Origin of the sequence: Maritimibacter alexandrii, from assembly GCF_005871115.1 — a bacterium.
GTDB classification, from domain to species: Bacteria; Pseudomonadota; Alphaproteobacteria; order Rhodobacterales; family Rhodobacteraceae; genus Maritimibacter; species Maritimibacter alkaliphilus.
Window position 1 is genome coordinate 1 of record NZ_SWKQ01000015.1, and the last position, 56434, is coordinate 56434.

Here is a 56434-nt window from a genome sequence, read left to right on the forward strand (position 1 = left end):
ACCCGAAACCCCGCAGGCCCGCCGCCGCTGCGCTATGTGAGGGCTACGCAGCGCCGGGCCTGCTCACCACCAAGGGGGTCAATATTGGATGCCGATAGGGGGTCAAACTTCAATGCCGATTGACATCCGGGAGGAGAAGGACCTGGGCCGCTTCTATGCCACCGGTTTGGCAGAGGACCGGTTTCTGTTCCGGACGCCGCCCTTGCGGAACGTCACGCTCACGGCGCCCTATTTCCACAACGGTCAGGGCAAAACTCTCAGCGAGGCGATCCAGCAACATCTCAATCCATATCAGTTTGCACGGGCATACGCCGAAAGCGGAGAGCATCTGATGGGGCGGGCAGAGATTGACGCGATTGCGCCGATCCTCGCGCCAAGATCTATGATCTCCGATGCCCAAGTCGAGCTCTTGATTGCGTTTCTGAAATCATTGGAGGACCGTCGTGCTGGCAATCTGTCGCCGTGATCGGGTATGGCGCTTAGAGGAACTTAGAATCCGCAGAGGGGCTATCGAAGCAAGGCATGGGGCTGGTAACGATAATGGCCCCTCTTATCGTGCGTTGACATTTGCGCGCGCCCAGAACAGCCTGCGGGCACTCACCCGGGGGGTCTCGACAAGAGGCTGAGATACTGCTGGCACCTGTGCAGCGCAGTGACCCGATGAACCTGATCCAGTTCACACTGGCGTAGGGATGGTGCACTGGCCGCGCGGGCCCCGACCACTTTCGTGGAGGGCTATTCCCACGCCGGCAATCCCATTCGGCGCGGAACTGGGTCTCCAACGCTTTGAGCTATGGAGCCTACGACCGATGAAAGACCTCACCCCAACCGTCACCACGGGCCCGCTGCCCGCTTCGCGCCGTGTCTGGCACGCGGGCACTCGTCACCCCGACATCCGCGTGCCCATGCGCAAGATTGACCTGCACCCCACGGCCGGGGAACCGTCCGTCACCGTCTATGACAGTTCGGGCCCTTATACGGACCCGGAGGCGACGATCGCCATCGACCGGGGCCTGCCGCGCCTGCGCGAGGGCTGGATTGCAGCGCGTGGCGACACCGAAACCTACGACGGGCGCCATGTGCAGCCGGCTGACAACGGATTTGCCGAAGGCGCCCGGCTAACGCCAGAGTTTCCCGTTCGCAATGCGCCCCGTCGCGCCATGAAAGCGCGGGCGGTGACCCAGATGGCCTATGCCCGCGCCGGCATCGTCACGCCCGAGATGGAATTCGTCGCCATCCGCGAGAACCTCGGTCGCAAGGCACAGGCCGAAGGCCAGGCGCGCGACGGCGAAAGCTTCGGCGCGGCGATCCCGGATTTCATCACCCCCGAGTTCGTGCGCGACGAGATCGCCCAAGGCCGCGCCATCATCCCCGCCAACATCAATCACCCCGAGGCCGAGCCGATGGCGATCGGCCGGAACTTCCTCGTCAAGATCAACGCCAATATCGGCAATTCGGCCGTGACCTCCTCGATGGCCGAGGAAGTGGAAAAGATGGTTTGGGCCACCAGATGGGGCGCGGATACAGTCATGGACCTCTCCACGGGGCGCAATATCCACAATATCCGCGACTGGATCCTGCGCAACTCGCCGGTCCCGGTCGGGACGGTGCCGCTCTACCAGGCGCTTGAGAAGGTCGGCGGCATCGCCGAGGACCTGACCTGGGAGGTGTTCCGCGATACGCTGATCGAACAGGCGGAGCAGGGGGTGGATTACTTCACCATCCATGCGGGCGTACGGCTGCACATGATCCCGATGACGGTGAACCGGGTGACGGGGATCGTGTCGCGCGGGGGCTCGATCATGGCGAAGTGGTGCCTGCACCATCACCGCGAAAGCTTCCTGTACGAGCATTTCGACGAGATCTGCGACATCGCGCGCGCCTACGACGTGTCTTTCAGCCTCGGCGACGGGCTGCGGCCCGGTTCCATCGCAGATGCCAATGACGAGGCGCAGTTCGCGGAGCTCGAAACCCTCGGAGAGCTGACGCAGATCGCCTGGGCGCGGGATTGCCAGGTGATGATCGAGGGGCCGGGGCACGTGCCCATGCACAAGATCAAGGCCAACATGGACAAGCAGTTGGAGGTCTGCGGCGAGGCGCCGTTCTACACGCTCGGGCCACTCACCACAGACATTGCACCGGGCTACGATCATATCACCAGCGGCATAGGTGCTGCGATGATCGGCTGGTTCGGCACCGCGATGCTCTGCTACGTCACCCCCAAAGAACACCTCGGCCTGCCCGACCGCGACGACGTGAAGGTGGGGGTCATCACCTACAAGATCGCGGCCCATGCGGCGGACCTGGCCAAGGGGCATCCGGCGGCGCAGATCCGCGACGACGCGCTCAGCCGCGCGCGGTTCGAATTCAGGTGGGAAGACCAGTTCAACCTTTCGCTCGATCCCGAAACTGCGCGTTCGATGCATGACGAAACCCTGCCGAAGGAGGCCCATAAGGTCGCGCATTTCTGCTCCATGTGCGGGCCGAAATTCTGCTCCATGCGGATTTCTCACGATATCCGCGCCGAAGCGCAGAAGGACGGCATGGCGCGCGTGGCCGAGAAATTCCGCGACGGCGGAGCGCTTTATATCCCACTGGAGGACAAGGCATGAGCCAGGCACCGAACACCCTTCTGACCGCGCTGCGCGCCACGCCGCCGCTGGTGCAGTGCGTCACCAACTACGTCGCCATGAACATCGCCGCAAATGTGATGCTTGCAGCGGGGGCCAGCCCCGCCATGGTTTCGGACGTGGAAGAGGCCGAGGAATTCGCCGGGATTGCCGGAGCCGTGACCGTGAACATCGGCACCCTGTCGCCGCCCTTCGTCGCCGGAATGCAGGCAGCGATCCGGGGGGCGCGGGGCGCGGGGCGGCCCTGGGTGCTGGATCCGGTGGCCTGCCAGGCGACGGCCTATCGGCGCGAGGTCGTGCAGGCGCTGGTGGCCGAACGCCCGACGATCATCCGGGGCAATGCCTCGGAAATCCTGTCGCTCGCCGGGGAAGCCAGCCGGGGGCAGGGCGTCGACGGGCGTGATCCAGTCGCGGCGGCGGAAGAGGGGGCGCGTCGGCTGGCGCGCTCCAGCGGTGCGGTTGTCGCGGTGACGGGCGAGGTCGATTATGTCACCGACGGCACCCGCGCAGTGCGGGTCGAGGGTGGTTCGCCTTTCATGCCGATGAACACCGCCCTGGGCTGTTCGCTGACCTGCCTTTGCGGGGCCTATGCTGCGGTGGCCGACGACGCCTTTGACGCCACCGTCGCGGCGCTGGCGCATTTCGCCGTAGCCGGGGCGAAGGCGGGTGAAGGCGCGGCAGGGCCGGGAAGCTTTGCGCCACTGTTCCTCGATGCTCTGGCTGCGGTCACGCCGGAGGCGCTGGCGCGGGCGGCGATCCGCGATGCGGCGGTGCTCGCGTGAGGTGCTGCCCCGACCTCTCGCTTTACCTCGTGCTCGATCCCGGCCTCTGCGCCGGGGTCGGCGTGATCGCCACGGCCCGCGCCGCTGTGGCGGGCGGGGCGACGGTGGTGCAGCTGCGGGACAAAGCGGCCGATACGGAACGGATGATCGAGACGGGCCGCATGCTGAAGGCGGCGCTGGCGGGGACCGGCGCGGTGCTGATCGTGAATGACGACGTGGAGGCCGCCATTGCGATTGGCGCAGACGGGCTGCACATCGGCCAGGGCGACATGGCCGTGGCCGAGGCCCGCGCCCGGATCGGTGCGACGATGGTGCTGGGTTTCTCGGTCGAGACGCCGGCGCTGGCGGCATCGGTCGATCCGGCGCTGGTCGATTACATCGGGGCCGGGCCGGTCTTTGCCACGCCTTCCAAGCCGGATCACAAGGCCCCCGTGGGCTTTGACGGGCTGGCGGCGCAGGTTGCGGCCAGCCCGGTGCCCGCCGTGGCGATCGGCGGGCTGAAGGCCGAGCACGTGGCGCAGGTCCTGAAGGCCGGGGCGCAGGGCGTCGCCGTGGTTTCTGCCATCTGCGGCCAGCCCGACCCCAAGGCCGCCGCCCGCGCCCTGAGGGACAGGATCGACGCGCTAACCGTCTGACGCCCAGAGTGCGTGGAAATGATGCACCGGCCCGTGTCCGTGACCCACGTCCAGTGCATCGCTTTGGGCCAGCGCGGCATGCAGATAAGCCTTGGCGCGGGTCACGGCCCCGGGCATGTCGTGATAGGGCAACAGCGCGGCAATGGCCGAGGACAAGGTACAGCCCGTGCCGTGATCGTTGGTCGTGGTGATACGGGGCGCGCGCAGCGTCTGCGTACCTTCGGGGCCGGCCAGCAGGTCGGTACTGTCCGCGCCCGACAGGTGCCCGCCCTTGAGCAGAACGTAGTCGGACCCGAGAGACAGGAGTTCAGGCAGGGCGGCGGTCATGGTCACGGCGGTCCAGTCGTCGGGACGGTTCAGCAGGACGGCGGCCTCGGGCAGGTTCGGTGTGATGACTGCTGCCAGAGGCACCAGCGCCTCGCGCAGTGCCGAAACCGCCGGCGGGTCCAGAAGGGCATGACCGCTTTTCGCCACCATCACCGGGTCCAGCACGATGTTGCGCGCCGCGTGATGGCGCAGCCGGTCGGACACCGCGCGGGCGATCCCGGCGTTGGCGATCATGCCGATCTTCACCGCGTCGATGCGCACGTCGTCGAAGACCGCGTCGATCTGGTCGGCCACGAAAGCGGGATCGAGCGCCTGAAACGACCGCACGCCGCAGGTGTTCTGCGCAACCACGGCGATGACGACCGAACAGGCATAGGTGCCAAGCGCGGAGAAGGTCTTGATATCGGCCTGAATACCCGCGCCGCCCGAGGGATCGGTGCCTGCAATGCTCAGAACATTGGGGATCATGCCGGCACCTCTGCCATCAGGGCGGCCGCGTGATCCGCAAGCTCGGCCACATCGCGGCTGAGCGCGAGGTGGCCTTCCTTCAGCGCCGTGATCTCGATCCAGCGGGCCTCGAGCGCGTCATCTGCGGCAATCGGGTCTCCGGCGGTCCAGCGGCACAGGACGGCGACCAGGATGAAATGGCGGCGCAAGGTGCCGGTGCCGTCGTGATCAAAGGCGTCGAGCGCCGTGATCACCCGCAGCGGGTCTGCGGAAACGCCGGTCTCCTCGGCCAGTTCGCGGATGGCTGCGTCGAACAGGGGTTCGCCCGGGTCAATCCTGCCGCCGGGAAATCCCCAAAGGCCCGCATCGGGCGGATTGGCGCGACGCACGAGAAGCACCTGGGTGTCGCGCACGACTACGGCGATGGCCGCCGGGATCGGGCGTGGGTCTGTCGGTTGATATGGCAAGGCGGCCTCGTCATGCTGAGGCCGGCAAGGGCAAGAGAGCGCTGCGATCCTGTCCCTTCGCCGGCATGATCCGGATCAGGTTCAAAGGGTCACCGCGCTGCAATCGCCAGCGATATCTCAGCCCCTTGTCGGGACACCCCTAGGTGAGCGGCAGCTTATCAGGCTGAGCGCCCGGTTCAATGCCGGGCGGATGTGCTTGCGCCTGCCGTCGCTTGCTGAAACTTTAGGCAAAACAGACAAGGCAGCAGTCATGGAGTCCCTGTTCCGTTCGCTTGGCCCGGTTATTGGCCGCCCCTCGCCAGCCGAGGCCCTTCGCGCCGGGATCGGCGCCCTGATCGGGCTTGGGGTGACGGGCGCATTCCTGTTGTCGCCCGTGGTCGACCTGACGCTCGGCCTTTACCTGATTGCCCCGTTCGGTGCGACGTCGGTTCTGCTGTTCGCAATGCCCAACAGCCCGTTGGCGCAGCCGTGGTCGGCGGTGGTGGGCAACACTCTCGCGGCACTGGTCGGTGTGGTGGTCTGTTCCGCGGTCGCTGACCCTGTCCTGCGGATCGCCCTTGCGGTCGGGCTGACGATTACCGTCGGCATCCTGTGTCGCGCGATCCATCCCCCGGCGGGTGCGGTCGCCATGACAGCGGCGATGAGCCCGGAGGCGGTCGAGCGACTTGGACTCTGGTTCGCGATCGCGCCCGTCGCCACAGGCACCCTCGCGCTGGTCGTCTGTGCTGCGATCTACGCCCGGCTCACGGGGCGCAGATATCCATTCCGCCAGTTCGATGAGCCAAGTCGCCACCGCACCGAAGATCCCGATCCCGCCAAGCGCATCGGGCTGTCCCGAGAAGAACTGAAAGAGCTGCTGGACCGGTATCGCCAGTCGTTCAATCTGGGTGTCGAAGACCTGGCGCGGTTGATCGGCGCGGCCGAGTTGCAGGCCGCCGCGCACCGGACAGGTCCGCTTCTCGCGACCGACGTCATGTCGCGTAATCTGGTGACCATTGGCCCAGACACTCCGCTGTCAAAGATTGCGGACCTGTTCAGACATCATCGCTTCACATCGCTTCCGGTGACCGGGGTCGAGGGGCATTATCTTGGCGTGATCTTCCAGATTCACCTGATCGACCGAGCGCGCGAGGATGCGCTTCGGCTCGACCGTGGCTATCTCGCGGCGTTTCGGCGCCTGATCGACCAGGATCGTACGCAGCCGGTCCGAGCCAAGGACATCATGAGCGTCGCCGGGCCTCGGGCGGTACCGGCGACTCCGGTCGGAGTGCTCCTGCCGATGATGGCCGATGGTGATGTCGATGCGGTGCCGGTCCTTGAAAAGGGCCGGATCGTCGGCATCGTCACCAGGACGGATCTCATCGCCGCCCTCGCGCGGTCCGGTTTGCGAGCCCAGGACTGAGAGGCGGCGGCCCGGGTCAGGCCGGCTCGAGCGGGTGATCTTCGGGAGCCGGGACGCTTGCGAGACCCGCGACAGGGACATTGTCGATCAGGCGCACGCCATCGAGCCAGGCGGCCAGGAAGAGGCGACCGGGGCGGTCTGCCCTGTTCATCAGCTTGAGGTCGGGATCGCTGCGCAACTCCAGGTAGTCGATCGTGTCGAACCCGGCAGTGAGCAGCGCCGCCCTGGCGTTATCGAGGGCCTGCGCGACTTGTCCGCCGCGGGAGATGACACGCGCGGCGTCGTCCAGGACCTGGGCGATCACCGGCGCAATTTCGCGTGGCCCGGGCCCGAGCCGGAGGTTGCGCGACGACATGGCGAGGCCGTCGTCCTCGCGCACGGTCGGACAGCCGACGATCTCGGTCTTCAGATCCAGATCCTCGGCCAGCCGGATCACCACCTGAAGTTGCTGGTAATCCTTTTCACCGAAATACGCGCGGTCGGCATCGCATTGCAGGAAAAGCTTGGTCACCACCGTGGCCACGCCGTCGAAATGCCCGGGCCGCGCCCCGCCGCACAGGCCCGCGCTGACACCGGTCACCGAAATCGTCGTGGCAAAGCCGTCGGGATACATCTGCGGGCCGTCGGGCACATAAAGGACATCCGCGCCATAGGGCGTCAGCTTTTCGGCATCGCTGTCTTCGGTCCGGGGGTATTTCGCAAGATCCTCGGGGCTGTTGAACTGCCTGGGGTTCACGAAAAGCGTCACGATCACGCGGTCATTCTCGTCGCAGGCGCGGTCGACCAGGCTCAGATGACCGGCATGCAGCGCGCCCATGGTCGGCACCAAGCCGATGCTGTCCCCGGCGCGACGCCAGCTTTGCGTGAGGGCGCGCAGCTCGGCCTTGGTGCGGATGATCTTCATGTGCCTGGTTCCTCCTGCGAAAAGACATGTTCGGGGGCCGGGAAGCTGCGTGCGCGAACCTCCTGGGCGTAGGTGCGGATGGCGGTGCGGGCGTCGCTGGCAAGATCGCCATAGCGCTTGACGAACTTCGGCTTGAAGGCATCGAAAAGGCCCAGCATGTCGTCGATCACCAGGATCTGTCCGTCACAGCCTGAAGAGGCCCCGATGCCGACCGTGGGAATGTCGATACCCGCGGTGATCTGATCCGCCAGAGCGGCGGGCACCTTTTCCAGCACGACCGAGAACGCCCCGGCGCGGGTCACCGCACGGACGTCTTCCAGGATCCGGTCCGCATCCGCGCCGCGCCCCTGCACCTTGTAGCCGCCAAGCGCGTTCACCGCCTGAGGTGTCAGACCGATATGCGCCATGACCGGGATGCCGCGTTCGACGATGAAACGGATCGTGTCTTCCATATGCGCGCCACCTTCCAGCTTGACCGCACCGGCCCCGGTTTCGGCCATCAGCCGCGCGGCGTTGCGGAAGGCCTGGGCCGGGCTTTCCTCGTAACTGCCAAAGGGCATGTCGACGACCATCAGCGCGCGGTTCAGCCCGCGGGCGACGGCGCGGCCGTGCATGACCATCATCTCCATCGTGACATCAAGGGTCGAGGGCAGCCCGTGCAGCACCATGCCGACGCTGTCACCGACCAGAACCAGATCACAGTCCGCATCTGCCAGCTGGGCCACGGGGGTCGTATAGGCCGTCAGGCAGACCAGCGGATCGGCCCCCTTGCGCGCACGAATGTCGGACGCGGTCAGGCTGCGTTGCGGGGCGGATTGGCTCATGTCGGTCCTCCTCAGACAGGCTTCCGAGGGGATACCTGCTTGGGGCTCTTTTCGCAAGTGCAGCGCAATAATATTGCGTATGTATATACGAAAAAGTCATATCTGTGCGCGGTAGATTGCCGATTCAGAAGTCCAGCCCAAGGTCCAGGACCTGCGCCGAATGGGTCAGTGCGCCAGAGGAAATATAGTCCACGCCCGTCGCCGCGACCTCGGCGATGCGGTCCAGCTTCATGTTGCCCGAGGCCTCCAGCACCACCTGACGGGCGGTCATGTCCACCGCCTTCGCCAGCATTGACGTGTCCATGTTGTCCAGCAGAACAACGTCTGCGCCACCCTCGTCCAGGACCTCGGCCAGCTGGTCCAGGCGGTCGACCTCGATCTCGCAGCGGATCATGTGGGATGCCCGCGCCTTGACCGATTGCAGCACGGGGCGGATGCCACCGGCGGCCGCGATGTGGTTGTCCTTGATCAGGATCGCGTCGGACAGGCCGAAGCGATGGTTGAACCCGCCGCCATGCAGAACGGCCTGTTTTTCCACGATACGCAGGCCGGGGGTCGTCTTTCGGGTGCAGGTCACGCGGGCGTCGGTGCCGCGCGTTTCGGCCACGAAGGCGGCGGTCAGCGTGGCGATGCCGGACATGCGCCCGGCAAAGTTCAGCGCGACCCGTTCGCCCGACAGGATCGAGGCCGCGTCGCCCGTGATCTCCATCAGCAGGTCGCCCGGCGCGATCACGTCGCCATCGACCTTGTGCGTGGTGATCTGCAGCGCGGGATCGACCAGCCGGAACGCAAGCGCGGCCATTTGCAGACCCGAAACCACGCCCGGTTCGCGGGCATTCAGCCGCGCGGCATAGGTGGTGCCGGCAGGAATGACGGTGCGGGTGGTGATGTCGCCGTAGGTGCCCAGATCCTCGATCAGCGCGGCGCGGACCAGCGGTTCAAGGATCAGGTCGGGCAGGGGGGGCATTGTTGCGCTCTGGTTCATGCCGGTTCCTTTCGGGTCATGGTCGCGCGGATCGCCAACGCGTCGGTCAGGGTCATCAGCGACCGTATGCCGGTTGCGCCATCGGGGTGGGGAAAGTCCGACCGGAAATGCGCGCCCCGGCTTTCGCGGCGCAACAGCGCGGCGGCGGCGATCAGCGTGGCGGTGGCCGTCATGTTGAGAAGCGCGTCGCAAGCGGGTTGCGCGGCTTCGATCGCGGCGATCTCGGTCAGCGTCCGGTTCAGGCCATCTGCGGTACGGATCACGCCCGCGCCATCGGTCATCGCCTGTCGCAGCCGGGCGACCAGCGCGGGGTCGGGCGTTTCGGCGGCGGGAAGGTCGGGCAGGGTGACGGGTGCGGCAACCGTGGGCGCGGGCAGGGCCGCGTCGATCGCCAGCGCACAGCGGCGGCCATAGACCAGCGCCTCGAGCAGCCCGTTCGAGGCCAGACGGTTCGCGCCATGCAACCCGGTCGAGGCGACCTCTCCACAGGCCCAAAGGCCGGGCAGGGTGCTGGCCCCGTCTGCATCCGTCGCCACGCCGCCCATGTGGTAATGCGCGGCGGCGGCCACGGGGATCACTTGGGTCACCGGGTCCAGCCCGGCCTGCTGGCAGGCGGCGGCGACGGCTGGGAAATCGCTGAGGATCTTTGCGCCAAGGGCGGTGCGGGTGTCCAGTGCCGGGGCCAGCCCTGCCTGCGTCTGGGCATAGACTGCGCGGGCGACGATGTCGCGCGGGGCCAGTTCGGCGTCGGGGTGAGCGTCCAGCATGAAGCGCTCGCCCCGTCGGTTGACCAGCGTGGCCCCTTCGCCGCGCAATGCCTCGGTCGCCAGCGGGGCAGGGTCCAGCCCGCAGGCCATGGCCGTCGGGTGGAACTGCACGAATTCCGCGTCGGCGATCTGCGCGCCCGCGCGGGCGGCCATGCCGATCACCTGACCCCGAATGCGCGGCGGGTTGGTCGTGAGGGCATAAAGCCCGCCCGATCCGCCCCCGGCCAGCAACACGGCGGTGCCGCGCAGGGTGACGCTGGCGCTTTGCCCCTGATCACAGTGGGCGACGGCCAGGCCGGTGACACGGCCGCCCGAGACCTCAAGCCCCGTGGCCATCACGCCTTCGAGCACTTGGATATGGTCGGATTCGCGCACCTGTGCCGTCAGGGCGCGCATGATCTCGGCCCCGGCCTGATCGCCCTGCACACGCACTACACGGGCGAAACTATGCGCCGCCTCGCGCGACAGCACATAGCCGCCGTTTGCGGTGCGATCAAAGGGGGTGCCCAGACCGATCAGGTCAAGGATGTGATCGCGCGCCTCGGCTGTGACCGACGCCGCCACACCCGGATCGACGGTGCCCGCACCGGCAGTGACGGTATCGCGGGCATGGGCATCGGCGCTGTCCGCCGGGTCCATCGCCGCCGCCACGCCGCCCTGCGCCCAGGCCGAGGAGGCGCCGGTTCCCAATGCCTCGGGAGAGATCATCAGCACGGGACGCGGGGCCAGTTTCAGCGCGGCATATTGCGCCGCTAGCCCTGCGCCCACGATAATGACGCGACCCGTTTCGATCGGGGACATCGCCCTAGCCGGCCATCTTGGCAGAGAGGTCGATCATGCGCTGCACGGCAACACGGGCCTTGTCGGCGACCTGTGGGTCAATCTCGACCGCGCCTTCCATCGTGTGGAGCGACCACAGCACCTTTTCCAGCGTGATCTTCTTCATGTAGGGGCACATGTTGCACGGGCCGACGAAATCGACATCCGGCAGCGCGTCCGAGATGTTGGAGGCCATGGAGCATTCGGTCACCAGCATCGCCTTTTCCGGCCGTTGCTGCGTCACATAGTCGATGATCCCGCTGGTCGAGCCGGAAAAATCCGCCTCGGCCACCACGTCAGGCGGGCATTCGGGATGCGCGATGATGCGCGTGCCGGGGTTCCATTCGCGGAAATCCTTCAGGTCCTGTGCGGTGTATTGTTCGTGCACGATGCAGGCCCCGTCCCACCAGACAATGTTCTTTTCCGGCACAAGATTGGCGATGTTCTGTGCCAGATATTTGTCGGGCGTCATGATGACCGTGTCGCTGTCCAGCCCGCGCACGATCTGCACCGCGTTGGAAGAGGTACAGCAGATGTCGGACGCGGCCTTCACTTCGGCCGTTGTGTTCACATAGGTGACAACGGGCGCACCGGGGTACTGCGCGCGCATCTGGGCGATGCCCTCGGCGGTGATGCTTTCGGCCAGCGAACATCCCGCTTCCATGTCGGGGATCAGCACCGTCTTGGAGGGGTTCAGGATCTTGGACGTCTCGGCCATGAAATGCACACCGCACTGGACGATCACATCGACTTCGACCTTGGTCGCCTCGATCGCCAGTTGCAGGCTGTCACCAACCACATCTGCGATGCCGTGGTAAATCTCCGGCGTCATGTAGTTATGCGCCAGAATGACGGCGTTCCGCTCTTTCTTGAGCTTGTTGATCGCCGCGACATAGGGCGCATAGATCGCCCAGTCGGGGGGCGTCACGACACGGTCCATCCGGGCAAAAATGTCAGCATTTGCCAGCGCGATGTCGGTTGAAGGGGCGAGATCGTAGTGATCGGCGAGTTCGGCGCGCAGCGCGATCTGGTCGAGCAAGAGCGGAGTTCCTGAGGTTATTTCGGGCCGCCGCGGAGGGCGCGACCGCACGCGGGTGGTGTCGGCTGGGAGGTGTTTACGGGTCGACTTACCTAAGGGCAAGTGTGCGGGGTGTCTTATTTGAATGACGCACGCTAACATGTGCCGAAAGCCACCGTCATACGATTATGGGCTCAGACGTCGGTGCGCAGGCAAGACTTTGGATCCGGTCCAGAGGCGAAGCGGGCTTTCAGCAGGCATTCGTCGTATTCCGAGCGAACCTCGGAATCGAACAGGATGCCGCCTCACACTTTGAAAATGGCCTCATCGCCCTTTTGGAAGGCGAGGTTGCGGACGGATGGAGACATTGCCGCGCACCAGGCCAGAAGGATCTATGAATTCGATGGCCCCGCAGTCGATGTCACGCGGACGTCCCTCCAGCGCGCAGGGACTGTATTGCGCGGATCAAGGCCACAGCCTGTCTCGTAGCTCACGTAGCCCGCGCACCATTGGCCCGCGGTCCGCACGCGTTCCATGCGGTCCAAGGCCCGTGGCATCTCGTCAACATGGTCGGCGTAGATAAACTCGCGAGGTGCGGTGAACCGCATCTCGGTGCCTGCCCAATCGTCGCGCAGCAGGAGGCGGTGAGCGTCCGATTTGGCCTCTACTGGTACCCTCGAGGGGTCAGGCCTCTTCATCGGCCGTTACGAAGGCCTGAGAGGTGTCGTAGTCCACCGCGAAGCGCATCTCGCGGAGGGGTTTCACGCGCCGGATGGATTCGGCGTAGATCTCGTGCGCCTTGTAGGCGGCCAGCGCCGCGTCATCCACGAACTCTCCGTAGACGACAACATCGACTTCCTTGCTGGCCGGATCCGTCTTTCGGTTCAGAGCGATCTCGAGGTGCTTCGCATGGGGAATCCGCGTCAGGATCTGCAATCCCTTCCGAACCGCGTCGAGGTTGCCGTCGATTGGGACAGTGAAGAATACTACATGGCGGATCATTGAAATACTCCGGGAGTTTAAGGGTGGGAAGCGGTTCCGGGCCGCACGCGAGATAGCACGCGCCCCGCGCGTCTGCCCTTCTAAGGTTTCGGCCCGACACCGCAACCCGATCTGCCCGCCATCAGCAGGTTTTGCCCTGAGACACCGCCGAAGTGTGCGGGAAGCGCTTACGTCGCACTGAAAGGCTTCCTGTTGGTGCATCAGGACGGGTTCCTGGCGGGCGGTCCGCGTTCTGACGGTCGATCCAACCACGGGATGACCGGGTTCCGGAAAGTCAAAGCAGGCCTTGAGAAAGTCGGATCCGGAGGTGGAGTGATGGGTCTGGCGGGAATGCGGACAGCACCCGTACCCCCGCGCGGCGTCGCTCACCACCCTTGTCCGATCCGCGCGCGGCTGCCGCACGCTCCCCAAACATCGGAGATATTTCATGTCCAAGTCTAGCAAACGCAAGTTCGACGCTGCAGCGTCGATCACCAACGAACTCATCGACATCATTGACCGGGGCGTGCTGCCCTGGCGCAAGCCATGGACGGTCGGCGGCAGTTCCGTGCCGCTCCGCCTGAACGGCGAACCCTACCAGGGCGTCAATAACTTCCTGTTGACTATGCGCACCATGATGGCCGGATACGCCTCGCCTTACTGGATGACGTTGAGGCAGGCGAACGAGCTCGATGCGAAAGTCATCAAGGGCTCGAAATCGTCGGTGGTCGTCTACTACGGGACGGCCGAGCGCGAGCAGGCCGAAAGCGCCCACGGCGACCAGGCGGAAACCGAAGATCCCAAAACCATCCCCTTCATGAAATCCTACCGCGTCTTCAACGCCGATCAGATCGAGGGGTTGGACCCTCGCTTCCATCCCGCTGCGGCCGAACCGGAAGTTCATCCCGAACGCGCACCGATCCCGCATATGCAGAGCTTCTTCGAGGCAATCGGTGCCAATGTCAGCTTCTCTGGTCGGGAAGCATGTTACGTCCCGAATCTCGACAAGATTTACATGCCCCCGATCGAGCTCTTCGAGAACCCGCGGAATTTCTACGCCGTCTGGGGTCATGAGCTGGGCCACTGGACGAAACCCCGGCATCGGTTAAACCGCAGCTATGGCGATGCGCGGTTCGGCAACACCGCCTACGCACGGGAAGAGATTGTGGCCGAGCTCTGCACGGTGTTCTTGGGTCAGAAGCTGGGGTTCTCCGCGCATACGCTGGAGCTGAACGCGGCCTATCTCGACAACTGGGTCCGCGTGCTCCGGTCTGACAAGCGGGCGATCTTCAAACATGCGGCGGACGCGCAGCGTGCCTGTGACTATCTCGTCGCCGCGTCGGAGGCGGGGCAGGGGGAACAGGCCGCTTGAGGCCGGGGCTGTCCGGGCTGGTAGGGCGTGGTGAAAGGAAAAACTGGCTTTGGGTTTGGTGGTTTCAACCCATCCCGAAAGGACAGACCCATGAGCCATCCTGAACCCGCAGACTATTCGCGTCCGAACGCGGCTGTCATCGCATCCCAGAACGACGCTTTCCGCAGGTTTGCCTGCCTTGGCATCACCCCGGATCAGCAGATCCAGGGCCGCCTCGTCGTGACCCAGTCCCTGATCGAGGCAGGCGATGGCTTCGTCACAGAGGCCGTCCAGGCCACCGGTGCGTTCGATACATTCGAGCCGGACAATGATCCGGAAGGCTGGTACGACTTCGGGGCCGTGACGATCCGGGGCGAAACCGTATTCTGGAAGCTGGATCTCTACGAGGCCAGCTCTGACTTCCGCTATGGCGCCGAGGCACCCGACAATCCCGAGACGACCATGCGCGTGCTGACCGTCATGATGGCGCGCGACTGGTAGGGCGGGCCGCACCCCAACCTTCCATCACCGACAGGCCCGCTGACCCTCCGAAAGGGAAAGTGGGCCTCTTGTCCTGTTGGTTCCCGGATCCGGGGATTGGTTGCGCGAAGACCCGCGCGGCCCTCTCAAACACGTCGAGAAGGACATGTCATGACTCACACATTCAAAACTACCACCGTCGCCATCGGCGACCTCTGCCCGCATCCCGCGAACGTACGGACCAATTCCCCCGAGACCTATGCCTCGGAGAATATCGCGCATCTCAAGGCCAGCATCGCCGTTCTGGGCCTTCTTCAGCCGCTGCTCGTTCAGAAGATCGGTGGCAAGTTCGGGGTGCTCGCCGGTGGCCGGCGCCATGCGGCGCTTCTGGAGCTGGTCGCCGACAAAACCGCCAAAGGGTTCACGAACCGCACCAATATCGACTGCCGTTTGGTCCCTGACGATTGCGATGTGACCACCGCGCTGTCGCTCGCCGAGAACATCACCCAGGCGCCGATGAACGCCATCGACGAGTTCGAGGCCTTCGCGCGGATGATGGAGGTCGACGGCCAGACTCCCGAGACGATTGCCAAGACCTTCGGCACAACCGTCGCCGCCGTCAAAGGCAGGCTGCGCTACGGGCTCATCCATCCCGACATCCGTGCCGCGGCCCGCGCCAAATCGATCACCCTCGACACGATGAAAGCCTTCGCCGATCACCCGAGCCAGGAGGTGCAACGCGAGGTCTTCGAGGCGCTCACCAGGGAGGACAACTATGTCCAGGCCCATACCGTCCGCAACGCGCTGAAGTCCCGCGGTGTGCAGGTCAGCGACGATATCGGCGCCTTCGTGCGGAAGGACTACGAGGCGCGTGGCGGCGCCATCGCGGCCGATCTCCTGGACGAGCATTCCGTGCTGGAGGATTCCGCGCTGGTCGAAACGATCCTGCTCGAAAAACTCGCCGCCGCCGCCGAAGAGGCGCGGGCAGAGATCGGCTTTGCCTGGGCCGATGCGGTCATCCAGTACGACTATGCCGCCATGGCGGACTATGGCCGTGTCTATCCGGGTCCAGTCGAGCCCGATGAGAAGGGCCAGAAGCGTGTCGATGAGATTGCCGCCGAACTCGAGAAACTCGAACACGAGATGGAGAACGAAGAGCTCGAGGAAGAGGCGTACAATGAACTCTACGAACGCGTGGACGCGCTGGAAGCTGAGGCGCGGGACCTACAGGAGGCCTATGGCACCGAGGATCTTTCGCGCTCCGGCGTGATCGCCTCCTGGTCGCATGGCAAGATCTCCCTGCATGTCGGGATGGTGCGCCCTGAAGACAAGGCGGAGCGGTCTGGCAAAGGCACCGGCGCACCGAGCGACAGGGGCGCCGTAGACGGCGATCAGATCACCTATCCCGCCTCGCTCACCGAGGACCTGAAGACCGAGCGGGCGATGGCGCTCGGCGCGGCCATGGCGATGCATCCAGAGGCGACGCTCGACCTCACGCTCTTCAAATTGGTCACGGATGTGCTGACCAGCGGTTTGGGCGTCACCCAAGCGATCAAGGTCGATGCGCGCCAGGAGTATCGTACCCACGCCAAGATGGACGAGATCGACGGCACCTCGCTTGAACAGGTGGCCGAGGCCCATGACGCACTCGACCTCTCCTGGGCCGATGACGCGAAATCCCCTGCAGACCAGTTCGCGCTCTTCCGGGCGCTCGATGCGGGCGAGAAGGCCAAACTCGTGGCCTATGCCACGGCGGCAACCACACAATCCTGCTTCTCACGGGACCGGCAGCGGGATAGCTTGATGCATGACTTCGAAGTCGAGATCATGCCGGACATCCGAGCGCATTGGACACCGAATGCGGCGCTCTTCAATCGCTTCAAGAAGGCCTGGCTTCTGAAGATCCTCGGTGAGGAACTGGGGCTCGCGCAGGAGGCGGTGACATTGGCCTCCTCGACCAAGAAGCAAGTCGTCGAATTCTGCGACAAGCTCTTCGCCGAGCCCTTCGCCACGCTGACGGATGCACAGCGGGCGGCGGTCGCGGCCTGGTGCCCGCCGATGATGCAGACGGCAGGTGTCGAGCCAGCCGAGAAACCCGAAGACGAAACCGAAGTCGCAGAAGCGGCCTGACCCTACAGGCGGCCCGCTCCGAAACGTAGGCGCGGGTCGCACCCCTCCCTCCATCTTACAGGTAAAACCCATGGCACTTCTTAGCTTCACCGCGGCGAGCGTCGCGGCGCAGATCGCGCATGCGCGCGGCTGCTCCACCTTCCTTCCCAACTGGAACGGGCCGGTGGGCAAACCCGCCCTGATCCTGATCGTCGGCAATGGCGTCCATCTGCGCTCGAACGGCATCGATGGCACGACGACGCGGATCGTCACCACCGAACGCGCCGATCCCACCCATGCCTTCGCCGAGGGCATCAACCCGTTCCGCGATCCGGGCTGGATGGCGGCGCGGCAGGCGGCGTTCCGCGATCTGACCGGCCAGTTCTACACCGACATTCTCGATGATGTGCAAATGCTCATCGACCGTGGTCATGACACGATTCGGCTGGCGACCGATGGCCACACGATCCGCGTCTTCCTGCGTCGCGCCGCCGACTATCTGATCGGCGGGACCTACGACGTGCCCTCCGGTCTCGGCGGGACGTTCCGGGTGATCCTGAAGGACGCCACCGACACCCACGCCCTCGTGCAGAATAGCGGCAATTGCGAGGATTTCGACGAGATGCTGCCTTACCGCGTGCCGCTCGATGCGCTCATCGAAATCGATGACCGGAGGGCGGCATAGTGGGTTGGCTCTTCTACACCGACCGCCGCGTCAAAACCTACGCGGACGAGAAGGCAGAAATCGCCCGGCTTTGCACGTTCGAGACGGATACGCGCAAGACAGTGCTGCTCAAGGCCTCCAAACTCGGGTCGACCTGGTATGCAGCTTTGAGGCTCACCAACATCGATGGCGCGCCGGTTGAAGACAGAACCTACGTGACCGATGCCGACGGGTCGATCACCTTCGGCGCCGTGTTCCTCACCCGCTATGACGAGGGCTGCTGGGGCTACAAGGACATGGAGGAGAGCGCCGGGCCCGTGGAGTCGCGCGCGCCGCTCAGCCTTCTGGCATTGCTCTCCGAGTTGAAGGATCCCGACAGCTATGCCCATGCCTGGCGTCAGCGCTGCCGCGACTGGGCGGCGATCCCGGACTACGACGAGGGTGACAAGATCAAACTGGCCGCACCGGTAACGCTGACCGATGGCAGCACCTGCCAGATCGTGACCGCCACCCATTACCGGCGCGGAGGGCAAAAGCGTCGCTGCTACCGCATCGAGGAGACAGGCGGCCTCGTGCGCCTGTCGAAAGCCTCGCTCGCCGGGTCCGAGCTCCTCGGCTCGGCGAAGAGTGAGGCGAGTCCGGTTCTGGCCGAGTTTTTCGCCGGGAACGATTCCTGACCGCCGGCAACATCGCTATCTGTTCAGCCTTGAGCCGCCTCCGCGCGTTTGAAAGCGCTGAGGCGGCTTTCTGTCCTGTCGGACCCACAACCTGACTCAAAGGACAGACGATATGGACAACCGAAGCCCGGCACTCGCACGCGATTTCCCATCGAAACCACAGCTTCTGCGGGCCATTCGCCTGATCGGCAGCGAGATTGAGAAGCAACCGCTCAAGAGCTCATCGCTCGCTCGGATCATGCGCGAGAGTTTCGGCGGTAGCGATGCCGGCGGCGCGTGTTCGTGGCGCATGGCCTATGACCTGATGCAGGCCGCCACGGTGACGGCGATCATGCGGGACAGCGGTTCGGACGCGCTCGCGACGGCCAGATTGCTCGCCTCACGGCTCCTGACGGAGACCCGGCGCTCCGAAGAGCAAATCCGGCTCCAGCAATTCTCGACGCCGCTGCCCTATGCGGCGCTGGCTATCCGTGCTGCCGCCATCCGCCCCGGCGAAACCGTCCTCGAACCTTCCGCCGGGACCGGCGCGCTGGCTGGTATTGCAGTTTGCGCGGGTGGCAAACCGATGCTGAACGAGATCGATCCCTTCCGTCGGGCGCTTCTCGAGGCGGTGTTCGGGGGCGAGGTGTCCGGCTTTGACGCCGAACATATTGATGATCTCCTGACGGTGCCCGAGCTTCCCGGTGTCATCGTGATGAATCCGCCCTTCGCCTCATCGGTCGATCGGTCGCGCGACAAGCACATTGCGGCGAAACATCTGATCGGCGCTGCCAAACGGCTGGCACCCGGCGGACGTCTCGCGGCGATCATGCCGGTGGGATTTTCGCCAAAACGAGACGCGGCCCATTGGGCACGGGCCTCGGCCATCGCAAAGCCCCGTCTCGCGCTCACTATTCCGGGCCACGTTTACCGCAAACTCGGCACCACCGTCGAAACCCAGCTCATGGTCTTCGACAAGGTGCAGGAGGAGATCGAGATCGTCCGTGCCATGGTCGACGATCTGGACGCGGCGCGCCAAATCATCGATGATATCGCCGCAACCCGCACTGCCACTCCCTCGATCCAAACCGGTGCGCAGTTTCGGACTGGGTCGCGCCGGGTCGGTGTCCCTGTTGCACGTCAGCGCCCAATCGCCCAAGCGGCGTCTGCCAAACCCAAATCGCATGCCGCCATCCCGCTGGCCTTCACCTGCCTCGACACCCCCCGCGAGAACACGCCCGTCTCCGACATCTATGCCCGCTATCGTCCGCAGCGGATCGAGATTGAGGGTGCCCGGGAACATCCGACCCCCCTGGTCGAGAGTATAGCCATGGCCTCGGTTGCCCCTCCGGCACCCAACGGCGAAGCCGCCGCTGATCTGCGCCTGCCCGGCCGTCTGATCGAGGAGGGCCATCTCTCCGAGGCCCAGCTCGAGACCATCCTCATGGCGAACGATGCCCACGCGCGCGACCTGCCGGGGCGGTTTACCATTGACCAGGACCAGACCCGGATGACCCGCGCCGACGATGATCCGGAAGCGTGTGCCTACCGCCTCGGCTATTTCCTTGGCGACGGTACCGGCTGCGGCAAGGGCCGGGAATGCGCCGGTCTCATCCTGGTGAACTGGCTCGCAGGTCGTCGCAAGGCGGTTTGGATTTCGAAGTCCACCACGCTCATCGAGGACGCGATCCGCGACTGGACCGATCTCGGCGGCTCGCCCGCCGACATCCAGCCGCTCTCCAAATGGAAGCCAGATCAACCCATTCCGATGGGCGACGGCATCCTTTTCGTGACCTATGCGACGCTGCGGTCGGCGGGCAAATGCGGGAGGACCCGGCTCAGCCAGGTTCTCGACTGGATGGGCGACGGGTTCGACGGCGTGCTGGCCTTCGACGAGGCCCATGCCATGCAGAACGCCGCCGGGTCCGACGAGGGCAGGGGGGTCAAACCCTCCCAGCAGGGCCTCGCCGGGCTGCGTCTGCAGCTCGCGGCTCCCCGGGCCCGGGTCTTCTATGTCTCGGCGACGGGAGCCACCAGCGTGCAGAACCTAGCCTATGCCTCCCGCCTCGGGCTCTGGGGCCAGGGGCCCGAATATCCCTTCCCGAGCCGCGAAAGCTTCGTCTCGGCGATGGAAGCCGGGGGCGTTGCTGCGATGGAAGTCGTGGCGCGCGACCTGAAGACGCTCGGGTTCTACACCGCGCGGGTGCTCAGCTTCGACGGTGTTGAGTACGACGTGCTCGAACATGCGCTCACACCCGCCCAGATCGAGATCTACGATGCCTATGCCGGGGCTTTCCGGACCATCCACCACAACCTCGAAGCGGCGCTGACCGCGACAGGCGTCAATGATGCCTCCGGTCAGACGAACGCCTCTGCCGCGAAAGCCTCGGCGAAGTCGCGCTTCGAGAGCACCAAGCAGCGCTTCTTCAATCACCTCCTGATGGGCATGAAAGCCCCGACAGTCATCCGCGCCATCGAAGAGGATGTTGCGGACGGCTATGCTTGCGTCATCCAGGTGGTCTCGACTGGCGAGAGCCTGTTGAAACGACGCCTCGAGGCGATGGATCCCGAAGACGAGCTGGTGGAAGGTGCGCTCACGCCCCGCGACTATGTGCTGTCCTATCTTGAACAGGCTTTCCCGATCCACGCCCAGAAGCTCGTGGAGATCGACGGAAACATGGTGGCCGAGCCGCTGCGGGATGCGAACGGTGCCCTGGTCGTCTCCCGCGAGGCCGAGGCCTTGCGCGATGCGGCGATGATGGAGCTGATGGCGCTTGCGCCTATTCCCGCCGCGCTCGACCAGATCCTTTGGGCCTTCGGCGATGAGGCCGTGGCCGAAGTAACCGGGCGCTCCATTCGATCCCTGAAATCCAGCGACGGGGCCCTGTTTATCAAAAAGCGCAGCGCCAACAGCAATTCCTCGGAAACCCGCGCCTTCATGGATGGCGAGAAGGACATCCTCATCTTCTCCGATGCGGGCGGGACGGGCCGGTCCTATCATGCCGCAAAGACGGCGAAGAACCAGAAGCGGCGGCGCCACTATCTGCTGGAGCCCGGCTGGCGGGCCGATGCGGCAATCCAGGGGCTAGGACGCACGCATCGTTCGGCTCAAGTGTCAGCACCCTTCTTCCGGGTCTGCACCTCGGACGTGCACGGCGAGAAGCGCTTCACCTCCACCATCGCCCGGCGGCTCGATCAGCTGGGGGCGCTCACCAAGGGCCAGCGCGAGACCGGCTCGCAGGGCATGTTCCGCGAGGAGGACAATCTCGAGAGCCCGATCGCAAGGGGTGCGCTGCGCGGCTATTACGCCGACCTGGCCGCCGGGCGTGCCGGGGCCATGAGCTATGAGAAGTTCTGCGATTGGACCGCCTTGCGGCTGATCGACCAGGACGGCGTGCTGCTCGAAGAGCTTCCACCAATCCAACGCTTCCTGAACCGGGTGCTGGCGCTGCCCATCCACATGCAGAACGCGCTCTTCGCCGAGTTCATGAGCCGGATCGCCGATCAGACCGAGCGGGCGCGGGCGGCTGGCACGCTCGATCTCGGCGTCGAGACACTGCGTGGCGAGCGGATAGAGCAGGTCTCGACCGAAGACCTCTGGACCTGTCCGCGCTCCAGAGCAGTGACGCGCATAATCGGACTTGAGGTGACGGACCCCGTCCATATCCTCTCCGCAGAAGAGGTGCTGGATCGGAACCCCGACAGGTTGCCGATGATCAACCGCGCGTCGGGTCGCGCGGCGTTCATCTCAGCCCGTCCGATGCAGATGTACGACGAGGAGATTGTCACGCTCATGCGCAAGGTGACCCGGCCGAGCGGGTCCACCTATGTCGAGGAAGGGAAGTTCCAGGCTTCCGCCTGGGAAGAGATCGAGCCGTCCGAGTTCCGCCGCCTCTGGGACGAGGAGGCCGATAGCCTGCCGAAGGTGACCACGACGAAGCTCTATCTGCTGACCGGGCTGCTACTGCCGATCTGGAAGGACATCCCCTCGGGCAACGAACGCATCTACCGGGTCACGCCCGAGGGGCAGGGGAGCATGATCGGCCGCACAGTCAGCGAGGACGGTGCGGCCGCGCTCAGAGCCCGTTTTATGGTCGGCACCCCGAAAACCCCGCAGGAGATGCTAACGGCGGCGCTCGGGTCCACCGCGCCGGTCGATCTGGGCCGGGGCCTCACGCTCACCCGCCGCCGGGTCGCGGGCGCGGCCCGCCTCGAGATCGACGGGGCCGACCGGGGCACGATCGACGGGCTGAAGGCCATGGGGTGTTTCACGGAGATCATCGCCTTCCAGCTCCGGGTCTTCGTGCCCCACGGGGAGGGTGTTGATACCGCCGCGATCCTGGCCCGGATCGTGGGGGAAGGGTCTCCAACGGCGGCAGATCGCGCCGCCTGAAAGGGAAAGTGGGCCTTGGGTCGGGGGGAACGCGGAAGGGTGCTTTGCCCCCTCGCGTTCCGCCGCCGTGGCGGGTCTCTGGACCCCTCGGCACCTTCCCCAATCCCAGACAAGAGGACGAGACCCATGACCAACTCCGAGACCACCTTTGCCGAGGCGATGGCAAAATGGCAGGCCGAGCGCGAAGCCGCCAACAAGGCCGCCCGAAACGAGCTGCTCCCGCAATTGCGAGGCCTCGGCATCACCGAGGTCACCGCCGAATACGAGGGCTACGGCGATTCGGGGAATATCGAAGACGTGACGGTGCAGCCGGTCGGCATTGCGCTCCCCGACGATCTCGCCACGAAGCTCGGCGACTTCGCCTGGTCTGTCGCCTATCACCAGCATCCCGGCTTCGAGAACAACGAGGGCGGCTATGGCACGCTGACCTGGGATGTCACCGCCGACAGCATCGCACTGGATCATGCCGACCGACATGTCGAGTGCTCCCACAGCCGTGACGAGGGGCTCTGACATGGCCCATCCCCTCCATCATGCCGAAAGCTCGGCCCGGAAGTATGGCGGGTCGCCATCCGACTATCAGGCGGTCCACGACTGGTTCGATGCCTCAAAGGAGCATCTCGCCATCTTCACCCACCGTGCGCTGCGCCATCACACGCAAGGCATCTTCGAAGCCGAACGGGTTTTCGGGCTTTCGCTCACCAATGAGGCGGGGCGTGAGATTCCCATCCGCTGGATCGGCGAGCAGCATGTCCGCGAAGACTGTCAGGGCCGCATCCCGAGCCTCGCCGACTGGCTCGGACGGATCCAGCCCGAGCCCTGGATGGCCAACGGGCATATCGACGGGCCAGCGCATGAGCCCGTCGGCGATCCGCGCACGAAATGGCTAGCCGAGGTGGCTGAGGGCAAGACGATCCTCGGCCTCAAGGACTGGATGGAGGCGAGGGGATCATGATGCGCAACGTCCGCAGATTCTACGATTGCAGCACCGCACATCTGCCTGAACAAACCGTCCAGGCCATCGAGAACGGGCTCTTCGCCAGATCGCCGAGCTTGCAGAATGAGTATGGCTGGCTGTTCTCCGTGCCGGAGACGCTCGCCGATCTGCCGGAAGGCGTCGACTGTGACGCCTTCAAGGCGGTCATGGCGTTGGCGATGGATGCAGGCTGCGGCTACGTCCTGTTCGATCGGGACGTCCCGCCGGTGCCCTATCTCGAGGTCTTCGATTGGTAGATCGAATGCGGGTGTGCAGAGGCCCGATCTGCGGATCAGGCCTCTCTTGTTTCCAACACCAATACTGAAATGGAGATCCAGATGAACATCGCCGAGATCAAGGCCGCCGTGGATGCCGGCCAATCCGTCCACTGGGCGAGCGAGGGCTACCGGGTGCATCGGGATGGCCTCGGCCAATACCTCATCACCTTTGTGCGGAACGGCAGCACGATCGGTTTGACAGACCGGAGCGGCCGCCAGTTGAACGGGGCCGAGGCCGACTTCTTCATATTGGAACCGAACAATGATGCCGCGGCAGAGCAGGGGAGGGTGGTGCGCGGGGCGACGTCGGACACCTCGTCCAGCGCCGGGCCGGGCTGACGGTCAGGAGAGAAAGGAAAGAGGGCTTTGTGGTTTTGCGATCCCATGAGGGGTCGAAAAGCAATCCCGCGTGCTCTGGCCAAGTGCCGGGCAGCGGCAAACCCAAGGAGAAGACCCATGTTCGCAGGAACCCTGACCAAGAATGCCGAGACCGCAGCCACCGCCTATTCCGGAATGATCCACTCGAGCCGGTTCGACATCGCGATCCAGCTCGAGACCCGCACGAAGATGTCCGAGCGCAGCCCGGATTTTGATGTGACCGCGGTGAACAAGTCGGGCCGGAAGGTGCGTATCGGCACGGCCTGGAACGAGACCGGCAACACCACCGGTAACCATTACATCTCGATGCAGATCGATGTCGGCCTCGGGCCGTTCCGGGTCAACGCCGTGCAGACGAAGGAAGCACGCGAAGCAATGACCGGTGAATTCGAGATCATCCCGCTGGTCTCGAACGGTGGCATGAAGTCCGGTTCGATCTCGGGCGAGTTGACCGCGATGGATGGAGACAACGCCTTCGCCGGTTACATCGCCAACATGATGTTCGACCTCGACTTCATGCTGATCGAGAACACGTTCAAGACCGAAGAAACCCATCCCGACTACCGGATCGAGGTCTCCTCGCCCAAGGGCCACCCGATCCGCGTGGGTTCGGCCTGGATGGCGAAGAGCAACCGCACCGGCAACGACTACGTCTCGCTCCTCATCAACACGCCCGATGGCGATCTGCGGGTAAACGCCGTGCAGAACGAGGAGCAGCGCGGCGGCCAGACCTTCTCGATCATTCCCTTCGTCGAGAGCGGTGCGCGCGAGCGGGACGCTGGTGCGGGACTGTCTCTGGTGTCCTGATGTGACGGAACCTGGTCCCGATCGATAAACGAGGTCGGCCTAGACCGGCCCGGTCTGCCTAACTTACGGGAGCTGCGGAAACGCGGCTCCCGTTTTTCTTTGTGGCCGGTCAGTTCGAGGTCAACGGCCTGCCCGTCGCAAGGTGATGGCGAAACTCGCCGGTGCGATAGCCCCGCTGGCAAAGCATCACTCCGAGGTCTCTTCCACCGTGCCATCGTTCTCGGAGGGCGTCTCACAAAAGATCTCTTCGACCGTCACCTGGTCGGGTAGTGGTCCTTGCAACGCGTCCTCGATCGCCTTGGTTGCGAAATTCGCCGAGACGGACGTCGCGAAACTGATCGTCACGGTCAGCACAAGCTCTTTTGCGGTCATGCCCAGGGCCGCGTCGACCGAGCTGTCGGTAACGTCCGCACCGGCGACGCCTTCCAACAGCGCGAGGATATCCTGTTTGGACGCGTCCGCGTCATCGCCGGCAAGGCGCATCACCACCACAACGTCAGTCATTGAAATCGTCCCACATCCGTGTCTCTCGAAATCCACTCAATGCCCGCATGAATCGGGCCCGGTTGCGACTATAGCGCGCAAGGTCTCGCCCCGCTTCACTTTTGTTCGGGATCGCCCCGCCGAGAAGCGCCGCAATGTCTTCCCCAAAGGGCGCGGTCACATCGAAGTGGTTCAGGGCGGCGAGCGCCGGAAGGACCGAGTGGCGAAACCTGTTCGCGACGTTTTGCACCTCTTCGCCGCTCGCCTCGCGGCGAACATAGTCGCCCGACTTCAGCAGGAGAAGGTGCGGTGCCACGTGGCGGAACACGGCCGCGACCACGTTCAGGTAGCGCGTCTCGGGCGTTGGATACCCATCCTCGACGGGCCCTTCCGAGGCGAGAAGTTCCAGGGTCGCGAAGACGCCGATGACGATGAACATCATGGCGCTGTCGGCTCTGTCATCACCGTCGGATGAGAGCCCCTCGATCGTGCGCATCAGCTCATAATCCGCCGACAGGAGGCTGGCTGCGGCGGCCCCGTCGGCTTCAAGCTCTGACAGGAGCCGGAATGTCGCCAGATCCAGAGGTCGCGGCAAGTCACCCGTGCTTGTTTCCGGATTCAGCGCCTTCTGATAGGCGACATGGCCTGCGGCGGCGTGGCAGGCTTCGTGGGTGGCGAAAAAGGCGACACCGGCAAACCATGCCAGCGTCATTGCGGGCTCGATCCCGCCCAACCGCTCGGCCCGAGCTGCGGTCTCTCCTTCGACGTTGACGGCTTGGAGGCGAGACAGGATGAGATCGGGTACGGCGGTTCCGATCGCGATGCGATAGCGATCCTTGCGCCAAGGCGAAATGATCGCGTCAAGGCCCGCACTTTCGCGGTGCCTCCAGTCTATCCGTTCGGCGAAGGCTGTCTCGTCGATTCCGGGGAAGAGCACGTAGGTGACGAACTCTCCGGCGACGCGGATCAGGGTCAGGGTTTCGAGGTCTTCCTCACCCATTGTCAGCACCGTCGAGGATGCGATCGATCCGGCGTGTGGCCTCGAAATATCGTGCTTCTCTGACGAGGAACTTCTCGTGATCCGCGTCCGAGGGGCCTTCCCCGAACCATCTGCCGTCGCCGAAACCGATGTCTTTGGAGATCTCACTCGCCTCGAACCAGGCGGTGTCGTGGACGCGCACCGACTCTTCAAAGTCACACGGCACCAGGTCGTGAAGGGATCTGAACACCAGGTTGGTGAAGTTCATCGCCCGAAAGAGCGGGGAGGGATATTCCGTCCCCGGTCGATCCACCGGACCCTCCCTCGTGTCGAGCGCCCGCATGACAAGGATATGGGCGAACGCCAGCTGGAAGCCGTATTCGAGCCCATCCTCCGCGGTCCAGCCCCTCAGAAACGGATGTTTCTCATCCATGCTCAGGAGCATTTGGTTCAGCCCGTTCGCATCCGCGTCAAACTCGATATCCTGTAGCGTTTCCGGCAGCAATTCTGGCGATCGGCCGGGGGCTTGGTCCAGATATGTTGCCGCTTCGTCGACGAAGCCGGGTGTCGCGTCCGGAAAGAGGAGATCGATATGCCGCCGCAGGAGGTGCGCGAGTTCGTGCGTAATCACGTAGTCGAACATCTGCATCAGGATGTCGACGAAATACTCCGCACGCTCCGCCTCCATCGACCAGTCATCGAAGGCAATGAGCGGGCCGTCGAGCGCCTCTTTCCACGATTTGCCCGGATCCCTCAGGGGGTGCGCGCGCGAAAGCACGTCCGGATGATGGGCTGCGGCCGTAAGGAACCGCCAAAGTTTTCGCAGCAGGCCGAGGCTTATGATGACTGCACGGCGATCGCCCGATTGGCGCGCGGCCGCGTTCGGAGCATCGCCGGCTGAGATGACGAGGTCGATCCCTTTGATGTTGAGGTCCGGATCGCGCGCGTCCAGGAGGCCTATGTTGATGTCGAAGACATGTTCGGTCCAGTGCACCAATGTCGTCTCGACTGGTGTAAGCCCTATGACGTCGAGATATCCGCCCATAGACCTGACGATGGGATCGACCTTCCAAAACGCACGCGAGACCTCTTCCATTCGATCACGATATCCCGAAGAATTTCGGGATGGGGTCGCTCCATCGCGCGTCGAACGCGAAGGGTGCAAAAAGCCCGTCCTCCGTTTCGGGGTCCTGATCGAAATAGGCGGCGATCTCTTTCCTGAGGTCGGCCTCCCCCTCCCTGGTAATCGTGTCCCGGAGGAGATCGAGCTCGGGGAAGGCCGGTTCGAGCGGTGCCAATAATTCCATGGCGGGCTCAAATATCTCGGCGAAATAGTCACTTTCGGGATGTTCCACATTCCAACGCGCCCTGTGGGCGACAGAGTGTAGGAGCAACCGCAGATTTGGCGACGGGTAGGTGTCGCGGGTTCCGATCCTGTCGCGCGCCATGCGTTCCTGGCCGACCACGAAGAGTGCGTATCCTACGAATTCGGCATAAAGGTTCTCTTTGCCCGTCATATACTGCCAGCGCGGCAGGGTCGCGGATCGCGCGAAGGCGAACTCGCCGGACATACCCGAGCAGTAGACGTCGGCATCGATCTCGACATCGCGTAGCGGAAAGCCGGGAGGCGTGTTGCCCGCATCCTGGCTCATCAACTCGTCCACCATGCACAGGCCCGCCCCGCCGTGTCGCTGTCGGAGCAGGCCGAGATGCCCTCGCACTACATGGGCCAGCTCGTGAAACAAGACCGGCAGATAGAGCGACTCGAAGAAGAAGAGCCAGCTGCCCTCGATGTCCGGACCGATCTCGTTGATCGTCAGGTCGACGCAGGTTTGCACCCCGGACGTCGCCACGTCCTCTGCGAAGTCACGGAACGACAGGGACACGGTCCTTTCGAGGCGAAACCCTGAGGCCACCATGCGGGCGAGTACCGAGCTTACGACGGCCGCCCAAAGGACGTAGCCGGACGTGAACTCGATCGAGAACGGACCGCCGACGCGCGACTGGCGGGCCCTTGCGTTCAGGTGGGTCTCCGGAGTGACGCCAACCTTGAGATCGCTGCCGTCAGGGAAGGCGTACATGTCTCGCATGGCACCGGTGACGGCACGCACCGCGGACTGGAGGTTTCTCAACGCCATCCGCAACTGTGCCGAGTCAACGTCTGCGAACAGCTCGTCAGGGAAGCTGGGGCGGTCTATGTATTGAACCCTTCGCAACACCTGAGACTCTCTCCTTTGAACTTGCAAAAGCCTATCTCCGTCGGCCTTTCCGGGCAAATGCCGGATGAACAGGCGTCGCGTAACCAGTGGTTCCGCGTTCGCAAGTACTTAGACAAACGCCTATGGGCACATATCGAATATTGACGGGTCACCCATATTTGCCGCTCGACAATAGTATACGAAAGGTCTCCGAATGTAGCTTTGCATGAAGCGCATAGCTGCATTGCAGCATTTGGCGTTGTTGCACCGCAGCATTTCAGGCTAGCCTACTTTTGAGGTTGCTCTCCTCTCCTCCTCCCTGGAGATCGGCCTCAGGTTTGCGCCACACCTCCTCCCGTGGCGCGGGCAGAAGAGATCAGACGCCATCCCACCTCCCGGGATGGCGTCTTTCTTTTTCCCTATTGAAATCCTCACAGGATCTCGGGTCGCGAAACCATCGATACTGTCGTATCGTGGTCTCAAGACCAACGATTTTCCGATGATTTCAATTCCGAGAAGAGGGTTTTAGATGCGGGGCTTTCATTTCGTCCTTCCATGTTTGCTCGTGCCGACCGTCTGTTTCGCGGAACCTTTCACGGTGGCCAGTTGGAACATTGCGAACCTGGGCGCGCCGGGCTCGGAACTGCGCGGGTTCGACCGCACCGGGGATGACTACACCCGAATCCGGGAGATCATTTCGTCCATCGACGCGGACGTGATCGCGTTCCAGGAGATTGGCAGCGTCGCGGCGCTGGAAGCGGTCCTCCCCGACGGGTACAGCTTCCGGTTCGAGACCCGCTGCTATGAGAACGCACAGAAATGCGCGGCGGATGCCGACGACATATACAACGCGATCGCGATAAGGGACACGTTCGCGCACGGTTTCTTCCAGATCTATGAGCTCGCCGTGCCGCATCCGAACGAATGCGGCGCGCCGGCGCGCCCGGTACGCGGCGGCGTGGGCGTCGATCTGTCGGTCGACGGGCGACGCTACCTGGTGCCGTCGATCCACCTGAAGGCGACCTGTAAGAACAATTCCGTCGAACCTGGCACGGAGGACGACTGTGCGACGCAGCGCGAGCAGGTGCGACGCCTGCGCGCCTGGATGGACGCCCAGGACGACGAGGCGACGATCATCCTCGCGGGGGATTTCAACCGGCAACTTCTCGAGGGGGCGGACAACATCCGGGCGGAATTCTTCCCGAACGTGCCGCAGGGACACATCCTGCCGGGTGCCGAGACGCGCGCGTGCTGGTCCTCGTTCGCGTTCGATTTCGCTCGATTGGGCGAAGAGGCCATGGCGAACAACCCGCAGTTCGAGGCCGAGGGTCTGCGCCTATGGCTCTTCACGCCCCGCAGCAGCGCCGAGATCGACTTCTTCGTCGTGGAGAACCTCGCGGAAGGTGTTACGCTGACGGCGGATCAGATCGAGCTGACGGGCGACTACGTGTTCCGCGATCCCGGCGCCGCGCTGACCCGATGCGACGGGAGCCTACAGCCCTTCGCCGACGGGAAGGTCCTGACCTTTGCGGAAGCCTATCCGAGCGATCATTGTCCGATCGTGATGACCGTCTCGGAGTAGGCCGATGTCCTCAGAGAGTCTTAGCGGGCAGATTCTGGTCGGTGTGACGGTGGCCGCGATCGTGGGGATCGGCGGGTGGGTCCTGGGACGTGCGACCGCGCCTGCGGAGCCGCCCTCCCTCGAGATCACCCCCGAAAGCGTCACGGCACAGGTCGGGCTCGACACCGAATTCAACGCGACTGCGGATCCGGATGTGAGGACACTGACATGGCGTGTCGCGGGGCAACCGGTGGGCCGCTCGCATGTCGCGCAATGTGATGCCGTGGCCGCGCAACTCATGTGCAGGTTCCTGGTCCCCGGGACGTATTCAGTATCTGCCACGGCCACCGCCGCAAACGATTTGGAGGTCACGAGGCACAGTTCCGTCTCGGTGGTGTTCCCGGACAGGTACTACACAGTCTTCATCCAGAACCCGGATCGACAGGTACGCAGCGATGCCTACCGGGTGTTGTTGCGTCGGATCGACTGGGCCAGGGTTCAGCAATCCATCACCCCCTTAATCCTGCTCTACGATCCGGACAAGGGCCGGAATGTGTTCGCAGCCGACACGGTCTTTGAGCCGGAGTTTGAGGGCGTTGACGTGTTGCAGGGCCTCAAGCTGCGGATTCCGAGGTTCGCGGAATCGGCGCGCGGCCTCGTCGTCGGCCCACTGGAGGCGCTCGGCGTCAGCGTCACCGAGATTCCCTATGCCGAGGCGATCCTGTCGATCGAACGGGGCGCGATCGACGGCGGCTTCGTGACCCTTGGCGATCCTACGATCGATCTGCTCGACGCGGACCTCGAGGACATGCAGGCTGAGTAGCATACCAAGTGGCTTGATCCCTGATGTCCGCCACATGTCTTCCTAAGCCTTACGGCCTCCCCTGCTCGGCTGCGCGTGTCGCAGGGCAGAACGGCCCTTCGGTCCGTCGCGCATTCGGCCATGCGGCCTCACCGCGGCGCAGCACCCGGCGTCCCGGTTTGCCCGTCTCGCGAGCACGTCGCTCCCCGGCCGCTCCGCCGGACTGCGCTCCGGTCTGTTTTGGCCCGAGGCCAAAACGATCCCGCCGCTCCATCCGTCTCCCGCGTCCGGTCGCGCCCCTTGCCTGCTCGCGTCGGGCAAACCTACCGTCAACAACACACACACATGAGTGCGGAAGCATATCCTCCGGATGGCCCCCAAATCAGCCCGCGTCAAGGATCGAAAAACTTTTCGGCGAGGGCGGCGGGGGTGAAATGGGCTGTCCAGTGTTCGATGCCGCGCCTGTGGTGAGCGATGCGCCCGGAAAACTTTTGTGCCCGGCGCGCCGGCGGCTTCGCCGTCCCTGACCCGGACAGATTCGGTGAACCAGACGTACGGCCATGCCACCACACTCACGTGGTGGTTCCCCGAACATCTGGAGACACCAACATGACATACGAGAACGCGAACGCCTACGAGACCATCGAACTTTTCGGCCTGACGGAAAAAGGCGCGGAGCTACCGATCCCCGAGGATCACGTCCTGACCGATAGCATCGTCCGCGAGACTTTCGAGGCCCTGCTTGGCCAGCTGCGCGGCACCGGTCTCGAGACCGAGATCGAACCGCTCGCGCACGGGATCGCCACGATCCTGCAGCGCCGCAAGATCGCTCTGGGCAAGGAGCTTGACCGCACCGCTGATAAGATCGGCGCCCTGGCAAAATCCCATGACGGATCGGAGATCGCCGAGACCGCGCTCGAAGAGGCGCAGGCCCGCTTCCTGCAGGTCCGCGAGATCGTCGGGGCCATCGAGGTGATGAGCGAGGCGGCGGCGGAATGCTACGAGGTCGAGACCGGCCATGTCTTCATCCCGGCATCGGGATCGCGCGCCAGTGCTCGCGCTCAGGAGACCGGAGCGGTCTTCGAGGCCCGGCAGCTGTTGGAGCAGCATGATCGCGAAACCGCCGCGAAGTCGAAGGTCGAGGGTGTCCCTCTGATCGTCTCGGGTGCGACCGACTGGACCGATATCGACGTCATCTTCTCGACACTCGACAAGGTTCGCGAGCGCATCCGGCAGAACCGCAACCAGGAGATCTTCCTCTGTCACAAGGGTGGCAAGCACGGGGCCGAGATGATCGCCGCCCGGTGGGCTCGGGCGCGCGGCGTTGCGCAGGCGCGCTTCGATCCGCGTTGGTCCGCACATGGGCGGGCGGCACCTTTCAAGTGCAATGACGAGATGCTGGACGATAAGTTTGCTGCGACGGGAGTTGTGCTCTTCGGCGGCAACGGGGTCGCGCTGAACCTCGGGCAGAAGGCCGAGGCGAAGGGGCTCACGGTCATGCGGGTCGCCGATCCGGCGAAGAAGACGGTAGACGCGTGAATGAGAGAGGGTCGCCTTTGGGCGGCCCTTTCGTCGTTTTCATCGGCCTTACCCACGCCTGGTTGTCCCACCCACTCGGTAGCGGGGTCGCGGTGGAGATATCGGCCTGAGGCCGATCGCGCATTCGGCCATGCGGCCTCACCACGGCGTTGCGCCCGGCGTCCCGGTTTGCCCGTCTCGCGAGCACGTCGCTCCCCGGCCGCTCCGCCGGATTGCGCTCCGGTCTGTTTTGCGGGGCAAAACGATCCCGCCGCCCCATCCGTCTCCGGCGTCCGGTCGCGCCCTGAGCCTGCTCGCGTCGGACAAACCTACCGTCAAAACACACACACATGAGTGTGGAAGCATATCCTCCGGATGGCCGCCAAACCCGCCCGCGTCAAGTATCGCAAAACTTTTCGGAGAGGTCTGAGGGGGCGGGGGCGTTGGTCCAGTGCGTGACGTGGTGCCCGCGGTGAACGATATGCCCTGAAAACTGTTGCGCCCGGCAAGCCGGCGGCTCCGCAGTCCCTGACCCAGACAAATTCGGAAACCGGACATTCGGCCATGCCACCACACTCACGTGGTGCGCCGACAAACCCCGAACATCCGGAGATGACATCATGACCAACGAGACCAAGACCGAGGACGACCTTTGCCGACACTGCGACCGCACAGGCACCACGCTGCCCGGAACGGCCACAGGGAAGGACCATCACGAGAATGGCCGCCATGTCGTCCCCCGCACCGCCTGCGGAAAAGACGCGGTGAGGACCGACTGGGAAACCATCGATGGCGGGAGCGTCAATTTCCACTGGCGGGAGGTCTGTGCGCATTGCGGGCATCTCAGCGAGTCTCTCTTCGCCTGAAGATAGCCTTTCATCGGTCGGCCCCGTCGCCCGGTGATCCCTCTCTCGAAACCTTCCACGCACTCGACGACTGCGATACTGTCCACGAGAGCAGTCCCGCCCGGCCAAGGCCGGGCGGGACTGCTGCGCTATTTAACTGTCCGTGGTCCCTCAGTCAGACGCAAATAACATGATGGTCGGTGGTGATCGGTCGCCGGTCATGACGGACCCCTGCCGGCGGTTGCACCGCCGTCACCGCGCTCGCAGGTTCCGGCCGTGCCGACCTCCACCCGGAACACGAGGTCTCAGGCCACGCTGAGCGGCATACCCCGGCGGCGGTCTCCTGACGGAGCCAGCCGGCGGGGTTGCCCTCATGCGCGCCAGAAACCCCGCGATCCGCCCGTCCGGGTGCAGATCGCCGGGGCGGGCGCAGCGCAACAACCGCGCCGCCCGATGATGGCGACCCGACCGGGCCGACAACCCTGCAGCCAGACCCGCGGCTGTATCACCGCCCCGGATCGCCACACAGGCGATGGGGATGCTGAGCTTGAGGCAGACGATCGCGGACGTTCCGATCGGGCGCACGCGAACCATCGCGCCGACGCGTTGGATGAGAGGGGCGCGGACCTGGTCAGGTCTGACATAACTCGACAGGACCGAAGGCGGCTGAGGAGCGGGGTGCACATTTGGGTCTCCCCTCTTTGCTCATAGATGTGGATCGCACGGGGTCGGGCGGTCCGTGCCCTCCGCTCACGCTCCGGCAAACACAAATACGGTTTCCACGCGCGGGGCGCGCGGACCCTCCGCATTTGTGTTTGCGGACCTCCCTTGTCCCCCGTGCCGGGTGATCCCCATCGCAAAAAGGAGAGACCCAAATGACCAACCACTACGTCGCCACCGTTCCCGTCAAGTTCACCGACAACGAAGGTCAGGAGCGCACCCGGTTCCAGCGCGTCGGCGCGATGTTCCGCAACACCCGCAACGGGGACGGCTCGGAGTTCTTCAGCCTCAAGCTCGACTTCCCCGTCGCGGTCCAGGAGCTGGTGATGTTCCCGCCGAGCTCCAAGGAGCCGCAGGAATAATCCTCCCAGGAGGATGGGCCGCCCTAGAGGCGGCCCTTTCCCTGTCTCAGGGAAGGCTGCGCCAAGACCGGGGACCCCTGCCTTCGGCCGGTGTCCCCGATAAGGTGTCAGGACCGTCCGCGGTCCTGACGGGGGATTTCAGAGATCGCCTGGAACAGGTCTGCCGGCCAGCCTCAAGGGGGCCATCCGGAATAACAGCCGGGCTGAAGCCCGCCGGTTTTTCCGGCAGAGATTTGGCGGGCCAAATCTGGCCGCCCTTGACCCTGTCCGTCAGCCCCGTTGGTGAAGAGTTGCGCCGCCCCTCGCTTCCGTCCGAACACGGGTCCGTGTTCGGTCAGAACCTCGGGCGCGGGCATGACAACGGGCGGCCGAGGTGCGGTTGGAGATGGTCGGTGTTGCTGGGCCCTTCGGGCCGGGCCTCGCTCCTGCGGTGCTCGGCTCAAAGCGGAATTCAAAGTCGCCTGGGGGCAATCTACATTAATATTGCATTGACCGTAACATATAGTTTCGTATGATGAGGGCGACCTTGAATGAAGGTGGCAGGAAATAGGGGGGCTTTCTTCGTATGAGCCAGACCAAGAGACTGACACAGACGGAGCGAGCGGAGATTGTCCGTGAGGCCGGAGAAGGAGTGGGGACTTCGGTGCTCGCGGAGCGGTTCGGGGTTACGCCGCGGGCCATCCAATACACGTTGAAAGCCGATGATGAACGCCAGCGGGATGCGGCCGTGGCGACGGCCGCCGTGACGGTGAAGCTGACCCCTGAAGAGCTTGGGGCGCTGGATGAGGTCCTGGCCGCGGCGGGAATCGAGACCCGCACGGAGGGGGTTCGGCGGTTGATCCAGGCGGCGGGCGGAACCTTCGTTCCGGACGCGCAGCTGGCGGCTGAGATGGCGCGTTACCGGGCCTCCCTGCATGAGGTCGGCAACGGCGTCGTGCAGATCGCCAAGCAGATGGTGAAGGCCAACCAAATGGGGCAGGGGGAAGGCTCCGCACCGAACGCCGAGTTGTCCGAACTGCGCCTCGCGCAGATGCGCGGTCTGGCCCGTTTCATCCTTGATTCCGCTGACGAGATCGACCTGCTTTTGCGCCGTCGTCGGGATGGGATGCGGCTCTTCGCCACTGCCGCTCTGAGGGAGTTCGCCCATGCGGCTGAATGATGCCGTCCATGACGTCACCGGAGAGATCTTCCGGGATGGCTGGAGTCGCATCCGGGGCTCTATGCAGGGGCTGCAGGCGTCCCGGCAGAGGCAGCTCGTGCGCGCCGCTGCGGGGCATCGTGCGGCGGTCTTCAAGGCGATCCGGGGCGGGGGCACGCATACCAAATCCCAGCTCATGAACCAGCTTGATTACCTCACCACCAAGTCCTCGCATATCGTGGACAGCAGCGGGTTCCTGGATGGGAAGACGAGGCTTGAGGGATCGGAGATCAAGGACCTGACGGAGCGGTTCGCCAAGCGCTGGAGTGCGGGGTTCAAGCCCAAGCTCGGGCAGACGACCCACATGCTCATGTCCTATCCGATCGGGACCCGGGGCGAGGATGTTCGTGACATCACCGCCAATGTGGCGGAGCGGTTCTTTCAGTCCGAAGAGGGGCATTTCGACTACATCATCGCGGTCCATGAGGACCGGGATCATCCCCACGCGCATATAGTCTTGAACCGCCGATCGCAGGAGGGCGAGTTCTTCTTCCTTGGGCGGGACCACCGGTTCAACTACGACGACTTCCGCCTCGCGATGGTCGAGGAAGCCGAGCGGTTCGGGGTGCGACTCGAGGCCACGCGGCGGCTCGATCGGGGTGTCGTGCACTACCCGCCGCGCACCCGCGAGGTCTATGCGGCGAAGGTTGAGGGGCGGGCCACGGAGCCGCGGCCACGGGTCGGAGCAGACTTGGATCGCGCTCTGGAAGAGATCGCCAATACACGGATCATCTATCACTCGCTCGCCGCCGAGGCCTCCGCAGACAACCGCGAAGATATCGCCGATGCGCTGTTCCGCTCGGGAGAGCTTCTGGCGAAGGGCGGCAAACTCACATCGGAAGGAGGCGTCTACATGGCAGAGGAGCAATCGTTCGAGGATCTGCGGACCCGTTATGCCGATCAGGTCGCGCGCGTTCAGGGCATGATCGATGCGAAGCCGGAGGCCGAACGGCCGAGGCTCGAGCGCAGCCTCAACGAGATCCAGTCGCGGCTCGCGCACATGCAGCCCTTGGGGCTCCGCTCCGTGACACTGACCGAAAAGCCGTCCGACGGCGGGGTCTATTCCGAGACGAATATCGATGCGGCCCGGCTCGACCGGTTGCGCGACCCCGAGGTACGGGCGCAGGTCGACACCGCGCTGCGCGGAACCGGCATCAGTTCGTCCGTCGTCGTCGCGCGGATGGAGACGGGCGCACAGAATGCCGCGCTGGAACGCCAGTGGATCGCCGACGATCTGGCGCGCGTGGCCGAGAGGGACGGTCTTAACCTCGAGCGCCGCGCGGATCTGGAGGCGGCGCGCGAGACCCTCAACCGGGCCCATGTCCAGCTCGGCGTCACGCTGGAGCGGGCAGGGGTCTTGCGTGAGGACGGTGTCGTGGAAGATCGCACCGTGACGGAGAGGGTCCATTATCATCGGGACGCCGCTGAGGACATGGAGCGCGCGATCCGCCAGGACATGCGTTCGGAAGGTCTGACCGAAGACCAGATCGAGGCGCGGGAGTGGGAGATCGTCTCCCGCGCGGAGCGGCGTATCGAAGAAGAGCAACGCAGCTACCTCGATGCTCATCCCGAACTGCTCGCGCGCCCGGGCGACGTGATCGACCGGTCCGAGCCCTACCGGGAGCGCATCACCGACGAGGCCCGGGCCCGCGAGATCACCCGCGAGGTTGACCGGATCATGGAAGGTCGCGACGCGCGGACCCCGGTTGCGGATGCCGTCACGGACGCGTTCCGCGCGCGCTATCCCGATATGCCGTCGCATCTTGCCCGTGGGTTTGGCGTGACCTATGCAGCCGTCACTGAACTGCGCGACAGCGAGGCCATCGACCAGGTCCGCCGCGAAAACGAGTTGCGGGAGACGCAGTTCGACCAGCGCGAGGAACGGTTTGGCGACGAGCGCGAAACTGAAGCCGCTGAAACCGCACCGATTGCCGATGCCGATCTGCGGCGGGTTGTAGATCACGAACGCGCCGGCAATCTGCATTCGCCGTTCCAGGATGATGGTCAGCGACTGGCCTACCGCGACGCCGTCGAGCGCGAGCTCGATGCGGCGCAGATCGAACGGCTCCGGGACGGGGATGTCGACGTGCTGAAGACCCAGATCGAAGACCGTCTCGACAGGATATACGCCGCAAAGACCTACCTGCAGTCGGACGCGGCCACCGCCAATAGCGAGGCGACCCGCGCCGTGGTGGAGGAGATCGCCGATCGCGAGTTCGATCTCCACCGTGCCGATCTTGTCGATGGTGAGACCGAGCGCGGGGAGACGCACTGATGGGAGGGGTGGGGAAGGGCCGCCTCGCCCTCGGCGTCGCGCTGGCCACACTGGTCGCTATCGCGATCGGCTATGTCATCGCCTCGGCCGTGGTGACGTTCCGGGACCTGGGTTTCCGGGCCGAGATCGACTTCTTCTATATCGCCCAGAACTACCGCGCCATCGGGGCCGCCCGCCCCGATGATTTTCGCCTGATCAACCTGATCATGGGCGGGGCCGGGGTGGCGGGCCTCATGATGAGCCTGGCGATGTCGGGCTCGGCGCTCACCCGCTTCGGCTATACCCATTGGCAGACCCGCCGCGAGATGAAACGGAACGGCTTCTTCGGCGCGCCGGGCACCGGCTTTGTCATCGGCAAGCTGGGCAAGCCCGGATCGCTTGCACCGTTCCTCTGCTCCCGAACCTTCCCGCACGCGCTCATCGTGGCGCCGACCGGGCGCGGCAAGACCACCGGCTTCGTCATTCCGAACCTTCTGACCTGGCAGGGTTCGGCGGTCGTGCTAGACGTGAAGGGCGAGTGCTTCGAGGCCTCGGCCCGCCACCGGGCGGCGCAGGGCGACGAAGTGTTCCGGTTCGCGCCCACGGATTGGGAGGACAGGCGCACGCATCGCTACAACCCGCTTCTCAGAATCTATGAGCTCAAGGACCCGACCCGCCAGCAGATGGAGCTGCAGCTCCTGGCCACGCTCTTCCTGCAGAATGATAACGACCGCGTGCAGGGGCTCCTCAAAGGCGGGATCGATCTCTTCGTCGCGGCCGGGCTACTCGCGTTCCAACGCCGCAGGCCGACGCTCGGCGAGATCTACCGCATCGCCGCCTCCGGTGGGCAGAAGCAGAAGGAATATCTCGCGCGCGCCCATGAGGTCCAAAACGCCGCGGCGCGGCTGATCTTCACGCGGCTGGCCTCGACCAACAACGACACGCTGACCTCCTATGTCTCGCTCCTGATGACGTCCGGCTTGGACCAGTGGCAGAACCCGGCGATCGATGACGCGACGGCGATCTCAGACTTTGACTTTCGGACAATCCGCAAGAAGCCTTTCAGCGTCTATCTCGTGGTCCAGCCCCTCATGGTGAAACCCCTCGCACCTCTGATCCGGCTCTTCTTCTCGGACCTGCTGTCGGCGCTTCAGGACAAGGAACCGGGTCCGGACGAGCCCTGGCCGGTTATGATCATGCTCGACGAGTTCAACCGGCTCGGAAAGATGCCGATCGTGGCCGAGAGCATCGAGGTGCTGCGCGCCTATCGCGGGCATCTCGCGGTGGTGACCCAGACCATCCCGGCCATCGACGAGATCTACGGCGAGAACACGCGGCGCGCCTTGCAGGGCAACGCCGGGATCAAGCTCTACCTGACGCCCTCCGACGAGAAGACCGTCGAGGAGCTGAGCAAGGCGGTCGGCAAGACCACGAAAACCGTCGTCACGCGGTCCCGCGCGGTCGGGAAGAACCCGTTCGAGGGCCGCAGCCAATCGGAGCGGACGGAGGAGGTGTCGCTCCTGCCCGAGGATGAGGCGCGGCGCCTGCCGCTCGACGAGATCGTCGTCGTCGTGGACGCCCAGATGCCGGTCCGGGCCAAGCGCGTGGTGTATTTCGAGGACCCATTCTTCAAGGGCATCCATGCCGCCCAGGAGGGGGAGCTACCCTTCCCGACGGGGCCGGTCCCTCCGATGGGGGAATTGCCCCTGAGCGTCAGGGCGATGCCCACGGCGCCGCGGGGGTCAGGTCTCACGGAACGTGATTTCGAGGCCAGGATGGGGCTAACAGAAGGCGGAGGGATTGCACCCCTTGAGTCCGGTCCGGCTCAAGCGCCTCGGCGCGGCCGCGCCGCTGTTCTTGCGGATGATCAGCGGCAGATGGAGATGGAGTTCGGGCGGCAGGCAGATCTGGAGGTGGAGGCTGCGTCCGAAAACGACGTCGCCCGAGTTCAGGACGCCGTGAGTGATCTCGAGCGGTTGGAGGCGGAGATGTCCGGTTCGGAAGCAAACGTCAGCGAGACGGGCGAGAAATTCGGGCTTGGCTGAGCCGCCATGCGGGCGACACGAAAGAATGTCGCGATGGTGTCTTGTGGCCACGGCCTTGAGCCGACCATTGTCACGGGTGAAGAAAGCCAGGGTCGTCGCGCTCTGGTCGAGGGGCTCGCTCAATCGTCGCAGGGTCGATCTCACGCATCGTCAACTGGGCGTTCACCCTGCGGGCCGCGGGGCCCGCACGAAACCACTTCGCGGCGGAAGCCAGGTTAAAGCGCGGACGACGCTGCCCCTTTGCCGGGTTTGCGGCCTCCATCAGAACCTCGATCATTTCATCGATGCGGTAGAGGCCACCCGCAACGGGGAGGGGCATCTTGCGCTGCTGGAGCGCCTGTCGCTTTATCTCGAGCTTCTCGGCGACATCCGCGAGAGACACCAGGTCGGGACGGACCTCGCGCAGGACTGTGCCTTGCGGCAGCGCCTTGATCAGAGCCCGCGCCGCTTCAAGGATCGCGCTCTCGGCCTCATCCCCTTCAAGTTCCAGTTCTACACCCAGAAGACCGGCGTGACCGGTGCCCACGAGCGCATCTTCAAAACCCGCCTCGAAGATCGCGTCAGAGAGCGAAAACGCATCGTGCTCTCCGTCGGGGAGTGCAAAGACCAGTTCGAATTCGAATTCTTCAGCCATTGGCATTACCTTCGTCGTTCTTCTGAAGCTTCACGCAGGCCAGGGCCTACTGTCGGATCTTTTTCGCGAACTGCTGTGGATTCTTCGGGGTCGACCAGACAGACATCTGACAAAACTCGCCACAGCGGCAATCCTTATCGTTGGCCGGGCATCGGAGGACCCCCCACGCGTGCCCCTTGCCCTCAATAAGGTTCCATCCCAGCTCTTCGAGCTCCTGGATGACGGCCTCGATTTCCTTTGATGTGTGCTTCTTCCTTGGCACCTTAGATACTCCACCCTCTTAAATTGTTAAGTGACAAGTTAATGCTTCGACTAAAACATCGCTGCAATTTGCTGCCCGCTACCGGCAATTTCTCATAGGAAGCTTGCAATCACGCGCTTTGATCTGAGAAGGGGATACAGGACGGACGTCCCAGACAGCAACACCGGCGCTGATGCCTTAGCGCCTGATCCTATAGCAGTGTGGCGTCCCCAGACGCAGCACGATGCCACCAACGCAAAACCATTCATGCTGTTTGTCATGATCCCAGCAGGCAGCAAAGATTTTGCCCGCGGACAGCCTGTTCCCGGTAGAATTGCTTCGTCCGGTTTGCGCTACCGTCGACCCAGCCTGCTTAGCCGTGCCAGTTGCGCAAGCATGTGTGCACCGGTGCCAGATGAGTCGCCTGAAGGTGCAGCCGGCGCACCACCCGCGGCATTAGGGCGGGTCGGGAGCGCCTGTACGCCGAGAAACTGCCTAGCCCGAAGCGCGGCAAATTCGGCGCCTGTCGCGCCTCCGATGGCGTATCGGTTATAGACTTGCTGACTTCCTGCCAAGCCTCGGGCGAAGGCGAAGCTTCCGCCAAAGCCCGCCGAAAGCGCCGGCATCATGATGTTTCCGGAGACCGACCGGACGATGAAGGGCGTGGCGATGATGAACCCCTTGGCCATGAGGACCATCATGAAGAAGGGCAGGAGGGCGCCAATGTTCGAAGCCCCCTCCGGATCACCAAGTTCGGCGAGCAATGCGCGCGAAACCCCGGTGATCGTCGCGAAAACGCCGGCGATGACGATGGGGTAGATCGCGAAGGAGATCAGCGCCGAGAGCCAGCGCGCGAAATAATCCTTGGTCACCTCGAAGAGGGTCAGGAAGATCATCACTGGAGCTATCCCGATCAAAAGCGTGATCATGAGCCTGGAGGCGACGACAATGAAGGCTGCCAGCCCTCCGAGGATCGAGAGCAGGAGAACGCCGAGCGTGTCGAGAAGCGCGCCAGCCATCCAGTTCAGCTCGGAGCCAGCTGCGTTCAGGTAATCCCCGAGCGCCGCGATGAGCTGATCGAATTCCTCGGCGAAAGTCCCAGACGGACCTGGCGTCCCGCCGCCGACCGACGCGACCAGCGATCCGGCGATGCTGTCTATCCCGTTCAGTATGGCGGATGCGAGTGCGTTGAACTGGACCCAGTTGGTCGAAAATATACCAATCAGGCCGATCTTCACGGCGAGCCAGAAGGCGGTCCGGCCGTCCATGGACCGGTATTGGTAGATCATGTTGAGACAGACGAGGATGACCACGAGCGTCGTTCCGAGGACCAGCATCGTTCCGACCGTGGCGGCCACGGCCCCGAACTGGGTTTCCGCCGCCGAGTCCAGATAGCCTTCGGCCGTTTCCACGAAATACGCGACGACGCTCATGACCCGCTACCAGTTGCCGGCCGCTTCGCAGATCGGCATGGCCTGCTTTCGGAGATCGTTCGCCCGTCGGCGATAGTCTGACGTCGCCTCGACCACGCTCCAATAGTCAGCCGCGGAATAGCGATCAAAATAGACCGCTTCGGCGGCCTCCCAAGACGGATACCGGGTGGCGCAGGTGCAGCTCTGCGCGTCGACGATGCGTTCCATGCTCTGAAAACTGTAGATTTGCTGGACCAGGAGCCGCTTGTAGGCGTCGCGAGCCTCGGTGTCTCGCATCCAATCCGGCTCGGGCGGCTGATCGGGGCAGACATTGGGTTGATTGTCGAGCGTCGGGACCAGGTTGCGCTCGGCAGACGCGATGGTGCCCGACATAAGAAGGAAAGAACAGGCGAGAGCGAGAGCACGTGTCATGTCGCCGTCTCCGTCGGCCGGTCCGCGACCTCACGCTTGAGGAACGCGGCATAGCCATAATCGCCCGCCTCGGCGGAGATCACCTCCCAGCCTTCGGCGCCCCGTTCGTTCAGGGCGCGCCGCATGTCTTCATAGTCCTTCTGCTTCTTCACCTTGCAGAAGAGGATGTCGTACTCAAACCGCTTCATGCCTTGCACCTTTCCTGTAATTCGGTCCCGGGGAGATAGAATTCGGTGATGCCGCGTTGGCCGTCCTCGCGGCCCGCCTGGATGATCACGTCGATCGAGCTTTCGATGTATTGGACCATGTCCTGGTAGGTCATCGGGATCTCGGTCTTGAGCGCCGCGATGGCGAGACGCTGGACGGCGAGCTGCGGAGTTTCGGCATGGAGGGTTGTCATCGAACCGCCATGGCCGGTGTTGATCGCCTCTAGGAAGGTCATCGCCTCCTTGCCGCGGACCTCACCGAGGATGATCCGGTCGGGCCTCATGCGCAGCGTTGCGGTCAGAAGCACATCGGCGGATTGGAACTCAGCGTCCCGGTTGGCGATCAGGGTCACCGCGTTCGGCTGGGCCGGGAGCAACTCTGCGGCTTCCTCGATAGTGACGATCCGTTCCTCGTCGGGAACATAGGAGAGGATTTTCCGAGCCGCGACGGTCTTACCGGTCGAGGTGCCGCCGGAGACGATCATGTTGAGCTTGTTCTCGACGCAGAAGCGGATGGCGGCGTAGATGTCACCGGAGGTGACGACCTCGCGCAGCGCGCGGTTTTTCTCCTGGCGCAGTTCGTCGAGCTTGCGTTCCTCGCCATAAAGGAAGCGGAGTTCGATCTTATCGAGCGGCAGGCTCGAGAAAAAGCGGAGCGAGATCGACATGCCCGCGAGCACAGCAGGTGGGGTCACGACCTGGGCACGGATCGGGCGATCACGATAGGTGATCGAGACCGAGACGATGGGCTTGTCTTTGCTCATTGTCGTGTTGGCTGAGGAGGCGATCTGGTTGCCAAGATCGCGCACCTCCGTAACCGACAGTCGCTGATCCAGTGCTCGCATGAAGTGGTCCCCCTGGAACTCACCCCAGCAAGAGCCATCCGGGTTGATGCATATCTCGATGACGTCATCGCGGGCGGCGTCCTTCAGCTTATCGAGCGAGGTCTGGAGGTAGGAGAGCGTCATCTCAGAAAATCTCCAGATCCCGGTCGACCATGACGGTGACGCGGGCACCCTGATCGACATAGATGACCGGGCCAATGGAGAGATATTCACCGATCACGCTGTCGGTGGCATCGGCCAAGTCATCGCCCACATCTTCAAGTACGTCCGCGGTGGTCTCATCCTCGACCTGGGCGGCGGCCACACTCGGGGCGGCCGAAATGATCGAAATCAGCGCGGCTGAGCCGAACCGCTCGTCAAAGCGGGTATCGACGAAGCCAGTGACACCCGAACGGCCCAACTCGTCTCCCCCGAAGGAGCTTATCTGGACGGTCTGGTTGTTTGGCAGGACAATCCGGTCCCAGGCGATGGTGACGCGCTTCTGGGCTATCTCGATGCCGGAGCGGTAGCGTCCAATAAGGCGCGAGCCGCGCGGGATCAGGAGCCGTGAGCCGTCATAGCTGAAGACGTCTTCGGAGATGATGGCACGGGTCTGTCCGGGGAGCGAGCTGTCGAGTGCGGTCTCCATCACGGCCTGGATCATCGTGCCCTGAATGACCGTGTTCGAGGGATTTGCGATGACTTCGGCTTGTGTGATGGCGCTCGGCAACGCGCCGTTCAGCACGAAGTCTGTCACCTCGCCGAAGGTGCGTTCGGTGAGTTCTGTCTCGCCCGCATTGGCGCCGCCCGTTCCGCCGAAGGCGATAACGGGGGAGGAAATCCGCCGTTCCTGGAAGGCACGCTCCTCCTCGGCCCGGCGTTGCAGCTCGGCCAGCCGCCGCGCCTCTTCCTCACGTCGCATCCGCTCATCTTCGCGGGCGCGCAACTCTTCGTCGGTGGGTCCGAGCGGGGCGGGTGCCGGCTTGTTGGCCTCCAGCCGCGCGAGGTCCAGGTCCATACGCAGCTGTTGCAGCTCCCGATCTCGTGCGGCGAGTTCGGTCTGGAATTGTTCCTGAGCATTCTCGGAGGCGTCCTGTAGGGCTGCGATCCGTGCGGTCAGGGCATCGATCGCCTCCGCTGCCGCGCTGTCCGCCCCGGCGTCCGGCGCGTCGCGCAGTTCCTCGATCTGGGCCTGGAGTGCGGCGATCTGCGCCAAAAGTTCGGCGTTGGGTTCTGGTTCGACGAGAACGATCTCGGGTTCCGGGGCGGGCGGCGGCACGAAGGGTTCGATCTCTCCGAACCCGTCACCCTCGGTTTGGAACTCGTCCGGGGTGGCCGTCGGCAGGGCGACCTCTTCCCCCGGGCCCGAAAACAGCAAGAGGACCAAGCCGCCCGCCAGGATGAGCCCTGCGAGGAGGAGGGCGAGGAGCGGTGAGCGGTGTTTCGGGGCGGGTCCGTGGCGCGGGTTGCCCCGTTCGAGCGCAGCAAGACGCTGTTCGAGATCCGGGTTGTTGTCACTCATGAGGCGGCCTCCGCGGGCGGCGTCGCCTCGATACACACCACGTCCTCGCCCAGACGCAGCACCCATTGGCGCCCCACGCCCGAGACACGGATCACACCGTCTTCGACCGCGCCTGTGTTCACCGTGCGCTCGCGCCCGTTCGTGTAACGGAAGATCGCCGGGACGGGTGCGTTCCGTGGGAAGGCGAAATAGGTGAAGGTGCCGTCGTCCCAGACCCGGGTCGGCGTGAACTCCGTCCGTGCGCTGGCCCCGTAATTGGTGTTTGGCGCGGCGCGTGCGATGGCGTCGGCCGAGCGGCGATTGTCTTGCGGGTAGCGGAATTGCACGACATAGAAGGTTGGGCTCGAGACCTCGTTCACGTTGAAATAGTAACTCCGTCTGTTGGTGTAGACGGTCACGTTGGTATGGACGCCGCGGGCGACAGGTTTGATCGCAAAGGCGCGACCACCTGGGACGCCGTCGATCTCAAATCCTTCCGTGTCGCCGGCGATGATTGAGCGGATGCTCTCGCCTGTCCCGAACTCGATGGTCGTGACATGGGTCAGGGAAACGTTCAGCCTGTAGACCTGGCCTTCCTGGTAGGACGCGACCCGCACGCGGTGGTCGTTGGGTCCCCCGCGCGGGATCGCCTCGGCTGACGCGTGGGGCGTAAACAGCGAGACCATCAAAAAGGCCGCGACGAACGCCCGGGCGTGTGCGGTGTGTTTCGCATTGTTATTGCCCTGCCGCTTCTGACGTATGTGGGACGTTGGCAAGGCGTTCTCTGAATTCTTTTTGGTGAAACGCACTTACTGGTTCTCCAATCTGTCCGAGCGGATCGCATATTCGACGACGGAGAAGCCAAACGGGTTGGTCCAAACCTGGTCGATGGAGCGGCTCTCCTCGGGGCGGAACTCGAAGAGGAGCGTCGCGGTGAAGAGGCCCGCCTGAACCCCCTGGATCGAGGTCAGGCGCTTGCGAAGTCGCACCGTGGCCCGGTTGTTGCCGATCAGGTTGATGCTGAGAATCTCCACGTCGAGGCGGGCGTTGGGTCCATAGACGGTCGGGGGATAGTCGGCATTGGCCGAATTCCAGATCTGGCGCAGTGAGGCCCCTGCGGCACGGTCCGAACGGCGCAACACGCTGCGGATACGCACGTCATTGTCGAGCTGGTTGTAAACCTCGCGGTCGGTCACGTAGCGGAAGACCTCCGCCTCGATAATGGCGCGGTTCTCGGTGACGGTGGTGGCCCCGACGGTGGCTTCGGGGAGGGCGAAGCCGGTGGCGGGATCGTAAGGTACCACTACAGGGGGCGGATCGACATCGAGGATGGACACGGCGGCCGCGCTGAGGCAGCCCAGGATGCCAAAGCCGAGGCCGAAAAGTCCCAGGCGCTGCCAGAGCCGTTCCCGTCTCAGCGCGCCGTAGACCAGTTCCTCCTCGATGATGGCGGTTTCTTCGTCCAACAATCAGTCCTCAATCCGCATTCAGTTCCGGGAGTGTGAACTCCATGAAGCGTTGTTCTTCGGCGATGGTGGCGGCATCGATCACGCCGCCGGTGCCATCTCCTACGGTCTGGATCGCTTCGAGCTGCCACATGGCGACGAGCGCGATGGCGAGCTCTGCCGTCACCCGCGTGTTGAGATCGACGCTCTCCTTGAGCTCATCCATGTCATCGATAAGCCCGACGAGCCGGTCGACACGTTCGAGCGATTGCCCGGCATCCTCGTAGCTGTTCTGGGCGGCGGCCGAGACCAGCGCGCCGGTCGTGGCCTGTGTCGCCACGCGCTCGGCCCCGGGATTGCCGCTGCGCGCCATTTCCGAGAGCGTGTCCTCGTCGAAGCCGAGATCGGCCAGCACCCGGTCCATCTGGGTTTCGATCTCGCTGGCACCGGATCCGGTGAGCCCGGAGAAATCCCCCGTCTTGATCGCCTCAATGGTGGCGATGATATCGCCGAACTCCTGGTCCAGGAGACCGTTCAATTCGTCCTCCATCTGTGTCCGGATGATCTCGGGCAGCTCTGCCAGACGGGTCAGCGCCTCATACGTTCGTTGTAGCTCGGCGAGCTGCTCCGTAAGCGTGGCAAGCTGTTCGCGGAGCTGCACGAGTTGCTCGTTTTGCAGGATCTCGTCCTCGATCATCTGCCGGAGCTGCTGGATGTTTTGGGCGATGTTCTGGGTGTCCACGACCGGCACGCCCTGGGCCAGGACGGGGGGATTGGTCACGAAAGGCGAGCAAAGCGCCAAGACGCTGGCCAGGGTCAACGTGCGAAGTGGTGCTGAAATGAACATTCTGCGGGGCATCAATCCAGATCCTCCAATGTGAACTCCATGAATTCGTTCTCGACCATGCGGGCCGCGGCCTGGGCCAGTTGCGCGGCACTGAGCGGCCGGGTCCGTGCGGCTTTCAGGCGAATGCGTGCGGCCATCAGCCGGACTAGTTCGGCGCGGGCATAGGTATTGAGCGCCATGCTCTCCTGGAGGTCCTCGGTGCCGCCGATCCGGGTGACGATGTCCTGGACGCGCAAGGCGGCTTGCCGGATGGCGGTGGGGGAATTGCTGCCGTAAAAGGCGGCCCCGAATCCGCTGAGCGAGAGATGGGCATTGGCGAGAAGCGCAGGGTCGATCGTGCCGAGCGCCTCGATGCCACCGATCCGCGCGAGGTAGAGATTGTAGCGTTCGGGGATGACCCTGACGTAGTGCCGGGTCTCCTTGAAGGGCGGTACGCCGCCATATTCGAACACCCGGCCCGGACCGGCGTTATAGGCCGCGAGCGCGTTGACGATGTTGCCGTCAAAGGTGGCGAGCTGCGCCGCGAGGTAGCGCGCGCCGCCTGTCACCTGCAGGTAGGGGCTTTCATAGTATTCCGGGTTGATACCGAGATCGCTCGCGGTGCCCGGCATGATCTGGGTGAGGCCGAAGGCGCCCACAGGCGAGCGTGCGCCGATGGAGAACCGGCTTTCCTGCCAGATGAGCGCCTGCAGGAGGGCGCGCCATTGCACGACGGAAAGACCGGCCCGCCCGACCCCGGGTTGCCCGTGGGTCTCCTGGGCGACCCGGATGATCAGCTGCTCGATGTTTTCGGCCGCATCCCCGAACATACCCGCGCCGCCCGGATTGGGATCGACATCGCCGGAGCCATAGACCGCCTCCGCGGACCGGTCCGGATCGCTGCCGCCACCCTCGAGGTCTGCGACCATGCCCGGCAGCCCCTGGCCACCGAAGCTCGTCTGCGCGTCGAGGATGGCGCGCAGCGTGGCGAGCTGTTCCCGTTCGATCTCGGTCAGCAACTCTTCGACGATGAGTTTCTCACGCTGGACGGCGAGGTCGGCGTCCCGGTCGCCCGTCTCGACGATATCGCGGGCCGTCAGCCCGGAATCGTTGGTGGGAACGCCCTGGGCGAGCGCGGCCGCCGGCAGGAGAGCCGCCAGGAGGATATGTGCGACCCTAGACCTCAACGCTGTCCTCCGGGTTTCCGATGGGTGTGAAGATGCAATCCGGCTCGGCGCGGTCGAGCGAGGCGCGGAAGGCGAAGCAGTTGGCCTGGGGTTCGCGATATTCGGCGCAGGACGAGAGAACGCCGAGCGCGGCGAGGAGGATGAGGGGTCGGATCATGAGAGCCTCCAGAAATCAGGTCTGTCGCGGTAGCCGGGGCCGACGAGAGCCTCGCCCTTCTCCATGCCGCCGAGGATGGTGAGGAGGGGGCCGAGGGCGGAGAGGTCGGCATCGACCACCACGGAGCCGCTGTCGTCGCGGATGAGGGCGAGACGGCTGTCGCTGCCGGTGTTCAGGAGCACGTCGAGTTCCTTCTCGAAGAGGTTCAGCATCGCGTAATCCGAGGCATGAGCGCGGATGTTGGGGAGCAGGATCTGGGTCGGCACCGCCTCGACGATGGTCTTGCCGGTGCGCGTGCGCTCTAACTGGCTCGCATATTGCGTCATCATCACCGCGACCGTGTTCTGCTTCCGGGCGGTCACCAGCCAGTTCGAGAGCCGTTCGGCAAAGTACGGGTTGTCGAGCGCCTTCCAGGCCTCGTCGATCACGATGATGGTGGGGCGACGGTCCTCGATCTCCCGCTCGATGCGGCGGAAAAGATAGGAGAGCACCGCCATGCGCTCCTTCTCGCTCTCGCTGTCGAGAATGCCGGTCAGGTCAAACCCCACGACATCGCCATCGAGGGAGAAGGTGTCCTCAAAGCTCTGGCCGAAGATCCAGCCGTAGCGGCCGTCCTCAGTCCATTCGAGAAGGCGTTGGTGCAGGTCGCCACTGTCGTCGGTCGAGACAAAGAGCGAGGCGAAATCCTTCCAGTTCCGAAGAGCGGGGTTACCGGCAGTGGCGTTCTGGCGAACGACCTCCTGGATGCGGTTGGTCTGGGCCGGGGTCAGGGGTTTATCCGAGCGATAAAGAAGCGAGGCGAGCCAATCCGAGAGCCATGCCGTGCCGCGCTCATCAATCTCGGTCCAGAGCGGGTTGAGGCCTGTCGCCTGTCCCGCCTTGATCGAGGCGTAGCGCCCGCCATTGGCGCGGACGGCCATCTCCATCCCGAGCCGATAATCAAAGACGAAGATGCGCGCGCCGACCCGGCGGGCTTGCGTCATGAGGAAGGCCGAGAGGACGGATTTGCCGGAACCGGGTCGGCCGAGAATGAGAGTATGTCCGCCAGTGGGCTCCTTCTCCGGCGAGCCTTGCTCGTGATAGGAAAACCGGTAGGCGCTCTGTTCCGGCGTCGGAAAGAGCGTGATCTCCTGGCCCCAGGGCAGTTGGTGTTTCTCCTTGCCGAGCTGCGTGCGATGAAGTGCCGCGAAATCCGCAAAGTTGCGGTTGGTGACAGCGCTGGCGCGGACCCGTTTCGGCTGGTTGCCCGGATGCTGGCTGAAATAATGCGACTTGGCCGCCATCCGCTCGCCGATCATCTTCACGCCCTCGGCGGCGGCGGCGTTCACGATCTCGGCTCCGAGGGTCTGCAGCTCGTCGAGACTGTCACAGAAAACGGTCACGACCATGTGGTGCGCGCCGAAGCTCTGGCGCTTGGCTTCGAGATCATCATGGGCGATGTCGAGCGCTTCGAGGAGTGAAAGCGCGGCATCCTGGGAGGCTTGCATCTGGCGCTTCTGGCGCTTTATCCGGCCTGCCATCAGGTTCGAATTGATCGGCGTGAAGGAATGGGTGACGATCATGTCGACCGGCAGGTTCAGCATGTCGAACATGGTGCAGGTCGTGCCTTCGGCATATTCGCCGATGGTGAAGCTCTTGCCGAAGCGGTGGCCGACAACGCCGTCCGATAGCTCGAAATGATCCTCGAGAAACGTGACCCGGGTGTTGGCGACGTTATAGGCGAGGAACCCGTAGCGGTTTGCGGGATAGAGCGGCAGTTCGCGGCCCGTGTTGAGCGCGCCGAGAAAACCGACAAGCTCGCCAGAGGCTGCTGAAAGGATGCGGGGCTTGAGTTCGGCGAGGCCGGAGGTGAAGACGCCGACCGCCTCCTTGAGACGACGGATCCGTTTCGCAGTCTCTTCCCTAAACCGCTCCGGCGCAGATCGGTTCACGAAGCCGAGGAAGCTTCTGGGCGGCGGGCGGTGGATGATGGTGAGTGTGAGGGTCTTGTCCCGGAGACCGGCCGAGGCGAGCTTTGCGCGCCAGGCATCATCCACCGCCGCCGCGAAGCCGTCGCCCCGGACCGGGAGCAGGTCCGGGGTGATCGACTTCGAGACCTTGTGCACGTAGTAGCTGAACTCCGGCCCGAGCTGCGCGATGATCCGGGCGAAGAGCGCCGTCACCTTGTCGAGATAGGTATCGTCCGTGGTGTAGCTGTTCACCCCGCTCAGGCGGATGCATTGGAAGAGCTCGTTGGCACGCGTGCGGACCGTGTGGTCGTCCACGAGACTGACATAGGGCAGCATATGCGCGAGGCGCTTCTCGCGCGCATACCAATCCGGCATGAGGGTGCGTTCATCGACGGTCTCGCCCAGGGCTTCACTATGGCGCATAGCTGTCGCCCCCGTGGATGGACCGGTTCCGCGTCGGTGGGGTCTCCTGCAGAGACGTCATCATCACGTCGATGAACCGCGGGTCCCAATCCGCCGCTTTCCAGAGAACCGGATAGAGAACCGCCGCGATGCCCAGGACAACCAGGTGCTGCACCCACACGAAGAGCAGCACCGACCCGAAGAGCCAGATCATGGCATACATGATCGGCAGGCCGAGGAGCTTGGGCGGGCGTACGAGGCCCAGAAAGAGCGGCGATCGTTCGGCCACGTTCGCCTCCTCTCACGACCCGAAGACGGCGGCAACGATGGTCGGCGCGGCCGCAACACCCGCGATGCCCACCAGCACCCAGAGGGCTTGGCGCAGATCGATGATGTTGAAGAACCAGCTGAGGAACACTCCGAGGACCGCGAGGGTGGCGATGACGACGCCAAGCGGTCCGGTCAGCGCGTCCACGATGCCCTGTAATAAGCTCTGAATCGGTGAGAGGTCGATGCTCTGGGCCAGGGCCGGTTCTGCCGCAACGATGAGGAGAGCGGCAAGGGTGATCAGGGGGTTCGTCAATGGCTTCATGGGGACGCTCCTTCCAGCCGGTTGAAGACGGCCAGCACCCGCTGGACGTGGTTTTGGGTTTCTCGAAACGGTGGAATGCCGGAATGCTCGCGCACGGCGTCGGGTCCGGCATTGTAGGCGGCGAGCGCGAGGCGCGCGTCGCCAAACTCGGCCAACATCAGGGCGAGGTAACGCGCGGAGCCGTCGAGGTTCTGTTTCCAATCATGGGGGTCGACGGCAAGAGCGCGGGCTGTATCGGGCATCAACTGCCCGAGCCCGACCGCCCCGACATGGGAGACGGCGTGCGGATTGTACGCACTCTCGATCTCGATATTGGCGCGATAGAGGTGGAGCCAGTCCGTGACGGTGATATCGGCTGCACGGAGCCCAGGGTGGCTCGCATAGCGCAGTCCGGTCTCCTCGATCGCGGCGAGGATATCCGGGCGTGGTGTGAGCGCGCGAGGGATCATCGCCGCGACGCGCACCCCTTCACGTCGCTCAGTGCGGCGCTCCTCGCCCAAGATGCGCAACCCTTCTGAGGTCGAGCCAACGCCAACCCCGTCATTGTAGTTGCGCGCGAACCGCTCCTGGGCGCGCGACGGCGAAAGAGAACCGTCCCCCGCCATCACCAGGACCATGTCTGCCGATGCCGGGAGGCCCAGGTAGGAAAGGAAAAGGGCGCTAAGCCCGGCTGGCAGCCATCTCTTCGCTGGAGAGTTTGTGAACCGTCCGCTTGCCCTCTTCCAGAGGCACGTCGGCGTGCGAGAAACCGATCCCTTGCAGGAAGGAGATGACCCCGGTGACGGTCTTGATCTCGCGGATCTTGATGTCGTTGCGCGAGGTTCGGGTCCGGGCCGTGACCAGAAGTTTCTCGATCCCATCGTCGCTGACAGCGCGCATGATCCAGACCCCATGCCAGTTGGGGCCTTTCTTGAAGGCGTCCTCTTTGCAGACAACTTCGACGCGATAGCCGCTGGCGACCAGATCGCGGAATCTGGGTTCGGTGACCACATTCGGGGCTTCTTTTTCTAGGTCCATCACCCGGATCACGTTCTCCAATAGGGCGAATGACCAGGTTTCAGGTGTTGAAACCAAGTCATACGATCATATAGTATTGACGCACAAGATAAACTTTTGATGCGACAAGCGGATTCTTGCTCAACTAACGAATAGACGGTTCCCATGCATTTGATCAAGAAAATAAGGGGGTTGGACGCCCTCAGGTTGTGCGCATCGACCGTGGCACAAGCTATACTTCTGGTCACGTGCCTGCCGGGCCACGCCTTCGCCGCGTCCTGTTTGCCGCCGCCCAGGCCCTTCGTGCCGAGCGATTCCGAGGCCGCGCGGGACTATGCAGATCTCATCCGCAGCGACTTTGAACTCTACATCCGGGACATCCAGAGCTACTTTCGGTGCTTGGAGGAGGAGCGCGCCCGTGCGTTCGAAGAGGCGCGCGAGGTGAGCCAGGACTACGGTCGCTTCCTGGAGCTGGTGGACGAGTGATGTGACCGCGACCTTTCCAAAGGGTCGCCGCCTAGTGACATCCGGCCGTATCGGCGGCGTGCAATTCGGAGTCTCTATCATCACCTAAACGCCCATTATCCACTTTTTAGATAATCTATAAAGTAGATTAGCCCTGTCACAAGAGGTTTGTGACACGTGGCGAAAACGATCAGGAGTTCGGGACATGAGGCACTCCGCGACGCTTTGATTGCGGCGCGGAAGGCGGCTGGGTTAACGCAGGCCGAGCTCGCTTTGCGTCTCAGATGCCACCAGTCCTTCGTCGCCCGTCTCGAGAGCGGAGAGCGCAGGGTCGACGTAGTTGAGTTGATCGTGCTCGCGCGTGCTCTGCAGATCGATGCGGTTATGCTACTGGCAGCGGCCGAGGCGGCGACAGAACTCGATCACCGTATTTAGGGCGAGGTGATGGGCTCGTCTTCTCGGATGGTATGACGAGATCGAGTCCCGGTGGGGCGGAAGAGAAATGATAACAATGGATTGTTATGGGGCGCTGCGCTGCACTGTCTCTAATACAGGTTTGGTGGAGAGAAAAACGTCTTAGTAGTTCACCTGCTCGAACCCGTAATTGCCCTCGTAGTCTCGCCAGTCGACGAAGACCGAGCGGTGATAGATGGAGGGACAATGATCGCCCCAACGTTCCAAGCCGACATGGGCCTCGGGCAACGTCGCGACGGACGAGCGAGACCAGGAAAAATCGCCCTGGGTTCCATAGGAACCGAGAAGGACGGTTTCGCTGCGGCTGCAGTCACTGTCACGGGATTCGTGTTGGCGCGCGTAGCGCACATCATAGACACGGATCGACCGGACGAAATTGAACTCTGGTCCGCTGATGTCGATGTCTGCTCGGTCCTGGATCAGATGAAATGCGAACCCGTCAGGATGCGGTAGAGGGTCGACGCCTTTCGACCGCACGGCGGCAGGCAAGAGGGCGCCAGATTTCTCGGGGTCAGATTCCGCAAGAGTCTGGGGCAGGGGAGAAGCGTTGGAGAAGAGGACGTCGAAGACATGCGGAGTACGGCCGGTGCCGTCTATAGGTTCGAAGGAGGCCCCCATGGGGCAACGCCAGATCTGCAGCGGAGGCTCGACAGGCCACGGCGTGATCCGACGGATGAACTCTGCACGCGCCCTTGAGCAGGGCTCTGATGCCGGCCAGCCGCCGGAGAGGCAGAGCAGGATGGCGCAATCGATCGGGTAGGTCTGTGCCGACGCCTTGGTCGAGGCGCCGAAGAGGGAAGCCGCGCTCACAATCGTTCCAAAAGTAAAATGTCGAAGGAAACTGCGCATGACGAGGTTCTCAGTCGGCTGATATGCGTATGTTGTGTGAAACAATAGTATACTATTGTAGGAATGTCAATGTTGCGGAATTTGTTTCTCGCCGTTTCCGGTTTAGGGCAGATCTGGTGAGATCGATCACCTGCGTGACAACCTTTCAAGGAGATCTGTGACCGCATCGTGGGTTACTGCCTTCGCGGCAGCGAGCATTTCCTTGCTAAGAGGTGGATCGATTTGGTCGGCTGCGCGCTCGGCGCCGAGCCAAAGTATGGACAGCTCTGATGTGTTCCATTGATAGACCCAGCCAACAGTTCGGCCTTCGGGACTGCGGATGAGTCGAGCGACCGGAGCCGCTTCTTCCTTGTCGATACTCACTGGTTCTTGTTCGCCTTTTCTGCTTCGGTTCTTCAGTCCTATTCGGCTGGGACGTTCCCGTGATCTGATCTCGGTCGAACTTATTCCTGGCTCGTTAAAAAGGGGCGACACCGACCGCGTCGGTGCCGCCAGAGGTTCGCCCACAGGGAGGTGGTAGAGGGCGAAACCTATTGAAAATATGTGGATTTCATTTCAACTATTTGGCGCATAATAACTCTTATGTTAATTTCCAGACCCCGCCATCTTGTACCACCCGCGACTCAGACAACAGCTTCTCCAGATGCGCCGCAACGTTTCGTCCTGCGGCCATTGCGATATGTGGGTCGGTTTTCTGGTAGACGGAAGCGGCGATATTCTGGACCGAATCCGGGGTGTTTAAGAGGTGGGCGAGGATCTCCGCCTCGCGACGCATGCGGTTGGAAAGCAACCGTTTGACGTAAGGTTGCGGATCCCGGAGTATAGGTCCGTGCCCCGGAAAGTAGATCCTATCATCGCGCTCAATCAGCCGCTGTAGCTGTGCGCAGTAGTCGTGCATGTTTCCGTCAGGGGGGCTGACGATCGAACTGTTCCAACTCATAACGTGGTCGCCCGTGAAGAGCACTCCGTCAGGTCTCGCGAAACAAAGGTGGTCGCTCGCGTGACCAGGTGTGTGCAGGACGGTAAGACCGGCAATGACCTGTCCGTCCTCCAGAAACCGGTCAGGTCGAAATGCATCGTCAGGGAATGCCCGTGAGGCATAAACAGGTGCGTCTGTCCGTGCTCGCAGGGCTGGGACGACTCCAAAATGATCAGAATGGTGGTGTGTGAGCAGAATCCCGGATGGTTTGGCCCCCAAATTCTCGATGATTGCCTCGAAATGTGTACTGTCTTCTGCTGGGCCGGGGTCGATTATGAACCGACCATCAGGCGTATCAATGATGTAGCTATTTGTCCCGTGGTAGGTCATCTTTCCGGGATTGTTCGCGACGATCCTCAGAATTCCAGGGCCCAATTCAACTCCCTTCGCGCGGCAAGGCTCCGGCTCTGAGAAAAACATGCTGCTTCTTTTCATTGTGTGCGACCAGGTATTGATTGCGAACAATTTGGTTCGCACAGTTTTGCGCATTGCTCTCGCATGGCGCCGGAAACCTCAGGCTGGCGTCCGATGCCTGTCAAATCCGGCATCGGACTATTTCAACTCACATTGGACCAGGCCCGTATGAGACTGAAACAGTCTGATACAGTTTTGGGCTGGCAGTCACACAGCGCGGCGATTATGGTAAGCAGTATACAGAACTACAGCAATTGTCGCCTTCGTCAGATCCCCGAGAAGGAACGGGTAAAGACCGGCGTTCAGCAACTTTTCGCCATATCCGACAAAGCCACCCAACCAGAGCAGCCCTGCGCAATACATGACTATCGAACCCAAAAAGACCGCGACAGATGCTCTGAACG

58 protein-coding genes and 2 riboswitches (1 of these 60 cut by a window edge) are annotated in these 56434 nt (G+C 63.7%); of the genes, 26 read left to right on the forward strand and 32 right to left on the reverse strand.

The window, feature by feature from the left end:
- Nucleotides 1-112 precede the first annotated feature (112 nt).
- The 4 genes from FCT00_RS18655 (at nucleotide 113) to thiE (ending at nucleotide 4047) form a co-directional block, all read left to right on the forward strand.
- Nucleotides 113-466 (forward strand): hypothetical protein, encoded by a 354-nt coding sequence (locus FCT00_RS18655; RefSeq protein WP_138424230.1) that lies wholly within the window; start codon nucleotides 113-115, stop codon nucleotides 464-466.
- Nucleotides 467-592: 126 nt separating this feature from the next.
- A riboswitch (TPP riboswitch) is annotated at nucleotides 593-711 on the forward strand.
- 98 nt (nucleotides 712-809) lie between these two features.
- Complete coding sequence (gene thiC / locus FCT00_RS18660) at nucleotides 810-2612, forward strand: phosphomethylpyrimidine synthase ThiC (protein ID WP_138424231.1); 1803 nt, start codon at nucleotides 810-812, stop codon at nucleotides 2610-2612.
- A complete protein-coding gene (gene thiM / locus FCT00_RS18665) occupies nucleotides 2609-3412 on the forward strand; it encodes a hydroxyethylthiazole kinase (protein ID WP_036562991.1) in 804 nt (267 codons plus the stop codon). Before thiC ends, thiM begins: the two co-directional genes overlap by 4 nt.
- A complete protein-coding gene (thiE, locus tag FCT00_RS18670; protein WP_088626495.1) occupies nucleotides 3409-4047 on the forward strand; it encodes a thiamine phosphate synthase in 639 nt (212 codons plus the stop codon). Before thiM ends, thiE begins: the two co-directional genes overlap by 4 nt.
- Here thiE and thiD read toward each other — a convergent pair.
- Nucleotides 4036-4842: a bifunctional hydroxymethylpyrimidine kinase/phosphomethylpyrimidine kinase gene (gene thiD / locus FCT00_RS18675; RefSeq protein ID WP_138424232.1), complete on the reverse strand. Its 807-nt coding sequence runs from the start codon at nucleotides 4840-4842 to the stop codon at nucleotides 4036-4038. The genes thiE and thiD overlap by 12 nt on opposite strands.
- Nucleotides 4839-5288, reverse strand: a complete 450-nt coding sequence (locus tag FCT00_RS18680; protein ID WP_036562981.1) for an NUDIX hydrolase — start codon at nucleotides 5286-5288, stop codon at nucleotides 4839-4841. The genes thiD and FCT00_RS18680 overlap by 4 nt, the downstream gene beginning before the upstream one ends.
- A 34-nt stretch (nucleotides 5289-5322) precedes the next feature.
- Nucleotides 5323-5439, reverse strand: a riboswitch (TPP riboswitch).
- A 99-nt stretch (nucleotides 5440-5538) separates the two neighbouring features.
- On the opposite strand from FCT00_RS18680, the gene FCT00_RS18685 reads away from it, so the two are divergent.
- On the forward strand, nucleotides 5539-6690 hold the full coding sequence (locus tag FCT00_RS18685) for an HPP family protein (protein ID WP_036562978.1): 1152 nt from the start codon (nucleotides 5539-5541) through the stop codon (nucleotides 6688-6690).
- A gap of 16 nt (nucleotides 6691-6706) precedes the next feature.
- Here the strand turns inward: FCT00_RS18685 and panC are convergent, their stop codons facing one another.
- The 6 genes from panC to FCT00_RS18715 all read right to left on the reverse strand — a co-directional run bounded on the left by panC (nucleotide 6707) and on the right by FCT00_RS18715 (nucleotide 13009).
- Nucleotides 6707-7594, reverse strand: coding sequence for a pantoate--beta-alanine ligase (panC, locus tag FCT00_RS18690; RefSeq protein WP_138424233.1), 888 nt, complete (start codon nucleotides 7592-7594; stop codon nucleotides 6707-6709).
- Nucleotides 7591-8418 (reverse strand): 3-methyl-2-oxobutanoate hydroxymethyltransferase, encoded by an 828-nt coding sequence (gene panB, locus FCT00_RS18695; RefSeq protein ID WP_138424234.1) that lies wholly within the window; start codon nucleotides 8416-8418, stop codon nucleotides 7591-7593. Before panB ends, panC begins: the two co-directional genes overlap by 4 nt.
- Before the next feature lie 124 nt (nucleotides 8419-8542).
- A complete protein-coding gene (gene nadC / locus FCT00_RS18700) occupies nucleotides 8543-9403 on the reverse strand; it encodes a carboxylating nicotinate-nucleotide diphosphorylase (protein ID WP_028288506.1) in 861 nt (286 codons plus the stop codon).
- The gene (locus tag FCT00_RS18705; protein WP_138424235.1) at nucleotides 9400-10971 is read right to left on the reverse strand and encodes an L-aspartate oxidase; all 1572 of its coding nucleotides are present in this window, start codon (nucleotides 10969-10971) and stop codon (nucleotides 9400-9402) included. Before FCT00_RS18705 ends, nadC begins: the two co-directional genes overlap by 4 nt.
- A 4-nt stretch (nucleotides 10972-10975) precedes the next feature.
- Entirely contained in the window at nucleotides 10976-12028 is a 1053-nt protein-coding gene (gene nadA / locus FCT00_RS18710) for a quinolinate synthase NadA (protein ID WP_028288508.1), read from the reverse strand.
- A 663-nt stretch (nucleotides 12029-12691) separates the two neighbouring features.
- On the reverse strand, nucleotides 12692-13009 hold the full coding sequence (locus FCT00_RS18715; protein WP_028288509.1) for a Dabb family protein: 318 nt from the start codon (nucleotides 13007-13009) through the stop codon (nucleotides 12692-12694).
- A 427-nt stretch (nucleotides 13010-13436) separates the two neighbouring features.
- Between FCT00_RS18715 and FCT00_RS18720 the strand changes: the two genes are divergently transcribed.
- From FCT00_RS18720 to FCT00_RS18770, 11 genes are all read left to right on the forward strand, one after another.
- Nucleotides 13437-14360: an ArdC family protein gene (locus FCT00_RS18720; RefSeq protein WP_048534124.1), complete on the forward strand. Its 924-nt coding sequence runs from the start codon at nucleotides 13437-13439 to the stop codon at nucleotides 14358-14360.
- 90 nt (nucleotides 14361-14450) lie between these two features.
- On the forward strand, nucleotides 14451-14840 hold the full coding sequence (locus FCT00_RS18725) for a DUF3768 domain-containing protein (protein ID WP_088626561.1): 390 nt from the start codon (nucleotides 14451-14453) through the stop codon (nucleotides 14838-14840).
- A gap of 150 nt (nucleotides 14841-14990) precedes the next feature.
- Nucleotides 14991-16949 (forward strand): ParB/RepB/Spo0J family partition protein, encoded by a 1959-nt coding sequence (locus FCT00_RS18730; protein WP_138424236.1) that lies wholly within the window; start codon nucleotides 14991-14993, stop codon nucleotides 16947-16949.
- Nucleotides 16950-17019: 70 nt separating this feature from the next.
- Nucleotides 17020-17613, forward strand: coding sequence for a hypothetical protein (locus FCT00_RS18735; protein WP_048534128.1), 594 nt, complete (start codon nucleotides 17020-17022; stop codon nucleotides 17611-17613).
- Nucleotides 17613-18269, forward strand: coding sequence for a DUF6927 domain-containing protein (locus FCT00_RS18740; protein WP_048534129.1), 657 nt, complete (start codon nucleotides 17613-17615; stop codon nucleotides 18267-18269). Before FCT00_RS18735 ends, FCT00_RS18740 begins: the two co-directional genes overlap by 1 nt.
- Before the next feature lie 112 nt (nucleotides 18270-18381).
- Nucleotides 18382-22641, forward strand: coding sequence for a strawberry notch family protein (locus FCT00_RS18745; protein ID WP_138424237.1), 4260 nt, complete (start codon nucleotides 18382-18384; stop codon nucleotides 22639-22641).
- 126 nt (nucleotides 22642-22767) lie between these two features.
- The gene (locus FCT00_RS18750; RefSeq protein WP_138424238.1) at nucleotides 22768-23154 is read left to right on the forward strand and encodes a DUF6878 family protein; all 387 of its coding nucleotides are present in this window, start codon (nucleotides 22768-22770) and stop codon (nucleotides 23152-23154) included.
- A 1-nt stretch (nucleotide 23155) separates the two neighbouring features.
- The gene (locus FCT00_RS18755) at nucleotides 23156-23596 is read left to right on the forward strand and encodes a DUF6915 family protein (protein WP_121066864.1); all 441 of its coding nucleotides are present in this window, start codon (nucleotides 23156-23158) and stop codon (nucleotides 23594-23596) included.
- On the forward strand, nucleotides 23593-23874 hold the full coding sequence (locus tag FCT00_RS18760) for a DUF5983 family protein (protein ID WP_138424239.1): 282 nt from the start codon (nucleotides 23593-23595) through the stop codon (nucleotides 23872-23874). The genes FCT00_RS18755 and FCT00_RS18760 overlap by 4 nt, the downstream gene beginning before the upstream one ends.
- A gap of 81 nt (nucleotides 23875-23955) precedes the next feature.
- Nucleotides 23956-24234 (forward strand): hypothetical protein, encoded by a 279-nt coding sequence (locus FCT00_RS18765; protein WP_100160985.1) that lies wholly within the window; start codon nucleotides 23956-23958, stop codon nucleotides 24232-24234.
- A 117-nt stretch (nucleotides 24235-24351) separates the two neighbouring features.
- Nucleotides 24352-25080, forward strand: a complete 729-nt coding sequence (locus FCT00_RS18770; protein WP_100160934.1) for a DUF736 family protein — start codon at nucleotides 24352-24354, stop codon at nucleotides 25078-25080.
- Nucleotides 25081-25266: 186 nt separating this feature from the next.
- Here FCT00_RS18770 and FCT00_RS18775 read toward each other — a convergent pair whose 3' ends face one another.
- The 4 genes from FCT00_RS18775 to FCT00_RS18790 are packed head-to-tail and all read right to left on the reverse strand — an operon-like array spanning nucleotide 25267 to nucleotide 28680.
- Nucleotides 25267-25584: a hypothetical protein gene (locus FCT00_RS18775; protein WP_028288521.1), complete on the reverse strand. Its 318-nt coding sequence runs from the start codon at nucleotides 25582-25584 to the stop codon at nucleotides 25267-25269.
- Complete coding sequence (locus FCT00_RS18780) at nucleotides 25577-26563, reverse strand: hypothetical protein (RefSeq protein WP_121066868.1); 987 nt, start codon at nucleotides 26561-26563, stop codon at nucleotides 25577-25579. Before FCT00_RS18780 ends, FCT00_RS18775 begins: the two co-directional genes overlap by 8 nt.
- Entirely contained in the window at nucleotides 26556-27638 is a 1083-nt protein-coding gene (locus tag FCT00_RS18785) for a hypothetical protein (RefSeq protein WP_138424240.1), read from the reverse strand. Before FCT00_RS18785 ends, FCT00_RS18780 begins: the two co-directional genes overlap by 8 nt.
- Before the next feature lie 4 nt (nucleotides 27639-27642).
- Nucleotides 27643-28680: a hypothetical protein gene (locus tag FCT00_RS18790; RefSeq protein WP_133119766.1), complete on the reverse strand. Its 1038-nt coding sequence runs from the start codon at nucleotides 28678-28680 to the stop codon at nucleotides 27643-27645.
- A gap of 658 nt (nucleotides 28681-29338) precedes the next feature.
- Between FCT00_RS18790 and FCT00_RS18795 the strand changes: the two genes are divergently transcribed.
- From FCT00_RS18795 to FCT00_RS18830, 8 genes are all read left to right on the forward strand, one after another.
- Nucleotides 29339-30322, forward strand: a complete 984-nt coding sequence (locus FCT00_RS18795; RefSeq protein WP_212748026.1) for an endonuclease/exonuclease/phosphatase family protein — start codon at nucleotides 29339-29341, stop codon at nucleotides 30320-30322.
- A 4-nt stretch (nucleotides 30323-30326) separates the two neighbouring features.
- Nucleotides 30327-31124 carry a hypothetical protein gene (locus FCT00_RS18800; RefSeq protein ID WP_138424242.1) on the forward strand — a complete coding sequence of 266 codons (798 nt, stop codon included), beginning with the start codon at nucleotides 30327-30329 and terminating at the stop codon, nucleotides 31122-31124.
- A 588-nt stretch (nucleotides 31125-31712) separates the two neighbouring features.
- Entirely contained in the window at nucleotides 31713-32642 is a 930-nt protein-coding gene (locus FCT00_RS18805) for a DUF2493 domain-containing protein (RefSeq protein WP_138424243.1), read from the forward strand.
- A 599-nt stretch (nucleotides 32643-33241) separates the two neighbouring features.
- Nucleotides 33242-33487 (forward strand): hypothetical protein, encoded by a 246-nt coding sequence (locus FCT00_RS18810; RefSeq protein ID WP_138424244.1) that lies wholly within the window; start codon nucleotides 33242-33244, stop codon nucleotides 33485-33487.
- A gap of 854 nt (nucleotides 33488-34341) precedes the next feature.
- Nucleotides 34342-34548: a hypothetical protein gene (locus tag FCT00_RS18815; protein ID WP_028093953.1), complete on the forward strand. Its 207-nt coding sequence runs from the start codon at nucleotides 34342-34344 to the stop codon at nucleotides 34546-34548.
- A gap of 565 nt (nucleotides 34549-35113) precedes the next feature.
- Complete coding sequence (locus tag FCT00_RS18820) at nucleotides 35114-35707, forward strand: transposase (RefSeq protein ID WP_138424245.1); 594 nt, start codon at nucleotides 35114-35116, stop codon at nucleotides 35705-35707.
- Nucleotides 35694-38021: a relaxase/mobilization nuclease domain-containing protein gene (locus tag FCT00_RS18825; protein ID WP_138424246.1), complete on the forward strand. Its 2328-nt coding sequence runs from the start codon at nucleotides 35694-35696 to the stop codon at nucleotides 38019-38021. Before FCT00_RS18820 ends, FCT00_RS18825 begins: the two co-directional genes overlap by 14 nt.
- Nucleotides 38022-38029: 8 nt before the next feature.
- Nucleotides 38030-40045 carry a type IV secretory system conjugative DNA transfer family protein gene (locus tag FCT00_RS18830; protein ID WP_138424329.1) on the forward strand — a complete coding sequence of 672 codons (2016 nt, stop codon included), beginning with the start codon at nucleotides 38030-38032 and terminating at the stop codon, nucleotides 40043-40045.
- Nucleotides 40046-40115: 70 nt separating this feature from the next.
- On the opposite strand, the gene FCT00_RS18835 is transcribed toward FCT00_RS18830, so the two are convergent.
- The 16 genes from FCT00_RS18835 to FCT00_RS18910 all read right to left on the reverse strand — a co-directional run bounded on the left by FCT00_RS18835 (nucleotide 40116) and on the right by FCT00_RS18910 (nucleotide 52870).
- Nucleotides 40116-40679 (reverse strand): hypothetical protein, encoded by a 564-nt coding sequence (locus tag FCT00_RS18835; protein ID WP_017467933.1) that lies wholly within the window; start codon nucleotides 40677-40679, stop codon nucleotides 40116-40118.
- Nucleotides 40680-41273: 594 nt separating this feature from the next.
- Nucleotides 41274-42353: a type IV secretion system protein gene (locus FCT00_RS18845; RefSeq protein ID WP_138424248.1), complete on the reverse strand. Its 1080-nt coding sequence runs from the start codon at nucleotides 42351-42353 to the stop codon at nucleotides 41274-41276.
- A gap of 6 nt (nucleotides 42354-42359) precedes the next feature.
- Nucleotides 42360-42764 carry a hypothetical protein gene (locus tag FCT00_RS18850; RefSeq protein ID WP_138424249.1) on the reverse strand — a complete coding sequence of 135 codons (405 nt, stop codon included), beginning with the start codon at nucleotides 42762-42764 and terminating at the stop codon, nucleotides 42360-42362.
- Complete coding sequence (locus FCT00_RS18855) at nucleotides 42761-42952, reverse strand: hypothetical protein (protein WP_138424250.1); 192 nt, start codon at nucleotides 42950-42952, stop codon at nucleotides 42761-42763. The genes FCT00_RS18850 and FCT00_RS18855 overlap by 4 nt, the downstream gene beginning before the upstream one ends.
- A complete protein-coding gene (locus FCT00_RS18860; protein ID WP_088626509.1) occupies nucleotides 42949-43938 on the reverse strand; it encodes an ATPase, T2SS/T4P/T4SS family in 990 nt (329 codons plus the stop codon). The genes FCT00_RS18855 and FCT00_RS18860 overlap by 4 nt, the downstream gene beginning before the upstream one ends.
- A gap of 1 nt (nucleotide 43939) precedes the next feature.
- Complete coding sequence (locus tag FCT00_RS18865) at nucleotides 43940-45316, reverse strand: TrbI/VirB10 family protein (protein ID WP_088626510.1); 1377 nt, start codon at nucleotides 45314-45316, stop codon at nucleotides 43940-43942.
- Nucleotides 45313-45981 carry a TrbG/VirB9 family P-type conjugative transfer protein gene (locus FCT00_RS18870; protein WP_036051669.1) on the reverse strand — a complete coding sequence of 223 codons (669 nt, stop codon included), beginning with the start codon at nucleotides 45979-45981 and terminating at the stop codon, nucleotides 45313-45315. Before FCT00_RS18870 ends, FCT00_RS18865 begins: the two co-directional genes overlap by 4 nt.
- Nucleotides 45982-46104: 123 nt before the next feature.
- Complete coding sequence (locus FCT00_RS18875) at nucleotides 46105-46761, reverse strand: virB8 family protein (RefSeq protein WP_138424251.1); 657 nt, start codon at nucleotides 46759-46761, stop codon at nucleotides 46105-46107.
- A gap of 10 nt (nucleotides 46762-46771) precedes the next feature.
- Nucleotides 46772-47587 carry a type IV secretion system protein gene (locus FCT00_RS18880; RefSeq protein WP_027264445.1) on the reverse strand — a complete coding sequence of 272 codons (816 nt, stop codon included), beginning with the start codon at nucleotides 47585-47587 and terminating at the stop codon, nucleotides 46772-46774.
- 11 nt (nucleotides 47588-47598) lie between these two features.
- Nucleotides 47599-48732 carry a lytic transglycosylase domain-containing protein gene (locus FCT00_RS18885; RefSeq protein ID WP_407943664.1) on the reverse strand — a complete coding sequence of 378 codons (1134 nt, stop codon included), beginning with the start codon at nucleotides 48730-48732 and terminating at the stop codon, nucleotides 47599-47601.
- A gap of 10 nt (nucleotides 48733-48742) precedes the next feature.
- A complete protein-coding gene (locus FCT00_RS21540; protein WP_171043047.1) occupies nucleotides 48743-48910 on the reverse strand; it encodes a hypothetical protein in 168 nt (55 codons plus the stop codon).
- A complete protein-coding gene (locus FCT00_RS18890; RefSeq protein WP_088626513.1) occupies nucleotides 48907-51282 on the reverse strand; it encodes a VirB4 family type IV secretion/conjugal transfer ATPase in 2376 nt (791 codons plus the stop codon). Before FCT00_RS18890 ends, FCT00_RS21540 begins: the two co-directional genes overlap by 4 nt.
- Entirely contained in the window at nucleotides 51272-51550 is a 279-nt protein-coding gene (locus FCT00_RS18895) for a type IV secretion system protein VirB3 (protein WP_121066923.1), read from the reverse strand. The genes FCT00_RS18890 and FCT00_RS18895 overlap by 11 nt, the downstream gene beginning before the upstream one ends.
- 12 nt (nucleotides 51551-51562) lie before the next feature.
- The gene (locus FCT00_RS18900) at nucleotides 51563-51853 is read right to left on the reverse strand and encodes a TrbC/VirB2 family protein (protein WP_071974362.1); all 291 of its coding nucleotides are present in this window, start codon (nucleotides 51851-51853) and stop codon (nucleotides 51563-51565) included.
- On the reverse strand, nucleotides 51850-52470 hold the full coding sequence (locus FCT00_RS18905; protein WP_071974361.1) for a lytic transglycosylase domain-containing protein: 621 nt from the start codon (nucleotides 52468-52470) through the stop codon (nucleotides 51850-51852). Before FCT00_RS18905 ends, FCT00_RS18900 begins: the two co-directional genes overlap by 4 nt.
- A gap of 43 nt (nucleotides 52471-52513) precedes the next feature.
- The gene (locus FCT00_RS18910) at nucleotides 52514-52870 is read right to left on the reverse strand and encodes a hypothetical protein (RefSeq protein ID WP_028093938.1); all 357 of its coding nucleotides are present in this window, start codon (nucleotides 52868-52870) and stop codon (nucleotides 52514-52516) included.
- Between the two features lie 144 nt (nucleotides 52871-53014).
- Between FCT00_RS18910 and FCT00_RS18915 the strand changes: the two genes are divergently transcribed.
- Together FCT00_RS18915 and FCT00_RS18920 are read left to right on the forward strand one after the other, a co-directional pair.
- Nucleotides 53015-53335 (forward strand): hypothetical protein, encoded by a 321-nt coding sequence (locus FCT00_RS18915; protein WP_017467345.1) that lies wholly within the window; start codon nucleotides 53015-53017, stop codon nucleotides 53333-53335.
- 156 nt (nucleotides 53336-53491) lie between these two features.
- Entirely contained in the window at nucleotides 53492-53749 is a 258-nt protein-coding gene (locus tag FCT00_RS18920; protein WP_017467344.1) for a helix-turn-helix domain-containing protein, read from the forward strand.
- 141 nt (nucleotides 53750-53890) lie between these two features.
- On the opposite strand, the gene FCT00_RS18925 is transcribed toward FCT00_RS18920, so the two are convergent.
- The 4 genes from FCT00_RS18925 to FCT00_RS18940 form a co-directional block, all read right to left on the reverse strand.
- The gene (locus FCT00_RS18925) at nucleotides 53891-54637 is read right to left on the reverse strand and encodes a hypothetical protein (RefSeq protein ID WP_171043048.1); all 747 of its coding nucleotides are present in this window, start codon (nucleotides 54635-54637) and stop codon (nucleotides 53891-53893) included.
- A 126-nt stretch (nucleotides 54638-54763) separates the two neighbouring features.
- On the reverse strand, nucleotides 54764-55000 hold the full coding sequence (locus FCT00_RS18930; protein WP_138424252.1) for a hypothetical protein: 237 nt from the start codon (nucleotides 54998-55000) through the stop codon (nucleotides 54764-54766).
- Between the two features lie 217 nt (nucleotides 55001-55217).
- Complete coding sequence (locus tag FCT00_RS18935; protein WP_235889198.1) at nucleotides 55218-56051, reverse strand: MBL fold metallo-hydrolase; 834 nt, start codon at nucleotides 56049-56051, stop codon at nucleotides 55218-55220.
- A 186-nt stretch (nucleotides 56052-56237) separates the two neighbouring features.
- On the reverse strand, nucleotides 56238-56434 hold the final stretch of the coding sequence (locus tag FCT00_RS18940) for a biotin transporter BioY (RefSeq protein WP_043753595.1). It continues 370 nt past the right edge of the window; the window shows 197 of its 567 coding nt (coding positions 371-567); the start codon falls outside the window, past its right edge; it ends in the stop codon at nucleotides 56238-56240.

Coding starts and splice junctions, on each gene's coding strand:
- FCT00_RS18655 (WP_138424230.1), top strand. CDS start 113: ATGCCGATTGACATCCGGGAGGAGAAGGACCTGGGCCGCTTCTATGCC.
- thiC (WP_138424231.1), top strand. CDS start 810: ATGAAAGACCTCACCCCAACCGTCACCACGGGCCCGCTGCCCGCTTCG.
- thiM (WP_036562991.1), top strand. CDS start 2,609: ATGAGCCAGGCACCGAACACCCTTCTGACCGCGCTGCGCGCCACGCCG.
- thiD (WP_138424232.1), bottom strand. CDS start 4,842: ATGATCCCCAATGTTCTGAGCATTGCAGGCACCGATCCCTCGGGCGGC.
- FCT00_RS18685 (WP_036562978.1), top strand. CDS start 5,539: ATGGAGTCCCTGTTCCGTTCGCTTGGCCCGGTTATTGGCCGCCCCTCG.
- panC (WP_138424233.1), bottom strand. CDS start 7,594: ATGAAGATCATCCGCACCAAGGCCGAGCTGCGCGCCCTCACGCAAAGC.
- panB (WP_138424234.1), bottom strand. CDS start 8,418: ATGAGCCAATCCGCCCCGCAACGCAGCCTGACCGCGTCCGACATTCGT.
- nadC (WP_028288506.1), bottom strand. CDS start 9,403: ATGAACCAGAGCGCAACAATGCCCCCCCTGCCCGACCTGATCCTTGAA.
- FCT00_RS18705 (WP_138424235.1), bottom strand. CDS start 10,971: ATGTCCCCGATCGAAACGGGTCGCGTCATTATCGTGGGCGCAGGGCTA.
- FCT00_RS18715 (WP_028288509.1), bottom strand. CDS start 13,009: ATGATCCGCCATGTAGTATTCTTCACTGTCCCAATCGACGGCAACCTC.
- FCT00_RS18720 (WP_048534124.1), top strand. CDS start 13,437: ATGTCCAAGTCTAGCAAACGCAAGTTCGACGCTGCAGCGTCGATCACC.
- FCT00_RS18725 (WP_088626561.1), top strand. CDS start 14,451: ATGAGCCATCCTGAACCCGCAGACTATTCGCGTCCGAACGCGGCTGTC.
- FCT00_RS18730 (WP_138424236.1), top strand. CDS start 14,991: ATGACTCACACATTCAAAACTACCACCGTCGCCATCGGCGACCTCTGC.
- FCT00_RS18735 (WP_048534128.1), top strand. CDS start 17,020: ATGGCACTTCTTAGCTTCACCGCGGCGAGCGTCGCGGCGCAGATCGCG.
- FCT00_RS18745 (WP_138424237.1), top strand. CDS start 18,382: ATGGACAACCGAAGCCCGGCACTCGCACGCGATTTCCCATCGAAACCA.
- FCT00_RS18750 (WP_138424238.1), top strand. CDS start 22,768: ATGACCAACTCCGAGACCACCTTTGCCGAGGCGATGGCAAAATGGCAG.
- FCT00_RS18755 (WP_121066864.1), top strand. CDS start 23,156: ATGGCCCATCCCCTCCATCATGCCGAAAGCTCGGCCCGGAAGTATGGC.
- FCT00_RS18760 (WP_138424239.1), top strand. CDS start 23,593: ATGATGCGCAACGTCCGCAGATTCTACGATTGCAGCACCGCACATCTG.
- FCT00_RS18765 (WP_100160985.1), top strand. CDS start 23,956: ATGAACATCGCCGAGATCAAGGCCGCCGTGGATGCCGGCCAATCCGTC.
- FCT00_RS18770 (WP_100160934.1), top strand. CDS start 24,352: ATGTTCGCAGGAACCCTGACCAAGAATGCCGAGACCGCAGCCACCGCC.
- FCT00_RS18775 (WP_028288521.1), bottom strand. CDS start 25,584: ATGACTGACGTTGTGGTGGTGATGCGCCTTGCCGGCGATGACGCGGAC.
- FCT00_RS18780 (WP_121066868.1), bottom strand. CDS start 26,563: ATGGGTGAGGAAGACCTCGAAACCCTGACCCTGATCCGCGTCGCCGGA.
- FCT00_RS18785 (WP_138424240.1), bottom strand. CDS start 27,638: ATGGAAGAGGTCTCGCGTGCGTTTTGGAAGGTCGATCCCATCGTCAGG.
- FCT00_RS18790 (WP_133119766.1), bottom strand. CDS start 28,680: ATGGCGTTGAGAAACCTCCAGTCCGCGGTGCGTGCCGTCACCGGTGCC.
- FCT00_RS18800 (WP_138424242.1), top strand. CDS start 30,327: ATGTCCTCAGAGAGTCTTAGCGGGCAGATTCTGGTCGGTGTGACGGTG.
- FCT00_RS18805 (WP_138424243.1), top strand. CDS start 31,713: ATGACATACGAGAACGCGAACGCCTACGAGACCATCGAACTTTTCGGC.
- FCT00_RS18810 (WP_138424244.1), top strand. CDS start 33,242: ATGACCAACGAGACCAAGACCGAGGACGACCTTTGCCGACACTGCGAC.
- FCT00_RS18815 (WP_028093953.1), top strand. CDS start 34,342: ATGACCAACCACTACGTCGCCACCGTTCCCGTCAAGTTCACCGACAAC.
- FCT00_RS18820 (WP_138424245.1), top strand. CDS start 35,114: ATGAGCCAGACCAAGAGACTGACACAGACGGAGCGAGCGGAGATTGTC.
- FCT00_RS18825 (WP_138424246.1), top strand. CDS start 35,694: ATGCGGCTGAATGATGCCGTCCATGACGTCACCGGAGAGATCTTCCGG.
- FCT00_RS18835 (WP_017467933.1), bottom strand. CDS start 40,679: ATGGCTGAAGAATTCGAATTCGAACTGGTCTTTGCACTCCCCGACGGA.
- FCT00_RS18845 (WP_138424248.1), bottom strand. CDS start 42,353: ATGAGCGTCGTCGCGTATTTCGTGGAAACGGCCGAAGGCTATCTGGAC.
- FCT00_RS18850 (WP_138424249.1), bottom strand. CDS start 42,764: ATGACACGTGCTCTCGCTCTCGCCTGTTCTTTCCTTCTTATGTCGGGC.
- FCT00_RS18855 (WP_138424250.1), bottom strand. CDS start 42,952: ATGAAGCGGTTTGAGTACGACATCCTCTTCTGCAAGGTGAAGAAGCAG.
- FCT00_RS18860 (WP_088626509.1), bottom strand. CDS start 43,938: ATGACGCTCTCCTACCTCCAGACCTCGCTCGATAAGCTGAAGGACGCC.
- FCT00_RS18865 (WP_088626510.1), bottom strand. CDS start 45,316: ATGAGTGACAACAACCCGGATCTCGAACAGCGTCTTGCTGCGCTCGAA.
- FCT00_RS18870 (WP_036051669.1), bottom strand. CDS start 45,981: ATGGTCTCGCTGTTTACGCCCCACGCGTCAGCCGAGGCGATCCCGCGC.
- FCT00_RS18880 (WP_027264445.1), bottom strand. CDS start 47,587: ATGTTCATTTCAGCACCACTTCGCACGTTGACCCTGGCCAGCGTCTTG.
- FCT00_RS21540 (WP_171043047.1), bottom strand. CDS start 48,910: ATGATCCGACCCCTCATCCTCCTCGCCGCGCTCGGCGTTCTCTCGTCC.
- FCT00_RS18890 (WP_088626513.1), bottom strand. CDS start 51,282: ATGCGCCATAGTGAAGCCCTGGGCGAGACCGTCGATGAACGCACCCTC.
- FCT00_RS18900 (WP_071974362.1), bottom strand. CDS start 51,853: ATGAAGCCATTGACGAACCCCCTGATCACCCTTGCCGCTCTCCTCATC.
- FCT00_RS18905 (WP_071974361.1), bottom strand. CDS start 52,470: ATGGTCCTGGTGATGGCGGGGGACGGTTCTCTTTCGCCGTCGCGCGCC.
- FCT00_RS18910 (WP_028093938.1), bottom strand. CDS start 52,870: ATGGACCTAGAAAAAGAAGCCCCGAATGTGGTCACCGAACCCAGATTC.
- FCT00_RS18915 (WP_017467345.1), top strand. CDS start 53,015: ATGCATTTGATCAAGAAAATAAGGGGGTTGGACGCCCTCAGGTTGTGC.
- FCT00_RS18925 (WP_171043048.1), bottom strand. CDS start 54,637: ATGCGCAGTTTCCTTCGACATTTTACTTTTGGAACGATTGTGAGCGCG.
- FCT00_RS18935 (WP_235889198.1), bottom strand. CDS start 56,051: ATGAAAAGAAGCAGCATGTTTTTCTCAGAGCCGGAGCCTTGCCGCGCG.